General features: G+C 67.1%; 50 protein-coding genes and 1 pseudogene (2 of these 51 running past the window's edge). 16 read left to right on the forward strand and 35 right to left on the reverse strand.

From position 1 onward, the window contains the following. The 3 genes and pseudogenes from ampE to ACUTAF_RS00915 all read left to right on the forward strand — a co-directional run. Positions 1–655 carry the 3' portion of a regulatory signaling modulator protein AmpE gene (ampE, locus tag ACUTAF_RS00905; RefSeq protein ID WP_445578202.1) on the forward strand. It extends 179 nt beyond the left edge of the window, so the window shows 655 of its 834 coding nt (coding positions 180–834); its start codon lies beyond the left edge, outside the window; it ends in the stop codon at positions 653–655. A 1,278-nt stretch (positions 656–1,933) separates the two neighbouring features. Next, positions 1,934–2,140 (forward strand): annotated as a pseudogene (locus ACUTAF_RS00910) (HAMP domain-containing protein); the annotation flags it as partial. 150 nt (positions 2,141–2,290) lie between these two features. Then, entirely contained in the window at positions 2,291–2,995 is a 705-nt protein-coding gene (locus ACUTAF_RS00915; protein WP_445582375.1) for a methyl-accepting chemotaxis protein, read from the forward strand. A gap of 206 nt (positions 2,996–3,201) precedes the next feature. Here ACUTAF_RS00915 and ACUTAF_RS00920 read toward each other — a convergent pair whose 3' ends face one another. Further along, a complete protein-coding gene (locus ACUTAF_RS00920; RefSeq protein ID WP_445578203.1) occupies positions 3,202–3,489 on the reverse strand; it encodes a hypothetical protein in 288 nt (95 codons plus the stop codon). A 307-nt stretch (positions 3,490–3,796) separates the two neighbouring features. On the opposite strand from ACUTAF_RS00920, the gene ACUTAF_RS00925 reads away from it, so the two are divergent. The 7 genes from ACUTAF_RS00925 to ACUTAF_RS00955 all read left to right on the forward strand — a co-directional run bounded on the left by ACUTAF_RS00925 (position 3,797) and on the right by ACUTAF_RS00955 (position 12,496). Further along, positions 3,797–4,696, forward strand: coding sequence for an AEC family transporter (locus ACUTAF_RS00925; RefSeq protein WP_445578204.1), 900 nt, complete (start codon positions 3,797–3,799; stop codon positions 4,694–4,696). A 345-nt stretch (positions 4,697–5,041) separates the two neighbouring features. Next, positions 5,042–5,548: a TRAP transporter small permease subunit gene (locus ACUTAF_RS00930; protein ID WP_445578205.1), complete on the forward strand. Its 507-nt coding sequence runs from the start codon at positions 5,042–5,044 to the stop codon at positions 5,546–5,548. After that, positions 5,548–6,873, forward strand: a complete 1,326-nt coding sequence (locus ACUTAF_RS00935) for a TRAP transporter large permease (protein WP_445578206.1) — start codon at positions 5,548–5,550, stop codon at positions 6,871–6,873. The genes ACUTAF_RS00930 and ACUTAF_RS00935 overlap by 1 nt, the downstream gene beginning before the upstream one ends. Positions 6,874–7,004: 131 nt before the next feature. Next, positions 7,005–8,042 carry a TRAP transporter substrate-binding protein gene (locus ACUTAF_RS00940; RefSeq protein ID WP_445578207.1) on the forward strand — a complete coding sequence of 346 codons (1,038 nt, stop codon included), beginning with the start codon at positions 7,005–7,007 and terminating at the stop codon, positions 8,040–8,042. A 414-nt stretch (positions 8,043–8,456) separates the two neighbouring features. After that, on the forward strand, positions 8,457–9,830 hold the full coding sequence (locus ACUTAF_RS00945; protein ID WP_445578208.1) for a glutamine synthetase family protein: 1,374 nt from the start codon (positions 8,457–8,459) through the stop codon (positions 9,828–9,830). A gap of 99 nt (positions 9,831–9,929) precedes the next feature. After that, positions 9,930–11,318, forward strand: coding sequence for an aldehyde dehydrogenase family protein (locus tag ACUTAF_RS00950; RefSeq protein ID WP_445578209.1), 1,389 nt, complete (start codon positions 9,930–9,932; stop codon positions 11,316–11,318). A gap of 8 nt (positions 11,319–11,326) precedes the next feature. After that, complete coding sequence (locus ACUTAF_RS00955) at positions 11,327–12,496, forward strand: iron-containing alcohol dehydrogenase (protein WP_445578210.1); 1,170 nt, start codon at positions 11,327–11,329, stop codon at positions 12,494–12,496. 75 nt (positions 12,497–12,571) lie between these two features. Here ACUTAF_RS00955 and ACUTAF_RS00960 read toward each other — a convergent pair whose 3' ends face one another. The 5 genes from ACUTAF_RS00960 to ACUTAF_RS00980 form a co-directional block, all read right to left on the reverse strand. Beyond that, positions 12,572–12,778, reverse strand: coding sequence for a hypothetical protein (locus ACUTAF_RS00960; RefSeq protein WP_445578211.1), 207 nt, complete (start codon positions 12,776–12,778; stop codon positions 12,572–12,574). A 93-nt stretch (positions 12,779–12,871) separates the two neighbouring features. Continuing rightward, positions 12,872–13,414, reverse strand: a complete 543-nt coding sequence (locus tag ACUTAF_RS00965) for a hypothetical protein (RefSeq protein WP_445578212.1) — start codon at positions 13,412–13,414, stop codon at positions 12,872–12,874. Positions 13,415–13,560: 146 nt separating this feature from the next. After that, positions 13,561–14,826, reverse strand: a complete 1,266-nt coding sequence (locus ACUTAF_RS00970; RefSeq protein ID WP_445578213.1) for an Hsp70 family protein — start codon at positions 14,824–14,826, stop codon at positions 13,561–13,563. A gap of 278 nt (positions 14,827–15,104) precedes the next feature. After that, the gene (locus tag ACUTAF_RS00975; protein ID WP_445578214.1) at positions 15,105–15,527 is read right to left on the reverse strand and encodes a YqaA family protein; all 423 of its coding nucleotides are present in this window, start codon (positions 15,525–15,527) and stop codon (positions 15,105–15,107) included. Positions 15,528–15,561: 34 nt separating this feature from the next. Next, the gene (locus ACUTAF_RS00980) at positions 15,562–16,290 is read right to left on the reverse strand and encodes a VC0807 family protein (protein ID WP_445578215.1); all 729 of its coding nucleotides are present in this window, start codon (positions 16,288–16,290) and stop codon (positions 15,562–15,564) included. 238 nt (positions 16,291–16,528) lie between these two features. Here ACUTAF_RS00980 and ACUTAF_RS00985 point away from each other — a divergent pair, with 238 nt between their 5' ends. Continuing rightward, positions 16,529–17,392 (forward strand): isocitrate lyase/PEP mutase family protein, encoded by an 864-nt coding sequence (locus tag ACUTAF_RS00985; protein ID WP_445582376.1) that lies wholly within the window; start codon positions 16,529–16,531, stop codon positions 17,390–17,392. Between the two features lie 68 nt (positions 17,393–17,460). Further along, positions 17,461–17,727, forward strand: a complete 267-nt coding sequence (locus ACUTAF_RS00990) for a DksA/TraR family C4-type zinc finger protein (protein ID WP_445578216.1) — start codon at positions 17,461–17,463, stop codon at positions 17,725–17,727. Here ACUTAF_RS00990 and ACUTAF_RS00995 read toward each other — a convergent pair whose 3' ends face one another. From ACUTAF_RS00995 to ACUTAF_RS01125, 27 genes are all read right to left on the reverse strand, one after another. Beyond that, positions 17,728–18,201: a hypothetical protein gene (locus tag ACUTAF_RS00995; RefSeq protein WP_445578217.1), complete on the reverse strand. Its 474-nt coding sequence runs from the start codon at positions 18,199–18,201 to the stop codon at positions 17,728–17,730. 77 nt (positions 18,202–18,278) lie between these two features. After that, complete coding sequence (gene ureC / locus ACUTAF_RS01000) at positions 18,279–19,979, reverse strand: urease subunit alpha (RefSeq protein WP_445578218.1); 1,701 nt, start codon at positions 19,977–19,979, stop codon at positions 18,279–18,281. Further along, positions 19,979–20,284 (reverse strand): urease subunit beta, encoded by a 306-nt coding sequence (locus ACUTAF_RS01005; RefSeq protein WP_445578219.1) that lies wholly within the window; start codon positions 20,282–20,284, stop codon positions 19,979–19,981. Before ACUTAF_RS01005 ends, ureC begins: the two co-directional genes overlap by 1 nt. Before the next feature lie 7 nt (positions 20,285–20,291). Next, positions 20,292–20,792 carry a GNAT family N-acetyltransferase gene (locus ACUTAF_RS01010; RefSeq protein WP_445578220.1) on the reverse strand — a complete coding sequence of 167 codons (501 nt, stop codon included), beginning with the start codon at positions 20,790–20,792 and terminating at the stop codon, positions 20,292–20,294. A 3-nt stretch (positions 20,793–20,795) separates the two neighbouring features. Beyond that, on the reverse strand, positions 20,796–21,098 hold the full coding sequence (ureA, locus tag ACUTAF_RS01015; protein ID WP_122108158.1) for an urease subunit gamma: 303 nt from the start codon (positions 21,096–21,098) through the stop codon (positions 20,796–20,798). 86 nt (positions 21,099–21,184) lie between these two features. After that, on the reverse strand, positions 21,185–22,021 hold the full coding sequence (locus tag ACUTAF_RS01020) for an urease accessory protein UreD (protein ID WP_445578221.1): 837 nt from the start codon (positions 22,019–22,021) through the stop codon (positions 21,185–21,187). A gap of 142 nt (positions 22,022–22,163) precedes the next feature. Next, a complete protein-coding gene (urtE, locus tag ACUTAF_RS01025; protein WP_445578222.1) occupies positions 22,164–22,862 on the reverse strand; it encodes an urea ABC transporter ATP-binding subunit UrtE in 699 nt (232 codons plus the stop codon). A 109-nt stretch (positions 22,863–22,971) separates the two neighbouring features. After that, entirely contained in the window at positions 22,972–23,814 is an 843-nt protein-coding gene (gene urtD / locus ACUTAF_RS01030; protein WP_445578223.1) for an urea ABC transporter ATP-binding protein UrtD, read from the reverse strand. Then, on the reverse strand, positions 23,811–24,902 hold the full coding sequence (gene urtC, locus ACUTAF_RS01035) for an urea ABC transporter permease subunit UrtC (protein ID WP_445578224.1): 1,092 nt from the start codon (positions 24,900–24,902) through the stop codon (positions 23,811–23,813). The genes urtD and urtC overlap by 4 nt, the downstream gene beginning before the upstream one ends. Then, complete coding sequence (urtB, locus tag ACUTAF_RS01040; protein WP_445578225.1) at positions 24,902–26,470, reverse strand: urea ABC transporter permease subunit UrtB; 1,569 nt, start codon at positions 26,468–26,470, stop codon at positions 24,902–24,904. The genes urtC and urtB overlap by 1 nt, the downstream gene beginning before the upstream one ends. Before the next feature lie 144 nt (positions 26,471–26,614). Then, positions 26,615–27,880, reverse strand: coding sequence for an urea ABC transporter substrate-binding protein (gene urtA, locus ACUTAF_RS01045; protein ID WP_445578226.1), 1,266 nt, complete (start codon positions 27,878–27,880; stop codon positions 26,615–26,617). A 71-nt stretch (positions 27,881–27,951) separates the two neighbouring features. Next, the gene (locus ACUTAF_RS01050) at positions 27,952–28,647 is read right to left on the reverse strand and encodes a GntR family transcriptional regulator (protein WP_445578227.1); all 696 of its coding nucleotides are present in this window, start codon (positions 28,645–28,647) and stop codon (positions 27,952–27,954) included. Between the two features lie 4 nt (positions 28,648–28,651). After that, the gene (gene atzF / locus ACUTAF_RS01055; RefSeq protein WP_445578228.1) at positions 28,652–30,451 is read right to left on the reverse strand and encodes an allophanate hydrolase; all 1,800 of its coding nucleotides are present in this window, start codon (positions 30,449–30,451) and stop codon (positions 28,652–28,654) included. A 272-nt stretch (positions 30,452–30,723) separates the two neighbouring features. Continuing rightward, entirely contained in the window at positions 30,724–31,320 is a 597-nt protein-coding gene (locus ACUTAF_RS01060) for a MarC family protein (RefSeq protein WP_445578229.1), read from the reverse strand. A 39-nt stretch (positions 31,321–31,359) separates the two neighbouring features. Further along, a complete protein-coding gene (locus tag ACUTAF_RS01065; RefSeq protein ID WP_445578230.1) occupies positions 31,360–34,146 on the reverse strand; it encodes a hybrid sensor histidine kinase/response regulator in 2,787 nt (928 codons plus the stop codon). A gap of 359 nt (positions 34,147–34,505) precedes the next feature. After that, entirely contained in the window at positions 34,506–35,795 is a 1,290-nt protein-coding gene (gene purD, locus ACUTAF_RS01070) for a phosphoribosylamine--glycine ligase (protein WP_445578231.1), read from the reverse strand. 180 nt (positions 35,796–35,975) lie between these two features. Continuing rightward, entirely contained in the window at positions 35,976–37,583 is a 1,608-nt protein-coding gene (gene purH / locus ACUTAF_RS01075) for a bifunctional phosphoribosylaminoimidazolecarboxamide formyltransferase/IMP cyclohydrolase (RefSeq protein ID WP_445578232.1), read from the reverse strand. Between the two features lie 69 nt (positions 37,584–37,652). Beyond that, the gene (gene fis, locus ACUTAF_RS01080) at positions 37,653–37,973 is read right to left on the reverse strand and encodes a DNA-binding transcriptional regulator Fis (RefSeq protein WP_031302786.1); all 321 of its coding nucleotides are present in this window, start codon (positions 37,971–37,973) and stop codon (positions 37,653–37,655) included. After that, positions 37,970–38,968: a tRNA dihydrouridine synthase DusB gene (dusB, locus tag ACUTAF_RS01085; RefSeq protein WP_445578233.1), complete on the reverse strand. Its 999-nt coding sequence runs from the start codon at positions 38,966–38,968 to the stop codon at positions 37,970–37,972. Before dusB ends, fis begins: the two co-directional genes overlap by 4 nt. 231 nt (positions 38,969–39,199) lie before the next feature. Beyond that, positions 39,200–40,423 carry a DUF3426 domain-containing protein gene (locus ACUTAF_RS01090; RefSeq protein WP_445578234.1) on the reverse strand — a complete coding sequence of 408 codons (1,224 nt, stop codon included), beginning with the start codon at positions 40,421–40,423 and terminating at the stop codon, positions 39,200–39,202. 49 nt (positions 40,424–40,472) lie between these two features. Further along, complete coding sequence (gene prmA / locus ACUTAF_RS01095; protein ID WP_445578235.1) at positions 40,473–41,351, reverse strand: 50S ribosomal protein L11 methyltransferase; 879 nt, start codon at positions 41,349–41,351, stop codon at positions 40,473–40,475. Positions 41,352–41,492: 141 nt separating this feature from the next. Continuing rightward, entirely contained in the window at positions 41,493–42,848 is a 1,356-nt protein-coding gene (accC, locus tag ACUTAF_RS01100) for an acetyl-CoA carboxylase biotin carboxylase subunit (protein ID WP_445578236.1), read from the reverse strand. 17 nt (positions 42,849–42,865) lie between these two features. Beyond that, positions 42,866–43,330 (reverse strand): acetyl-CoA carboxylase biotin carboxyl carrier protein, encoded by a 465-nt coding sequence (gene accB, locus ACUTAF_RS01105; RefSeq protein ID WP_445578237.1) that lies wholly within the window; start codon positions 43,328–43,330, stop codon positions 42,866–42,868. 22 nt (positions 43,331–43,352) lie between these two features. Next, positions 43,353–43,805 carry a type II 3-dehydroquinate dehydratase gene (gene aroQ, locus ACUTAF_RS01110; protein WP_445578238.1) on the reverse strand — a complete coding sequence of 151 codons (453 nt, stop codon included), beginning with the start codon at positions 43,803–43,805 and terminating at the stop codon, positions 43,353–43,355. 137 nt (positions 43,806–43,942) lie between these two features. Beyond that, entirely contained in the window at positions 43,943–45,712 is a 1,770-nt protein-coding gene (gene dsbD, locus ACUTAF_RS01115; RefSeq protein WP_445578239.1) for a protein-disulfide reductase DsbD, read from the reverse strand. Between the two features lie 279 nt (positions 45,713–45,991). Next, positions 45,992–47,956 (reverse strand): methyl-accepting chemotaxis protein, encoded by a 1,965-nt coding sequence (locus tag ACUTAF_RS01120; protein WP_445578240.1) that lies wholly within the window; start codon positions 47,954–47,956, stop codon positions 45,992–45,994. Between the two features lie 166 nt (positions 47,957–48,122). Next, positions 48,123–49,745, reverse strand: a complete 1,623-nt coding sequence (locus tag ACUTAF_RS01125; protein ID WP_445578241.1) for a diguanylate cyclase — start codon at positions 49,743–49,745, stop codon at positions 48,123–48,125. Positions 49,746–50,010: 265 nt separating this feature from the next. Here ACUTAF_RS01125 and ACUTAF_RS01130 point away from each other — a divergent pair, with 265 nt between their 5' ends. From ACUTAF_RS01130 to speA, 4 genes are all read left to right on the forward strand, one after another. After that, positions 50,011–51,063: a DUF2333 family protein gene (locus ACUTAF_RS01130; RefSeq protein WP_445578242.1), complete on the forward strand. Its 1,053-nt coding sequence runs from the start codon at positions 50,011–50,013 to the stop codon at positions 51,061–51,063. A gap of 3 nt (positions 51,064–51,066) precedes the next feature. After that, positions 51,067–51,603: an NUDIX hydrolase gene (locus tag ACUTAF_RS01135; protein WP_445578243.1), complete on the forward strand. Its 537-nt coding sequence runs from the start codon at positions 51,067–51,069 to the stop codon at positions 51,601–51,603. Positions 51,604–51,901: 298 nt separating this feature from the next. Further along, positions 51,902–52,273, forward strand: coding sequence for a translation initiation factor Sui1 (locus ACUTAF_RS01140; RefSeq protein ID WP_445578244.1), 372 nt, complete (start codon positions 51,902–51,904; stop codon positions 52,271–52,273). A 123-nt stretch (positions 52,274–52,396) separates the two neighbouring features. Further along, positions 52,397–54,310 carry an arginine decarboxylase gene (gene speA / locus ACUTAF_RS01145; RefSeq protein ID WP_445578245.1) on the forward strand — a complete coding sequence of 638 codons (1,914 nt, stop codon included), beginning with the start codon at positions 52,397–52,399 and terminating at the stop codon, positions 54,308–54,310. Positions 54,311–54,371: 61 nt separating this feature from the next. On the opposite strand, the gene ACUTAF_RS01150 is transcribed toward speA, so the two are convergent. Further along, positions 54,372–54,824, reverse strand: a complete 453-nt coding sequence (locus tag ACUTAF_RS01150) for a DUF2214 family protein (RefSeq protein WP_445578246.1) — start codon at positions 54,822–54,824, stop codon at positions 54,372–54,374. 33 nt (positions 54,825–54,857) lie between these two features. Then, a protein-coding gene (locus tag ACUTAF_RS01155; RefSeq protein WP_445578247.1) for an MATE family efflux transporter crosses the window boundary here: on the reverse strand, positions 54,858–55,694 show its 3' portion. The gene runs 513 nt beyond the window's last position; the window shows 837 of its 1,350 coding nt (coding positions 514–1,350); the start codon falls outside the window, past its right edge; it ends in the stop codon at positions 54,858–54,860.

Raw genomic sequence — 55,694 nt, forward strand, 5'->3', positions numbered from 1 at the left:
CTTGCTGCTGCTGGCGCTCGAGCCGCTGGCGTACGGCTGGCTGGCTCTGCCGGTGCATCTGCTGGTGCTGATCTACAGCCTCGGGCGCGGCGACCTGCAGGCCGCGCTCGGGCCCTTCCGCGATGCCTGGCGGCGCGCAGACGCCCAGGCCGCCTACCACGTGGTCGAGCGCGACCTGGCGCTGCAGCCGGAGGAAGGTGGCGAACTGTTGAAACAGGTGCAGGGGCATCTGCTCTGGCAGGCCTACCAGAGTTTCTTCGCGGTGATCTTCTGGTACCTGCTGCTCGGGCCTATGGCCGCGCTGGCCTACCGCCTGCTGGCGCTCGGTGCCGAGCACGGCGAGCAGCCGGCCCTGCGCGAGCGTGCGGCGCAGCTGCGGCATGCCTTCGATTGGTTGCCGGCTCGGGTATTGGCCGCCAGCTTCGCCCTGGTCGGCAACTTCGTCGCGGTCAGCCGCGCGCTGCTGCACGAACTGCTCAGCTGGGACATCTCCGCCGCACAGCTGGTGATCAGGGCCGGGCGCGCTGCCGGCGAGATGCCGGAGCCGATCCTGGGCGAGGCGGGCGTCGACACCCTGGACCAGCTCTGGCAGTTGCTGATCCGCGCCGCGGTGGTCTGGTATGCCGCCTATGCGCTGTGGGTGCTGCTGGTATAGCGCTGGTCCGCGCGCAAAGGCGGAGCGAACCTGAGAGTTGTGCTCAATCCGGCGGACGGCTCGCTTCGCGTCTGCCCTAACCATGGTCCGGGTCCGCTTCCGGCTGCACGCGCTTAACCTTAAGTTACAGAGATCGGCGTCGATAACGGGTATATAGAAGGCCGCCGCCGCTCCCGTTTCGTGAGGCCCTTCACATCGCTCGGCCCATCCACGCGCCACGAGACGGCTGCACTGGGCGCGACCCTGGACCGCGATAGGCGCGGCCGTCCGCGCAGCACTCATAACAATAATGGCAACTGGAGACGTCTAGTGAAGACCGTGTTGTATCCGGCCATCGCGCTGATGAATCGCCTCAGCTTCGGCATGAAATTCAGTCTGATCAGCGTTCTGTTCTTCCTGCCGATGCTGGTCACCAACTTCTATCTGGTGCGTGACTCCTATCGCCAGTTCGTCGGTACCCAAACCGCGCTGGAGAGCCTCGAGCTGCTCGGCGAGAGCCTGCAACTGCGTCGGGATCTGGAGAGCCTGAACGACCTGGCGCAGATCAACGCGATGATCGGCCAGTCCGGCCAGGCCGGCGATCTGGAGGAGCGCATCGATCAGTTGCAACAGGCGCTCAGCGCCAGCCTGCAAGGCCTCGAACCGGTGGCACGCGATGCCGAGCAGGCCGCCGAGTTCGTCGCCAAGCGCGACGAGATGCTCGCCGCGTTGCAGAGCGCCGAGGCCGAGACCTCGTTGCAGAGCAAGACGGTGATCATCGAGAAGCTGCTCGGCTCCTCCCAGGTGTTCATCAAGCTGGTGGCCAGCCAGGCCGGCCTCAGCCAGGATCCGCAGCGCCAGGTGCGGCAGATCAGCGAGCTGATCACCGGCGTCACGCCGCAGGTGACCGCGGTGCTGGCTCAGGGGCGCGCCGTCGGCGCCTATTCCCTGGCTCAGGGCTTCCTCAACTCCGCGGCCAGCACCCAGTTCGACGACCTGCTGCTGCAGCTGGAGAAGCTGCACGCCGAGTACGGCCTCAACCTGCAGGAAGCGCTGGCCGGCAACGTCGCCGCGCAAAACGGCCTGGGCAGCCTGGCCGAGGCCAGCCGGCAGACGCTCAAGGACAGCGCCGTGCTGTTCGAGGATCAGGTGATCGTCGCCGACAGCCTGGACACCCCCTGGGCGCAGTTCTACGAGCAGGTCAGCCAGCAGATGGCCAGCACCCATGCCTTCAACGACGCGCTGCTGGCCTTTCTCGACAGCCAGCTGAGCGAGCGGCTGAACGACAACCGCGCGCAGATGGTGCTGCTGGTGGTCGCCCTGGTGGTGGTGTTCCTGCTGATCCTCTATCTCTACGCCGGCTTCTACGTCTCCACCCGCACCACTCTGAAGACCCTCGGCCAGGTGATGGACAAGGTCGCCGGCGGCGACATGACCGTGAGCTTCCAGGCGCAGAGCCGCGACGAGCTGGGCGAGCTGGGTCAGGTGTTCAACCAGACCGTGGTGCGTATCCACGACCTGATCGAGCGGGTCGGCCACACCGTCGGCGAGGTCGAAGGCCAGGCCGACCGGGTCGAGCTGGTGTCCGGCGAGAGCAACCAGGCGGTGGCCGGCCAGCGTGCGCAGATCGAACAGGTGGCCACGGCGATGAATCAGATGTCGGCCACCGCCCAGGAGGTGGCACGCAGCGCCGCCGCCGCGGTGGGCAGCGCGCAGAGCGTCAACCAGGAAACGGTCAGCGGTCGCGCCCTGGTCGAGACCCAGGTCGGCGCCATCCAGCGCCTGGCCGGCGAGATCGACCAGTCGGTGGCGGTGATCAACCAGCTGGCCGCCGACAGCGCCTCGATCAGCCAGGTGCTCGACGTGATCAAGGGCATCGCCGAGCAGACCAACCTGCTGGCGCTCAACGCCGCGATCGAGGCGGCACGGGCCGGCGAGCAGGGCCGCGGCTTCGCCGTGGTGGCCGACGAGGTGCGCAATCTGGCCAAGCGCACCCAGCAGTCCACCGAGGAAATCGAGTCGATGATCGCCAAACTGCAGGGCGGCGTCGGCGCGGCGGTCAAGGCGATGAACGCCAGCCACCAGATGGCCGACGGCACCGTCAGCGAGTCGGCCAAGGTGCAGCAGGCGCTGGAGAATATCCTCGGCGCGGTAGGCCTGATCGTCGATCAGAACCAGCAAATCGCCGCGGCTGCCGAGCAACAGACCGCCGTGGCTCACGATATCGACCAGAACATCGTCGAGATCAACCACGCCGGCGAGCGCACCGCCGCCGGCGCCAGCCAGACCGAGGAGGCCAGCCGCGAGCTGTCCGAACTGGTTTCGCGGCTCAAGCAGTTGATCGGGGCGTTTCGTGTATAGGCGGCGCGACTAATGCCGCTCAGTTAAGGATCTGTTTGCCGAACCTGTAGGAGCGGCGCCCCGCCGCGAACCTAGGCGCGCTGACGCGAAAAGCTTCGCCCCGGGGGCGGGGCTCCTACGAAAGTCTGCTGATCGGCATTACGCCGCGGCTCCGTTAAGGGAGTCGCGGCGTTTTCTTGCGGCTGCGAGGATCGGCGCTGCCGTGCTTAACCGGCATGGGCACGGCGTTCGAGCAGACGTTCGGCGCCACCTTCGGCCAGCTGGATGCGCCGGCTGCCCGGGGTGCGCTCTGCGCCGTCTTCGGCCAGTTTGAGGCGTTGCTGGCCCGGGGTGCGCTCGGAACCGTTCACGCTCAGCGTCGGGTTCGGGCGTGGCTGTTGTGCCTGGCTGTCCCTGGCTTCGCCCACTAGGGGGAAGGGGGCGGTGCTGGGCACGGCGAAGGCACTGCCGGCCAACAGGCTCAGGCTAAGGGTCAGGATCAGTTTGCTGGACATCTTCGGCTCCTCCGTTGCGGGGGCTCAGGGCTACGGGAGGCAATGTTAGGGACTTGGCCGAAGATAAGAAGTCGACCGTTCTGATAGTCTCCATCGATACCGTCGATGCGCCGTCGGATGGCTCTGGGGCGGGGCTTCCAGCCAGGCTGTCAGGCAACGGTCGGACGCCGTGGCGGGGCTTTGCCGGCGTCCGCCCGGTTGCGCGTCGGCCTGGCTGACGGGTATTCGCATCGTCTGCCGGCTGCGCGTATGCTGGGCCCCCTCGCAGCGGGCCGACCGGCCTTTTTTCCCGGAGACAGTTCCATCCATGCTCGCGGTACAGGCGATTCTGCCGATCTTTGCCCTGATCGTTCTCGGCTATCTGTTGGGGTGGCGCCAGTGGCTCAGCGCCGAGTCGGCGACCGGACTGGCCAATATCACCTTCAAGCTGTTCATGCCGACGCTGCTGTTCGCCGGCATCGCCAAGGCGCAGCTGGCCGATGGCCTGTCGCCGATGTTGCTGCTGGCCTACTACCTGCCGGTGCTGCTGGTGTTCGCCGCGGTCAACGCGCTGGCCCACTGGCGCCGCGGCACGGCCTCGCCGCTGGGGCTGGTGGCGGCCTTCTCCAACAACGTGCTGGTGGGTATCCCGCTGATCGCCAGCCTGATGGGGGCGGACGGTCTGCTCTATGTATTCGCCATCCTGGTGTTCCACAGCCTCACGCTGTTTTCCCTGCACAGTTTCTACGCCGCTTTCGGCAGTCGGGAGCGGGTCGACGGCCGCGCCCTGCTGAACAACCTGGCCAACCCGATGATCATCGGCCTGGCGCTCGGTGCCTTGCTCAACCTGTCCGGGCTGGTGGTGCCGGAAAGCCTGTGGCGGGCGATCACCTGGCTGGGCCAGGCCGCCTTGCCCTGTGCCCTGATCGTGCTCGGCGCCAGCCTGTCGCGCTATCGCCTGCGTCCGACCGGCGAGGCCTGGGGCGTGGCGCTGGCCAAGCTGGCGCTGTTCCCGGCGCTGGTCTGCTGGCTCAGCGGCCAGCTGCCCGGCCTGAACGAGACGGCGCGCACGGTCCTCGTGCTGCTCGCCGCCTGCCCCAGCGGGGTCAACGTGATGGCCTTCGCCCGCAGCGCCGAGGACAGCCGCAGCGTCAGCGCGGCGATCTCCCTGTCCACCCTGCTGGCGGCCGGCTCGCTGCCGCTGTGGATGCTGGTGATGGGTTTCTGAATGGCCCTGCAGGGGCGAGCCGCTGCATCCATGGGGATGCGACTGCATGGGCCGATCCCCCGCGAGGCGCTTCGCCGCCACCACCGGCAGCGGTAGCCGGTGGCGGTGTGCCACTCATGGCCGGATGCCCCGGGATGAGGAGCCGGCGCGCACCGCCTCGGTGCTCGCGGCCTTCCCGGCGCGCCGGGACGCCAGCTCGGCGCTTTCCAATCCATTGATTTTGTTCGCAGAAGGGCGCAGCCAGGGTGGCTGGCGCGTTTCCTGCTGTGGCCCGGCGGGGCGGTTGGCTTTGGCGAATCTTCGTCTAGGCTGACGAGATAACGAACAGAAAAAGCAGGAAACTGCATGCGCAAGGGCATTCGAGCGTTCGTCCACGCGGTGGACGCATTCAACCGGGGAGTCGGGCGTTTCGCCATGTACCTGATCTTCGCCATGCTGGCGGTGCTGCTGTACTCCTCGATCAGCAAGACCTTCTTCACCCCCTCGATCTGGACCCTGGAAAGCGCCCAGTTCCTCATGGTCGCCTATTTCCTGCTCGGCGGCGCCTACTCGATGCAACTCGACGCCCACGTGCGCATGGACCTGGCCTACAGCCACTGGTCGCCGCGCACCCGCGCCATCGTCGATGCGATCACCGTGTTCATGCTGATCTTCTACCTGGTGCTGCTGCTGATCGGCGGCATCTCCTCCACCGAGTACGCCCTCGAATACAAGGAGACCAGCTACTCGGCCTGGTCGCCCTACATGGCGCCGATCAAGATCGTCATGTGCCTCGGCATCGCCCTGATGCTGTTGCAGGCCGTCGCTACCTTCTTCAAGGATTTCTACGCCGCCCGCGGGGAGACGCTGTGATGAGCTACGAGCTGATCGCGCTGCTGATGTTCTCCTCGATGATGCTGCTGCTGCTCACCGGCAAGCGCGTGTTCGGCGCCATCGGTTTCGTCGCGGCAGCGGCCGCATTGCTGCTGTGGGGCGATGGCGGCTCGGAGATGGCCTTCAGCGCGGCGATGAAGCTGATGAAGTGGTACCCGCTGCTGACCCTGCCGATGTTCGTGTTCATGGGTTACATGCTCTCCGAGTCGGGTATCGCCGAAGACCTCTATCGCATGTTCCACGTGTGGATGGGGCCGCTGCCCGGCGGCCTGGCCATCGGCACCATCTTCCTGATGGTGGCGATCTCGGCGATGAACGGCCTGAGCGTGGCCGGCATGGCGATCGGCGCCAGCATCGCCCTGCCCGAACTGCTGCGCCGCGGCTACGACAAGATCATGATCACCGGGGTGATCCAGGCCGGCAGCTCGCTGGGCATCCTCATTCCGCCCAGCGTGGTGCTGGTGCTCTACGGCATGATCGCGCGCCAGCCGGTGGGCCAGCTGTGGCTGGCCGGGGCGATTCCCGGGCTGATGATGGCCGGAATGTTCATGCTCTATATCGCCATCCGTTGCCGCCTGCAGCCGCAGATGGGGCCGCCGCTGGCCAAGGCCGAGCGCGAGCAGATTTCCTGGAGCGAGAAGCTGCGCCTGCTCAGCGCCGGGCTGGTGCCGTTGTTCATCTTCTTTGCCATGACCGGGCTGTTCCTGCTGGGCTACACCAGCCTGGTGGAGAGCTCGGCGGTGGGGGCCGCGGCCGCCACCCTGGCCGCCCTGTTCAAGGGCCGGCTGAGCGGCAAGGTGATGGAGGAAACGCTGCGCAAGACCCTGGCCATCAGCTGCATGTTCATGTGGATCATCCTCGCCGCGCTGTGCTTCGGCGCGGTGTTCGACGGTCTCGGCGCGGTGCGGGCGATCGAGCAGTTCTTCGTCGACAGCCTGCACCTGGGGCCCTGGCAGATCCTGATCATCATGCAGCTGTCGTTCATCCTGATGGGCATGTTCCTCGACGACACCGCCATGCTGGTGATCGTCGCGCCGCTCTACGTGCCGCTGGTAGGCGAGCTGGGCTTCGACCTGATCTGGTACGGCGTGCTCTACACCATCACCTGCCAGATCGCCTACATGACCCCGCCGTTCGGCTACAACCTGTTCCTCATGCGCGCCATGGCCCCGCCCGAGGTGAGCCTGCGCGACATCTACGTCTCGGTCACCCCCTTCGTACTGATCATGGCCCTGGCCCTGGCCCTGGTGATGGTCTTTCCACAGCTGGCGCTGTGGTTGCCGCAGCTGCACTACGGCGGCTGATTTGCGGAAATCGGCGCGCCCCGCGCGCCAGCAGTCGAGCCGGCACCTGCCGGCCGCTGGTAAGAGCCGCCGGCTGCGGCGGCAATAAGCGGTTGTATTGCATCTGCATCGACACTATTGGAGAGAACAGCATGAGTACGAGACGCGATTTCCTGAAAACCGCCGCGGTCGGCACCGCTGCCCTCGGCTCGGCGCACATCTACGCCGAGGAGCCGAAGAAGATCACCTGGCGCCTGCAGACCTACGCCGGTCCGGCGCTGGCCGAGCACGTGATCAAGCCGTCCATCGACGCCTTCAACAAGGCCGCCAACGGCCAGATGGAGATCCAGCTGTACTTCGCCGACCAGCTGGTGCCCACCGGCGAACTGTTCCGCGCCATGCAGCGCGGTACCATCGACGCGGTGCAGAGCGACGATGACTCCATCGCCGCGCCGGTGGACGTCTCGGTGTTCGGCGGCTACTTCCCCTTCGCCACCCGCTACAGCCTCGACGTGCCGGTGCTGTTCGAGAAATACGGGCTCAACGAGATCTGGGCCGAGGCCTATGGCGAGGTCAAGGGCGTCACCTGGCTCGGCGCCGGGGCCTGGGACCCTTGCCACTTCGCCACGGTGCAGCCGATCACCAAGCTCGACGACCTCAAGGGCAAGCGCATCTTCACCTTCCCAACCGCCGGCAAGTTTCTCGCCCGCTTCGGCGTGATCCCGGTGACGCTGCCCTGGGAGGACGTCGAAGTGGCGGTGCAGACCGGCGAACTGGACGGCATCGCCTGGTCCGGCATCACCGAGGACTACACCGTCGGCTGGGCCAACGTCACCAAGTACTTCCTAACCAACAACATCTCCGGCGCCTGGATCGGCTCCTACTTCGCCAATTCGGACAAGTGGGCCGAGGTGCCCGAGCACCTCAAGACCCTGTTCAAGCTGTGCATGGACAGCTCCAACTACTACCGCCAGCACTGGTACTGGGGCGGCGAGGCGCAGTTGCGCGTCGAGGGCGGCAAGCTGCAGCTGACCTCCATCCCGGCCGAGGAATGGGCCACGGTGGAAGCCGAGGCGCTGAAGTTCTGGGACGAGATCGCCAAGACCAGCCCGCGCTGCGCCAAGGTGGTGGACATCTTCAAGAAATACAACGCGCTGATGGCCAAGGCGGGGGCGCCTTATCGCGGTTGAAGCCGCGAGTAGATGAGGCCAAACGCCCGTGCCCAGAGGTACGGGCGTGGTTTTTGGATGGGGGGCAGGAAACGGCCGGTGCCGAGATTGCGCAGCCCTGCTGTTACCGAGCCGGCTCGGATTCAAGCCAGGTGGAGAACGCTTCGCGGTTTTCCACCCTACGTGGCCGTAATGGCGCTGTAGGGTGGATAACCTTCCGTTGTCCACCAGCCGTTGCGCCGCGTCCGCGTCCAACCACAGTTTTTTCCCGCCCGATCCCTGCCATCCCGGCAATCCTGTACCACACTCAATGGGCCTGAAACGGACGCTGTGATAGGCGTCGCGCTGCGCCCGTGCGTCGTCGGCCTAGCCGATCATGGATGCCCAGCCGCTCGCTGAACCCGCCCGCCATAACAACAAGACACAGGGGTTAGCATGTTCAAACCACGGGATGTAAAGACCCTGGGCGATGCCCGGCGCATCGTCGAGGAGCGTGGCCTGAGCCACGTGAAAGTCGGCCTGTTCGACAACGATGGGGTGATGCGCGGCAAGTACATGAGCCGCAGCAAGTTCTTCTCCGCCCTGGAGCACGGTTTCGCCTTTTGCGACGTGGTGCTCGGCTGGGACGTCAAGGACCAGCTCTACGACAACGCCCAGTACACCGGCTGGCACACCGGCTACCCGGACGCGCCGGTGCGCATCCTGCCGCATACCTGCCGCGAGATTCCCTTCGAGAACGGCATGCTGCTGTTTCTCGCCGAGTTCGACCAGCAGGCCGAGGCGGTGTGCCCGCGCGGCACCCTGCGGCGGGTGATCGAGCGCTGCCAGGCCATGGGCTTCGAACCCTATGCGGCGCTGGAGTACGAGTTCTTCATGTTCGACGAGACGCCGGAGTCAGCGCGGGCCAAGGGCTTTCGCGACCTCAAGCCGTTCACCCCGGACTGGTTCGGCTACTCGATGATCCGCAACTCGGTGCACGCCGAGCTCTACCACCAGATCCTCGAGATGGGCGAGAGCATGGACTTTCCCATCGAGGGCCTGCACACCGAGACCGGCCCCGGCGTGCTGGAGGCGGCGATCGCCTACGACCGCGCCGAGGCGGCGGCGGACAAGGGCGCGCTGTTCAAGACCTTCATGAAGGTGCTGGCCCAGCGCAACGGCCTGATGGCCACCTTCATGGCCAAGTGGTCGGGCAAGTACCCGGGGCAGAGCGGGCATATCCACGTTTCGCTGCGCGACCGCGCGACCGACAAGTCGGCCTTCTACGACCCGAGCCAGGCGCACAACATGAGCAAGCTGCAGCGGCATTTCCTCGCCGGCCAGCAGCGCCTGATGCCGGAATTCCTGTGCATGGTGGCGCCGACGCTCAATAGCTACCGGCGCCTGATTCCCGGTTTCTGGGCGCCCACCGACGCCACCTGGGGCGTGGAGAACCGCACCGCGGCACTGCGGGTGATTCCCGGCAGCGACAAGTCGCAGCGTCAGGAGTACCGCCTCGGCGCCGCCGACGGCAACCCCTTCCTGGCGCTGTCGGTGGCCATCGGCTCGGGGCTGTACGGGATCATGCAGGAGTGGGAGCCGACTGCGCCGGTCAGCGGCAACGCCTATGCGGTCAAGCATCCCGAGGAGCTGGCGCTGCCGCGCACCCTGTGGGACGCGGCGCAGCGCCTGAAGGCCTCGCAGGCTGCGCGCGAGCTGTTCGGCGACGCCTTCGTCGAGCACTTCGCCGCCAGCCGAGAATGGGAGGAGCGCGAGTACCGCCGCCATGTCAGCGACTGGGAGCTGGATCGCTACTTCGAAATCATCTGAGCGCTCCCCTCTCCACAACCCTCTCCCCGGAGGGGCGAGGGGGACGAGCGCGGCGCGCGATCCGCCGCGTGGGTCGCGATTCCTCTTACGGAGCACCTTATGAGCAAGCTGCAATGCATTTCCCCCATCGACGGCTCGGTCTACGTCGAGCGGCGTCTGGCTTCCAACCCCGAGATCCAGGCCGCGCTGGCCCAGGCCGAGCTGGCGCAGCGGGCCTGGAAACAGGTGCCGCTTAGCGAACGCATCGCCATCGCCCGGCGCGCCATCGCCGCCTTCGCCGCGCGCGAGAGCCAGCTGGCCGAGGAACTGTGCTGGATGATGGGCCGGCCGATTCGCTACGCCGCCGGCGAGATCCGTGGCTTCGTCGAGCGCGCCAGCCACATGGCCGATATCGCCGAGGGTTCGCTGGCCGACATCCGCCTGCCGGACAAGCCCGGCTTCACCCGCTTTATCCGCCGTGAGCCGCTCGGCGTGGCGCTGGTCATCGCGCCCTGGAACTACCCCTACCTGACCGCGGTGAACGCAGTGGTACCGGCGCTGCTGGCGGGCAACGCGGTGCTGCTCAAGCACTCGGCGCAGACCCCGTTGTGCGCCGAGCGCATGGTCGAGGCCTTCGCCGAGGCCGGTCTGCCTGAGGGCGTGTTCCAGTACCTGCACCTGAGCCACGGCGAGACCGAAGCGCTGATCCAGGCGCCGAGCATTGCCCATGTCGCCTTCACCGGCTCGGTGCCGGGCGGGGCCATGGTCGAGCGGGCGGCGGCCGGGCGCTTCATCAGCGTCGGGCTGGAGCTGGGCGGCAAGGATCCGGCCTACGTGCGCGCCGATGCCGACCTGGCGCATGCGGTGGAAACCGCCATCGACGGCGCCTTCTTCAATTCCGGGCAGTCGTGCTGCGGCATCGAGCGCATCTATGTGCACGAGTCGCTCTACGACGCCTTCGTCGAACGCGCCGTGGCGCTGGTGCGCCAGTACAAGCTGGGGCGCTCGGACGACCCGCAGACCACCCTCGGCCCGCTGGTGCGCAGCGACGCCGCCGATTTCGTCCGCGGCCAGATCGCCGAGGCGGTGGCCCAAGGCGCCAGGGCGCATATCGACCCGGCCGAGTTCCCCCTGGATGCGCCGGGCACGCCCTACCTGGCGCCGCAGGTACTGACCGGGGTGCACCACGGCATGCGGGTGATGACCGAGGAATCCTTCGGCCCACTGGTGGGCATCCAGAAGGTGGCCGACGACGAGGAGGCGCTGGCGCTGATGAACGACAGCGAGTTCGGCCTGACCGCGGCGATCTTCAGCCGCGACGTCGACGCCGCCATGGCGCTGGCCGAGCGGGTGGAGGCCGGCACGGTGTTCCTCAACCGCTGCGACTATCTCGACCCCGGTCTGGCCTGGACCGGGGTGAAGAACTCCGGGCGCGGCTGCACCCTGTCGCGGGTCGGCTACGAGCAACTGACCCGGCCGAAATCCTTCCACTTCAAGACTCAGCTGTGAGGCGTGCGATGGACCTGAATCAGTACCGCATGAACTGGAACTACCCCACCTCGATGCGCGTTGGCGTCGGCCGCATTGCCGAGTTGGCCGAGGCTTGCCGTCAGCTCGGCATGCGCGCGCCGCTGCTGTGCACCGACCCCGGCCTGGCCGCGCTGCCGATGATCGATGCGGCGCTGCGCCAGTGCCGCGACGCCGGGCTGAACGCCGGGCTGTTCTCGGCGATCAAGGGCAACCCCACCGGCGCCAACGTGATGGACGGTGTGGCCGCGTTCAAGGCCGGCGGGCACGACGGGGTGATCGCCTTCGGTGGCGGCTCGGCGCTGGATGCCGGCAAGGCCATCGCCCTGATGGTCGGCCAGGATCGGCCGCTGTGGGATTTCGAGGACGTCGGCGACAACGCCAGCCGGGTCAATGTCGCCGGCATGGCGCCGGTGGTGGCGGTGCCGACCACCGCCGGCACCGGCTCGGAGGTCGGCCGCGCTTCGGTGATCACCGACGACGCGGCACATATCAAGCGCATCATCTTCCACGCGCGGATGTTGCCGGCACTAGTGATACTCGATCCCGAGCTGACCGTTGGCCTGCCGGCGAAGATCACCGCCGCCACTGGTATGGACGCGCTGTCGCACAGCCTGGAGGCGTTCTGCTCGCCGCTGTTCCATCCCATGGCCGAGGGCATCGCCCTGGAAGGCATGCGCCTGGTGCAGCAGTACCTGCCACGTGCGGTGGCGCAGGGAAGTGATGTCGAGGCGCGGCTGCAGATGCTGGTGGCCTCGAGCATGGGCGCCACCGCCTTCCAGCGCGGCCTCGGCGCGATGCACGCGCTGGCCCATCCATTGGGGGCGCTGTACGACGCCCATCACGGCCTGCTCAACGCGGTGCTGATGCCTTACGTGCTGGTGGCCAATCGCGGCGCCATCGAGGCGCAGATGGAGAAGATGGCGCGCTATCTGGCACTGCCCGGCAGCGGCTTCGACGCGGTGCTGGACTGGGTGCTGGCGCTGCGCAGCGAGGTGGGCATCGCCCACAGCCTGGACGAGATCGGCATCGACGACACGCGTATCGAGCAGGTGGGACGGATGGCCGAGGTCGATCCCTCGGCCGGCACCAATCCCATCGCCTTCAGCGCCGCGCAGTACAGTGCCTTGTTCGAGAAGGCGCTACGCGGGAGCTTGTAGCCCGGATGCAATCCGGGAGCGGTTGGCCGGTTTGCCCCGGATTTCATCCGGGCTACGAACTGGTTTTGTCGGCGGTTACTGCTCGGCGGCGTCCAGCTGCTGTTGCAGACGCTGCTGGGCCTGCTGGTTGACCTGGTCGATCTGCTGCTTGAGCTGTTCCATCTGCTGCTGTTTCTGCGCCGCGTCCTGCGCCTGCAGGGTGGCGGTGGTGGCGGTCTCGGCACCGCCACAGGCGGCGAGCAGCAGGGGGCTGAGCAACAGGGCGAGGCGGATCGGGCGCATGGTGACTCCAGGGAGCGAAAGCGTTGCGGGATAGGTGGTCAGCCCCCTCTCCCATTTATGGGAGAGGGTTGGGGAGAGAGCAAATCCTGTGGCTTATTCCCCCGCCTGCGCCGCCTGCGCCGCCTGCAAGGCCTCCAGCGCCGGCGCGGCGTAGATACCCACTGCCACCGCCAACTCCATCACCCGCGGCAGGTCGCTGGCGTACACCAGCACCGCCTGCAGTTCGTCGTCCAGCGGTTCGCTGAAGTCCACCAGCACGTAGCCACCGGTTTCCGGCGACAGCGCCGAGAGCTGCACCTGGATGCGGTTGAGCGCCTTGAGCGGCTCGGTCTTGGCCAGCTGCTTGGCCTTGAGCACGAACTGCACCTGCGGGCCGAAGGATTCGGTGATGCGCTGGAACAGCTCTTCATAGCTGTCGGCCTGGAACAGCACGGTATCCGGCAGGCTGCCGACCACCACCCATTCGCCCAGCGGAATGGGGAAGTCGTCGTCGTAGTTGACGTCCGGGTTGGCGGCGAGGAAGGCGGCCGGGTCAGCATAGGCCTGGGCCGCCTCATCGGCGATACGGCCGATCTCGTCCTCGGCCAGGCAGCCGGAGCTTATCTTGGCGATCAGTTCTTCCAGCTGGGCTTTCATCAGGCTATTCCTCGCTCATTCAATTGGGCGGCAAGCATAACCCAGAGCCTGCTGTGCGATGCATGGGAGAGCACTTCGGTCTTCTGGTGTAGGAGGGGCTTTAGCCGCGAGCTCTTGTCGCGGCTAAAGCCCCTCCCACAAAAGTCCTAGCCGTAACGCTTCTTCGCTTCGATGGCCAGGCCACTACCAATGCTGCCGAAGGTATTGCCTTCCACGCTGCGCGCATTGGGCAGCATGGCCGCCACGCTCCGGCGCAGCGCCGGCACGCCGCTGGAGCCGCCGGTGAAGAACAGCGTATCGACCTGCTCGGCGGCGATGCCGGCATCGGCGAGCAGCTGCCTGAGACTGGCGCGGATGCGTTCGAGCAACGGCTCGATGGCGCCCTCGAACAGCGGCCGGGTCAGCTCGGCGACCAGCCCCGGCTCGACCCGTGACAGGTCGATGGCGCGCGCGTCCTGCTCGCTGAGGGCGATCTTGCTGTCTTCCACCTGCATCGCCAGCCAGTGCCCGGCGCGCTGTTCGATCAGGCCGAACAGGCGGTCGATGCCGGTGGCGTCGACTATGTCGTAGCGCATGTTCTGCAGCGCCAGCTGGGTCTTCTGCGCGTACAGCGCGTTGATGGTGTGCCAGGTGGCCAGGTTGAGGTGGTAGCTGGTGGGCATGAAGGCGTCGCTCTTCATCCGGCTGCCGTAGCCGAACAGCGGCATCACCCCGGCCAGCGACAGCTGCTTGTCGAAGTCGGTACCGCCGATATGCACGCCACCGGTGGCGAGGATATCGTCCTGGCGCTCGGCCAACTGGTGGCGCTCCGGGGCCAGGCGCACCAGGGAGAAGTCCGAGGTGCCGCCGCCGATATCGACGATCAGCACCAACTCCTCGCGGTCCAGGCCCGACTCGTAGTCGAAGGCCGCGGCGATCGGCTCGTACTGGAACGACACCTCCTTGAAGCCGAGCTTGTGCGCCACGGCGACCAGGGTGTTCTGCGCTTCCTGGTCGGCTTGCGCGTCGTCATCGACGAAAAACACCGGGCGGCCCAGCACCACCTCGTCGAAGCTGCGCTCGGCCAGACGCTCGGCGCGGCTCTTCAGCTCGCCGATGAAGAAGCCGAGCAGGTCCTTGAACGGCAGCGCGCTGCCCAGCACGGTGGTCTCGCTTTTCAGCAGCTTGGAGCCCAGCAGGCTTTTCAGCGAGCGCATCAGCCGGCCCTCATAGCCTTCCAGATACTCGTGCAGGGCCAGGCGGCCGTAGACCGGGCGGCGCTCCTCGGTGTTGAAGAAGATCACCGAGGGCAGCGTGATCTTGCCGTCTTCCAGCGCCAGCAGGCTGTCCTGGCCGGGGCGCAGCCAGCCGACGGTGGAGTTGGATGTGCCGAAGTCGATGCCGCAGGCGCGGGCAGGGGTGGAGAAGGACATGGTGCGGACAGCCTGAAAAAATTACCGGGAGAAATTTTTGACGTCGTGCAGCGACGGCCCACAGGGCGATCGCCAGGGATGGCAGGACCCAAAGAATCGCCGGGAGCGATTATTGACGTCGCGCCGCGACGGCCCGCAGGGTGGTCGCCAGGGATGGCAGGCCACAAAAAACGGCCGCGCATTCTAGGGCAGACGGCGCACGCCTGCAGCACCGCATATCGCGCCATGGCCGCGTGCGGTCCCGCGAGCGCTGCAGGTCAGCAGCCGCGACGCACGGACTACGCCAGCTGCAGCGTCAGCGCCGCCAGCAGCAGATAGCGTCCGCCCTTGGCCAGGCTGACGATGGCGAGGAAGATCCACAGCCGCTCGCGCATCACCCCGGCGACCAGGGTCAGCGGATCACCGATCACCGGCAGCCAGCTCAGCAGCAACGTCCAGCGTCCGTAGCGGGCATACCAGTCTTGCGCCTGCTGCAGACGCGGCGGGCTGACCGGGAACCAGCGCCGCTCGCGGTAGCGTTCGATGGAGCGGCCGAGCAGCCAGTTGATCCAGGAGCCGAGCACGTTGCCTCCGGTGGCCACCGCCAGCAGCAGCCACGGGCCGTACTGGCCGCCCAGCAGCAGGCCCACCAGCACGGCCTCGGACTGCGCCGGCAGCAGGGTGGCGGCGACCAGGGCGGAGAGGAACAGCGCGCTCAGCATCCGCGGCCTGCCGGGCGGACGGCGCGGGCGAGGCTCAGGGCTGCGATTGCTCGCCCTGCTGGGCCATGATCTCTTCCAGATTCAGGCCGGTGAGACCGTGGATGGTCTTCCACAGGTAGTAGAAGATGGCCATGAGCATGATCATCGAGGGAATCGCGATCATCGGGTAGCTGAGCAGGGTCATGCGTCCCAGTTCGTCGTTGAACGCCTCGGTGCCCGCCGGGCTGGTGACTATCCACTTGGCCAGCACGTAGTTCATCAACGAGGAGAAGAAGAAGGTGCCGCTGAGCCAGTAGGTGGCGCGCATCAGTCGCGTCTCGAAATGCTCGAGATGACCGCCCCGTTCCAGGCGTTCATGGATCTTGTCCACGTTGAGCACCGACTTGTTGAACAGCAGGGTGCGGATCAGCGGGTAGCGGGTGCGGGTCGAGACCAGCACCGCGATGCCGATCAGCCCGGGAATCGCCGCTTCCTTGACTGCCAGCCACTGGGTGTCGAGCTGCAGCAGGCCGATGCCGCCGGTCAGCATGACGCTGACCAGGCCGAGCAGGGCGATGAAGTTGAACTTGCGGTACCTGATCAGCTCGAACGCGCCCCAGCCCAGGGGAAAGGCCAGCGCCAGCACCAGCGCGCCGTCGGCACCGAGGCGCGCCTCGCCACTGAGCTTCATCAGGATGAACGAGGGGATCAGGATGCTGATGGCCAGGTCGATCAGCGGGCGGGGCTTGTGCGTCGGGATGGAGCGGTCGGTAGTGGCGGTCATAACGGCTGGAGTCTGCGTCGGAAGCCCGATGATCGCCTGCCCGGCGCGCCAGGGCTAGCCCGACCATCGATTGGAATGTGAAAAAGTATGAGGCGGCAGGCCGGCATGCGCACTGGCGAGCAACCGCACAGCCTCGATGGGACCGGCTAGTGTCCCGTGCCTGCACTCGTCGCGTCTACTGCGATACTGAAACAGCCGATTCGCGATTCACCTGACTGGAATACGCCTCATGTCCACCTTGCCCCGTGCCTCCCATCACCAATTGCGTAGCGCCTTCCGTGCGCTGCTGGCCTCCGACCGCTGCTATCACACCGCCTCGGTATTCGACCCGATGTCGGCGCGGATTGCCGCCGACCTGGATTTCGAGGTCGGCATCCTCGGCGGTTCGGTGGCTTCGCTGCAGGTGCTGGGCGCGCCGGACTTCGCCCTGATCACCCTCAGCGAGTTCGTCGAGCAGGCCGCGCGCATTGGCCGGGTGGCGCGCCTGCCGGTGATCGCCGATGCCGACCACGGCTACGGCAACGCGCTCAACGTGATGCGCACCGTGGTCGAGCTGGAGCGCGCTGGGGTGGCCGCGCTGACCATCGAGGACACCCTGCTGCCGGCGCAGTTCGGCCGCAAGTCCACCGACCTGATCTCGGTGGAGGAAGGCGTTGGCAAGATCCGCGCGGCGCTGGAGGCGCGCATCGACCCGGAGTTGGCAATCATCGCCCGAACCCATGCCGGTGTGGTCGACAGCGCCGAAGCGATCCGCCGCGCCCAGGCCTATCAGGCCGCCGGCGCCGACGGCATCTGCCTGGTGGGGGTGAAGGACTTCGCCCATCTGGAGCAGATCGCAGACGGCCTCGAGGTGCCGCTGATGCTGGTCACCTACGGCAATCCGCAGCTGCGCGACAACGCCCGCCTGGCCAGGCTCGGCGTACGCATCGTGGTCAACGGCCATGGCGCCTACTTTGCCGCGATCAAGGCCACTTACGACTGCCTGCGCGAGCAGCGCGGCATCGAGCCGGGCGACCTCAGCGCCACCGAACTGACCCACAAATACACCTTGCCCGAGGACTACATCCGCTGGGCGGAGCAGTTCATGGACGTCAAGGAATGACGACGGACCGCACTTGAGATTCGCCGCCGGGGCGCGCATATCTAGCGGGTGACGCGAGGAGAACGACGATGGCAGGTGGCTGGGCGAGCGACGGCGCGGTACAGGAACAGATCGACAGCAGCATCGAGGACGCCATCACGCGCGTCCGCAGCCAGCTGCCCAGGGGCGAGAGCCTGCAGCGCTGCGAGGAGTGCGATGCGCCCATCCCCGAGGCGCGCCGCCAGGCCGTGCCCGGCGTGCGCCTGTGCGTCAACTGCCAGGCCGAGCACGACCGGGAGAACGCCGCCTACAGCGGCTACAACCGCCGCGGCAGCAAGGACAGTCAGCTGCGTTGATCAGGGGGTGATGCTGTAGCCACGACCACTCATGCAGGCGTTGTAGGCTTGCTGGGCATCCGCGCTGCCACGCTCGGTGCGACGATCTTCGCGGCGATCCTGGCGCTGCCGTGAGCCACCGACCGCCATGCCCACCGCGGCCGCGTCCTTGGCCTGGTTCTGCCGGTATTCCTGCTTGATGTCGTCGTCCACGCGATCGTATGCCTCGTCGTGGCGCTGACCGCGTACCTCCGCGACCGCCGCCCCCGCCACAGCGCCTGAGGCGGCGCCACGCAGGCGCTCGCCGCCACGCGAGTCGTCGCTGCCGCCACTCTGGCCAGTGAAACCGGTCTGCGACTGGCAGGCGGAGATATCGGCCTGGATCTGCTCGGGACTCTGGCCCTGGAGCGGCGTCAGGGTGTCGGCATGGGCGGCAGGCAGGGTCAGCAGCAGGAGCCCACCGAGCAGGCGGGCATGTAGCGATGCAAGAGGCATGGCGGTGATCTCCAGGAGGAACCGGGACTATTTCAGTCTAGTTGCGAGCTGACCCGGTATGCGTCCCATAGAGCGCCTCAGAACAGAAAATAGCGCTGCGCCAGCGGCAGCACCTCGGCCGGTTCGCACCAGAGCAACTGGCCGTCGGCCTTGACCTGGTAGTTCTGCGCATCGACCTCGATGCTGGGCAGGTAGCCGTTGTGGATCAGGTCGGTCTTCTGTACCTCGCGGCAGCCCTTGACCACGCCGATGCGCTTCTGCAGCCCGAGTTGCTCGGGCACGCCGGCGTCGAAGGCCGCCTGGCTGATAAAGGTGATGCTGGTGGCATGGCGGCTGCCGGCAAAGCTTCCGAACATCGGCCGGTAGTGCACCGGCTGCGGGGTAGGGATCGAGGCGTTGGCGTCGCCCATCAGACTGGCGGCGATGGCGCCGCCCTTGAGAATCAGCGTCGGCTTGACCCCGAAGAAGGCCGGACGCCAAAGCACCAGGTCGGCCCACTTGCCCACTTCGACCGAGCCCACCTCGTGGCTGATGCCGTGGGTGATGGCGGGGTTGATGCTGTACTTGGCGATATAGCGTTTGACCCGGAAGTTGTCGTTGCCCGGCACGTCCTCGGGCAGCGGACCGCGCTGCTGCTTCATCTTGTCGGCGGTCTGCCAGGTGCGGGTGATCACCTCGCCGACGCGGCCCATGGCCTGGCTGTCGGAGCTGATCATGGAAAACGCACCGAGGTCGTGGAGGATATCCTCCGCCGCAATGGTTTCCCGGCGGATACGGCTCTCGGCGAAGGCCACGTCCTCGGCGATGCTCGGGTCGAGGTGGTGGCAGACCATCAGCATGTCCAGGTGCTCGTCGATGGTGTTCTTGGTGAACGGCCGGGTCGGGTTGGTCGAGCTGGGCAGCACGTTGGGGAAGCCGCAGGCCTTGATGATATCCGGCGCATGACCGCCGCCGGCGCCTTCGGTGTGGTAGGTGTGGATGGTGCGGCCCTTGAAGGCGCCGAGGGTAGTTTCGACGAAGCCGGACTCGTTGAGGGTGTCGGTGTGGATCGCCACCTGCACGTCGTACTGATCGGCGACCGACAGGCAGTTGTCGATGGCCGCCGGGGTGGTGCCCCAGTCCTCGTGCAGCTTCAGACCAATGGCGCCGGCCTTGACCTGCTCGATCAGCGGCTCCGGCAGCGAGGCGTTGCCCTTGCCGGTGAAGCCCAGGTTCATCGGGAAGGCGTCGGCGGCCTGGAGCATGCGCGCCATATGCCAGGGGCCTGAGGTGCAGGTGGTGGCGTTGGTGCCGGTGGCCGGCCCGGTGCCGCCACCGATCATGGTGGTGACGCCGCTCATCAGCGCCTCTTCGATCTGCTGCGGGCAGATAAAGTGGATGTGGGTATCTATCCCACCCGCCGTGAGGATCATGCCCTCGCCGGCGATCACCTCGGTGCCGGCGCCGATGGCGATGGTCACGTCGGGCTGGATGTCCGGATTGCCGGCCTTGCCGATGGCCGCTATGCGCCCGTCCTTGAGACCGACGTCGGCCTTGACGATGCCCCAGTGGTCGATGATCAGCGCATTGGTGATCAGGGTGTCGACCACATCGGCCGCACACAGCTGGCCCTGGCCCATGCCGTCGCGGATCACCTTGCCGCCGCCGAATTTCACTTCCTCGCCATAGGTGGTGAAGTCCTTCTCCACTTCGATCCACAGGTTGGTGTCGGCCAGGCGTACCTTGTCGCCGACGGTGGGGCCGAACATATCGGCGTAGGCTTGGCGGGAAATCTTCATCACAGGTCCCCCATCACGCGGCCGGCGAAGCCGAATACCCGGCGCGCGCCGGCCAGATCGACCAGCTCCACCTCGCGACTCTGCCCCGGCTCGAAACGTACCGCGGTGCCCGCCGGGATATTCAGGCGCATGCCCCGCGCGGCCGCGCGGTCGAACAGCAGCGCATCGTTGGTCTCGAAGAAGTGGTAGTGCGAACCGACCTGGATCGGCCGGTCGCCGCTGTTGGCCACCGAGAGGCTCAGGGTGCGGCGGCCGGCATTGAGCTCGATCTCGCCGTCGGCAATCTGGTATTGGCCGGGAATCATGGGCTGTTCACTCCAGAATCAGTTGCATAAAGGTCAGATCCAGCCAGCGGCCGAACTTGCGGCCGACCTGGGGCATCTGCCCGGTGGTGACGAAACCCAGGCGCTGGTGCAGGTGGATCGAGGCGGCGTTCTGCGACTCGATGGCGGCAACCATGACGTGCAGGTCGGCGGCGCGGGCGCATTCGATCAGCGCCTGCATCAGCACAGGTCCCAGGCCCTGGCCGCGCTGGTCGCTGCGCACATACACCGAGTGCTCGACGGTCTGACGAAAGCCTTCGATGCTGCGCCAGGTGCCGTAGCTGGCATAGCCGAGCACCTCGCCGGCTGCATCGCGTGCCACCAGCACGGGAAAGCCCGCCGCCGTGCGCTCGGCCAGCCAGGCGCGGCGGTTGGCCAGGTCCACCAGGGTCTCGTTCCAGATCGCCGTGGTGTGCGCCACCGCGTCGTTGTAGATGACCAGAATGCCGGGCAGGTCGGCCTCGCCGGCGTCATGTATCGAATAGCTCATGGTTCAGGCAATCGGCTGGTGGACGGTCACCAGCTTGGTGCCGTCGGGGAAGGTGGCCTCGATCTGGATCTCCGGGATCATCTCCGGCACGCCCTCCATCACCTGCTCGCGGCTCAGCAATGTGGTGCCGAAGTGCATCAGCTCGGCCACGGTGCGGCCGTCGCGGGCGCCTTCGAGCAGGGCGGCGGAGATATAGGCCATGGCCTCCGGGTAGTTGAGCTTGACCCCGCGGGCCAGGCGGCGCTCGGCCACCAGGCCGGCGGTGAAGATCAGCAGCTTGTCTTTCTCGCGTGGACTCAGATCCATCTCGTGACTCCGTTTCTGGGCGACCGCCTGTCGCAGTCGCCGCAATCATTGGGGTAGCCAAGGCGCATGCCTTGGCCCTACATCCGTCAGGTACTCCAGATGCGCGGCAGCAGCGCCTCGCGGCCGAGCAGCGCCGGGCGCAGCAGGCGCCATAGGGCGATCAGCCAGGCGCGCGCCTGCAGCGCCTCGCTGGCCAGGCAGCGGGCGATCAGCAGGCCCGAGAGCTGGCTGAGGTCGCCGCGCACACCCTCGATCTTCAGTTCGCGGCAGCGTTCCAGCAATTCGCTGTCCACTTCGCCGCTGGCCAGCAGGGTGGCGAATACCGGCTGGCCGTCGAGGCCCACGGGCGAGTCGAGCAGGCCGTCGCCGCCGGTTACGCGCTGGCGCTCGTGCCACAGCAGCTGGCCGTCGCGGCGAATATCCAGCGCGGCCCGGAAGTGCCCGCTGGCGAAACGCTCGGCGGCGGCGGGGCGGCCGAGGGCGACGATGTCCCAGTACAGCAGCCGGGCGTCGCCGTGCAGCTCGATCTGCGTGTGCAGCTCGGCCTGGGCGCCGGCGTAGACGATGGTCTCCTGCGGCAGCCATTCCAGGGTGGCGCCGGCCGCGACGCTCAGGCGCAGCTCCTGGCGGGCGATGCCGGCGGCGCGATACCACTTGGCGGCGCCGGGGCTGGTGAGCTGCACCCAGGCGCCCTCGCCGGCATGGGCGGAGATGTCCAGGCGGTCGCCGCCGGCGATGCCGCCGGGCGGATGGACGATGATGTGCTGGCAGACTTGCGGCCCTTCGGCATACAGGTGCTTCTGCACCCTAAGCGGGCCGAGGTGGCGCCTTTGCACTGGCGTGGTGCGTTCGCCGTGGCGTGCGTAGGCCAGCTCCAGCTCGGCGGGCCAGCTCGGCGTGAACGGGGCGACAGGCAGGTTCATGACAGGGCAAAGATTTCCGCGCATTAGTTGACCGAGTGGGCAAGCAAGAGGCGTGCCTCGAACCAATTCGGTGCGTGGGGTGCGCCGTGCGCGTCTGGACTGCGCTGACCCGAGAGGGCGGCGGTGCGTGCGGCGCACCCTACTAGATGGCCACCAGCCCGCGCACACCCTCGGCTTCCATGTTCTCGCCACGGCCCTGCTGGACGATCTCGCCGCGGCTCATCACCAGGTACTGGTCGGCCAGTTCGGCGGCAAAATCATAGAACTGCTCCACCAGCAGGATGGCCATATCGCCACGTTCCGCCAGTTTGCGGATCACCGCGCCGATCTCCTTGATCACCGAGGGCTGGATGCCTTCGGTGGGCTCGTCGAGGATCAACAGTCGCGGTTGGCTGGCCAGGGCGCGGCCGATGGCCAGCTGTTGCTGCTGGCCGCCGGAGAGGTCGCCGCCGCGGCGATGCTTCATCTCGCGCAGCACGGGAAACAGCTCGTAGATGAACTCCGGCACGGCCTTGGCCTGGCTGGCGGGGAAACGCGACAGGCCCATCAGCAGGTTTTCCTCCACCGTCAGGCGGCCGAAGATCTCGCGGCCCTGCGGCACGTAGGCGATACCGGCCTGTACGCGCTGGTGCGGCTTGTGGCCGGTGATGGCCTGGCCCTCCCACTGCACGCTGCCGTCCTTGGCCGGAATCAGGCCCATCAGGCATTTGAGCAGGGTGGTCTTGCCCACGCCGTTACGGCCGAGCAGGCAGGTGACTTCGCCGACCTTCACGTCGAACGACAGGCCACGGAGGATATGGCTGCCGCCGTAGTACTGGTGGAGTTGTTCAACTTGCAGCATGTCGATGTCCTTTGCGTAGGGTGGAGCGGGGCGCGTAGCTCACGCGCTATCGATCCACCGGGCGATGCCATTGGTGGATGAAAAAAGCCTCATCCACCCTACGAATCCCTTACCGACCGAGATACACCTCGATCACCCGCTCGTCGTTCTGCACCTGTTCCAGCGAGCCCTCGGCCAGCACGCTGCCCTGGTGCAGCACGGTGACGTGGTCGGCGATGGAGCCGACGAAGCCCATATCGTGCTCAACGACCATGAGCGAATGCTTGCGCGCCAGCGACTTGAACAGCTCGGCGGTGAACTCGGTTTCGGCGTCGGTCATGCCCGCCACCGGCTCGTCGAGCAGCAGCAGGTGCGGCTCCTGCATCAGCAGCATGCCGATCTCGAGGAACTGCTTCTGGCCGTGGGAGAGCAGGCCGGCCGGGCGGTGGCGCGAGGCGTCCAGGCGGATGGTGGCGAGCACCTCGTCGATGCGGTCCTTCTGCTCGCCGGACAGGCGGGCGCGCAGGCTGGCCCACACCGACTTGTTGGTCTTCTGCGCCAGCTCCAGGTTTTCGAATACCGAGAGCGCCTCGAATACCGTCGGCTTCTGGAACTTGCGGCCGATGCCGGCCTGGGCGATCTGCACCTCGCTCATGGCGGTCAGGTCGTACTGCTCGCCGAAGTAGGCCACGCCGTTGTCCGGGCGGGTCTTGCCGGTGATCACGTCCATCATGGTGGTCTTGCCGGCGCCGTTGGGGCCGATGATGCAGCGCAGTTCGCCGACGCCGATATACAGGGTCAGGTCGGTCAGCGCCTTGAAGCCGTCGAAGCTGATGTTGATCGCTTCCAGGGTGAGGATGGTGCCGTGGCGCACGTTGACGCCCTTGCCGACGTTCTTGCCGGTATCCAGCGCCAGGCCGGTGATACCTGCGGCCGCTTCGAGCATGGCTTCGGGGACGGGGGCGGTTCTCATTGATCCTTCTCCTTGCGCAGCAGACCCACCACGCCCCTCGGCAGGAACAGGGTTACCACGATAAACAGCGCGCCCAGGGCGAACAGCCAGTATTCCGGGAAGGCCACGGTGAACCAGCTCTTCATGCCGTTGACCAGGCCGGCGCCGAGCAGCGGGCCGATCAGCGTGCCGCGCCCGCCCAGGGCGACCCAGACGGCGGCTTCGATGGACTGGGTCGGCGCCATTTCACTGGGGTTGATGATGCCCACCTGCGGCACGTACAGCGCGCCGGCCAGGCCGCACAGCACGGCAGAGAGCACCCAGATAAACAGCTTGTAGCCGCGCGGATCGTAGCCGCAGAACATCAGGCGGTTTTCCGCGTCCCTGAGTGCGGTAAGCACCCGGCCGAACTTGCTGCGCGCCAGGCGAAAGCCCAGATACAGGCTGCCCACCAGCAGGGCCACGGTGGCGATAAACAGCGCCGCCCGCGTGCCGGCGGCGGTGATATCGAAGCCGAGGATGCGGGTGAAACCGGTAAAGCCGTTGTTGCCGCCGAAGCCGGTCTCGTTACGGAAGAACAACAGCATGCCGGCGAAGGTCAGCGCCTGGGTCATGATCGAGAAGTACACGCCCTTGATCCGCGAGCGGAAGGCGAAGAAGCCGAACACCAGGGCCAGCAAGCCGGGCGCCAGCACCACCAGGCACAGCGCCCAGAGGAAGCTGGAGGTGCCGTACCAGTACCAGGGCAGCTCGCTCCAGGCCAGAAAGCTCATAAAGGCCGGCAGGCCATCGCCCGCCGATTGGCGCATCAGGTACATGCCCATGGCGTAGCCACCGAGGGCGAAGAACAGGCCGTGGCCCAGCGACAGCATGCCGGCGTAGCCCCAGACCAGGTCCAGGGCCAAGGCGACTATGGCGTAGCAGAGGATCTTGCCCACCAGGGTCAGGCTGTAGGCCGAGACATGCAGGGTGTGGTCGGCCGGCAGCAGGTGCAGCAGCGGCATGGCGAGCAGCACGGTCAGCACCAGCAGGCCGATGGCCAGCGAGACCTGCGGGCCGAGCTTGGCGCTGGCGCGGGCCAGCAGCGTTTGATTGAGTGGCATGGTCATCAGTCGATCACCCGTCCCTTGAGTGCGAAGAGCCCTTGGGGCCGCTTCTGGATAAACAGAATGATCAGCGCGAGGATGAGGATCTTGCCGAGCACGGCGCCGATCTGCGGTTCGAGGAACTTGTTCAGCACGCCCAGGCCGAAGGCGGCGGTGACGCTGCCGGCCAGTTGGCCGACGCCGCCGAGCACCACCACCAGGAAGGAGTCGATGATGTAGCTCTGCCCCAGGTCCGGCCCGACGTTGCCGATCTGGCTCAGGGCCACGCCACCGAGGCCGGCAATCCCAGAACCCAAACCGAAGGCGAGCATATCGACGCGGCCGGTCGGCACGCCGCAGCAGGCGGCCATATTGCGGTTCTGGGTAACGGCACGGACGTTGAGACCGAGGCGGGTCTTGTTCAGCAACAACCAGGTCAGCAGCACCACGAACAGCGCGAAGCCGATGATCACGATGCGGTTGTATGGCAGCACCAGGTTGGGCAGCACCTGCACGCCGCCGGACAGCCAGTAGGGGTTGGCTACCTCGACGTTCTGCGCGCCGAAGGTGACGCGCACCAGCTGGATCAGGATCAGGCTGATGCCCCAGGTGGCCAGCAGGGTTTCCAGCGGGCGACCGTACAGATGGCGGATCACCGTGCGCTCCAGGGCCATGCCGATGGCCGCGGTGACCAGAAAGGCGATGGGCAGGGCGAGCAGCGGATAGAGGGCCAGGTATTCCGGGGCCAGGCGCTGGAACAGTAGCTGCACCACGTAGGTGGTATAGGCGCCGAGCATCAGCATCTCGCCATGGGCCATATTGATCACCCCGAGCAGGCCGAAGGTGATGGCCAGACCGAGGGCGGCCAGCAGCAGGATCGACCCCAGCGACAGGCCGCTAAAGGCCTGGCCGAGCAGTTCGCCGATCAGCAGCTTGTTCTTCACCTGGGCCAGACTGGCCTCGGCGGCGGAGCGTACGTCGGCATCGCTTTCTTCACCATCGAGCAGCGCCTCCAGGCGGGTGCGCGCCAGCGGGTCGCCGGTCTGGCCGAGGCGCTCCACGGCGGCCAGGCGCACGGCCCGGTCCTCGGCTGCCAGTTGCAGGTTGGCCAGGGCCAGGGTCAGGGCGTCGCGCACGGCCTCGTCGGCCTCGATGCTCAGGCGGCTTTCCAGCAGCGGCAGCAGGGCCGGCGGGGTATTGCGTTGCAGCTGTTGGGCGGCCTCGAGGCGGACGGCGGCATCCTTGTCGAGCAACTCATGGCTGGCCAGGGCGCTGGCGATCAGCCCGCGCAGGCGATTATTTAGGCGCAGCTTCTTCGGCGTGCTAACAGGCTGTAGGTCGCCATCGGCGGCCTGCCAGGTGCCGGCCTGGAGGATAAAGGCGCGCTTGTCGGCGTCGCCGGCGACGCGGCCCTGTTGCAGCGCCTGCAGCAGCGGCAGACGTTCAGGCGTGGGCGTGGCGGCCCAGTCCTGCAGTAGCTTGGCCTGCTTGGCCGGGTTGGCGGCGACGAAGGCGTCGGCTTCATTGGCGCTGGCAACCAGAGGTAGCAGCAACAAAAGGCCGAGCAGAATTCGGGTAAGGGCAGCGGGCATAAGGGGGTGTCCTTGGCGTAGCCCGGATGCAATCCGGGCGCGGTCTTCCCGGATTGCATCCGGGCTACAGCGACCCTCTCCCTGCGCGGGTCGCTGCCCCTCTGCCGCTTGCGGGAGAGGGACAGGGGGAGAGGGGCTTTTGCCTTAGTTCGACTTCACCGCGTAATCCGGCTTCTTGTCGTTGCCTTCGATATAGGGGCTCCACGGCTGGGCGCGGATCGGGCTGTCGGTTTCCCAGACCACCGAGAACTGCCCGTCCTCCTGGATTTCGCCGATCATCACCGGCTTGTGCAGGTGGTGGTTGCTCTTGTCCATGGTCAGGGTGTAGCCACTCGGCGCCTCGAAGGTCTGGCCGTAGATGGCCTCGCGTACCTTGTCGACCTCGATGGTGCCGGCCTTCTCCACCGCCTGCGCCCACATATGGATGCCGACGTAGGTGGCTTCCATCGGGTCGTTGGTCACCGCCTTGTCGGCGCCCGGCAGGTTCTTGGCCTTGGCGTAGGCCTTCCACTTGGCGACGAAGGCGTCGTTGACCGGGTTTTCCACCGACTGGAAGTAGTTCCAGGCGGCCAGGTGGCCGACCAGCGGCTTGGTGTCGATGCCGCGCAGTTCTTCCTCGCCCACCGAGAAGGCCACCACCGGCACGTCGGTGGCTTCCAGGCCCTGGTTGGCCAGTTCTTTGTAGAAGGGCACGTTGGAGTCGCCGTTGACGGTGGAGATCACCGCGGTCTTGCCGCCGGCGGAGAACTTCTTGATGTTGGCGACGATGGTTTGATAGTCGCTGTGGCCGAAGGGGGTGTAGACCTCTTCGATATCCTTCTCGTCGACGCCCTTGCTGATCAGGAAGGCGCGCAGAATCTTGTTGGTGGTGCGCGGATAGACGTAGTCGGTGCCGAGCAGGAAGAAGCGCTTGGCGGCGCCGCCGTCCTCGCTCATCAGGTACTCGACCGCCGGGATCGCCTGCTGGTTTGGCGCCGCGCCGGTGTAGAACACGTTGGGCGACAGCTCTTCGCCTTCGTACTGCACCGGGTAGAACAGCAGGCCGTTGAGCTCTTCATAGACCGGCAGCACGGATTTGCGCGACACGCTGGTCCAGCAGCCGAAGGTCACCGCGACCTTGTCCTGGGTCAGCAGCTGACGACCGCGTTCGGCGAACAGCGGCCAGTTCGACGCCGGGTCGACCACCACCGGCTCGAGCTGCTTGCCGAGCAAGCCGCCCTTGGCGTTGATCTCGTCGATGGTCATCAGCGCCATGTCTTTCAGCGAGGTTTCGGAGATCGCCATGGTGCCGGACAGCGAATGCAGGATGCCGACCTTGATGGTCTCGGCGGCCTGGACGGTCCAGGTCATGCCCATGGCGGCGATGGAAGCGGAAAGGGTGAAGGCCTTGATCAGGCTGCGACGTTGCATGGTGCGATCTCCATTCACGGATGTGGCTAAGTGGACAGCTCGTTGTTGTTCGGCAGTGATTCCAGGGTTCGTCATTCATGTGCCGGCGCCTTCTGGCGGGCGCTGTGCAACATATGCAGGGTGATGGTGCGCACCTGCGCCTTGCTGACCTCGATATGGGTCTTGAGCAATAGCTGTGCCTCTTCGCAGCGGCGCGCCAGGATCGCGCCGAGAATCTGCGCGTGTTCGGTGTAGGTGAGCGCCACGCGCGGCGCCTGGGTGAAGTCCAGGCGCCTTAGCACGCGGATCTTCTCGCTGAGCTCGCGGTGCAGGCGGGCCATCTCGCGGTTGCCGGCCGCTTCCAGCAGCTGGCAGTGGAACGCCTCGTCGAGGCGCGAAACCGCCCCGCCGTCCTGCAGTCGCTCCGGCTCCTGCACCATCCAGGTGCGTTGCAGCGCCTGCAGGACGGCGCAGGGCTCGTCGTCGGCGCGCAGACACAGGCGGCGCACCGCCTCCAGCTCCAGCAGGATGCGCAGCTCGTAGAGTTCGTCGAAGTGCTCGAAGTCCAGCGGGCGTACCTGCCAGCCGCTGCGAAAGTGCACCTCAACATGACCCTCGCGCTGCAGGCGATGCAGCGCCTGGCGCACCGGCGTGCGGCTGACCGCCAGACGTGCGGCGGTGTCGCCCTCGCTGAAGCGGTCGCCGGGCAGCAGGCGGAACTCGAAGATGTCGTCCTTGAGCTGCCGGTAGATGCGCTCGGCCAGGCTGGAGGGCGCGCGGCGGGGCATCGGCCTAGCCCTGCTGGCTGGCGACGAAGGCGCGCCAGCCGCCGAAAGCGGTGATATCGCGCGCGCCCTCCAGCGCATAGGGCTCGCAGATGAAACCCTTGACCCAGCGGCCGTCGGCCAGCTCCAGGTTGCCGATGCCCAGCGGCGGCGGGATCTCGGCGACGAACTCGCCGAAGCGCGCCTGCGGCACGTCCCACAGCTCGACGACGATCTCGGCGCCATCGGCCGCCACCCGCGCCAGCCCCGGCTTGGCCGGCACGCTGCCGGGCAGGGCGTAGAGGCGGTAGCGGGCGGCGCTGGTGGTCTGTTGCACCAGCACGGCGTCGCGGCTGCTGAGTTGGAAGTTCAGCGGCATGCCGGTCAGGTGCGCGCCGACCACGGCCACCCGCACGCTGCCCGGCGCTGGCTGGTCGCTTGGCGCCTGCGCCGGCAGCGGCCGGCCGGTGGCACCCAACGGCAGGGCGAGCGCCTGCTGCCAGCGCTGGCCGAGCGCGGCCAGCGCCTGGTCGTGCCAGGCCGGGGCGAGCAGGGTGACACCGGCTGGCAGGCCGTCGCCACGAAAACCCGCCGGCAGCGCCAGGGCACACAGATCGGCGAGGTTGGTGAAATTGGTGTAGGTGCCGAACTGGCTGTTGAACAGCACCGGTTCTGCTTCCATCTCGGCCAGCGTGCGGATGGTCGGCGAAGTCGGCACCACCAGCGCGTCGAAGCCGGCCAGGGCGTCGTTGATCCTGCGGCTCAGCTCGGCGCGAACGTACTCGGCCTTGTAGGCGTCGCAGGCGCTGTACCTGTGGCCGCCTTCGACTATGCCGCGCACCACCGGCTCGATCTGCTCGGGATTCACGCCCTCGACCGCGACCGTGCGTTCGGCGACCCAGCTGCCCTGGTAGAGCTGCTCGGCCAGCTGGCGGAAGGGGGCGAAATCGATTGCCAGCAGTTCGGCGCCCAGTTCGCGCAGCCGGTCCAGTGCGGCTTGGTAAACGGCCTGGTTCTGCGCATCGCCGAAGAACTCCGGATCGGCCGGCACGGCCAGGCGTGGCTTGGCCGGCATACCGACCTTGGCGCTGCCCGGATTCTTGCGGCTGTAGGGATCGGCGGCGTCATAGCCGCCGGCGATATTGGCCACGGCCAGGGCGTCGGCGACGGTCAGGGCGAATACCGAGACGCAGTCCAGGGTGCGGCAGGCCGGCAGCAGGCCGCGGGTGGACAGCCAGCCCTTGGTCGGCTTGAGCCCGACGATATTGTTGAAGCCGGCCGGCACCCGGCCGGAGCCGGCGGTGTCGGTGCCCAGGGCGAAGGGCACCAGGCCGCGGGCGACCACGCTGGCCGAGCCGGAGCTGGAGCCGCCGCTGACATGGTGCGGATCGAAGGTATTGGGCACCGCGCCATAGGGCGAACGGGTGCCGACCAGGCCGGTGGCGAACTGGTCGAGGTTGGTCTTGCCGATCAGGATGGCGCCGGCGGCGCGCAGACGGGCGACCACCGTGGCGTCGTTCTCGGCCGTGTAGGCGAATTCCGGGCAGGCGGCCGTGGTCGGCCAGCCGCCGGCGTCGATGTTGTCCTTGATGGCGAAGGGCACGCCGTACAGCGGCAGCTGGCTCGGATCGCCGCCGGCAGCGCCCAGCAGTGCGGCCAGCCCGTCGAGCTGCGCGTCGAGCTGCGCCTCGCTGGCCAGGGCGATCCAGGCGCTGTCATCGGCGCGCAATTCGCGGCGCAGGGCGTGCAGCAGCTGAAAAGGAGATTGGCCGTCGCGGTAGGCCTGTTGCCAATAGGCGAGGGTGAAGGCGAGCGGGGCGTTGCACATGCTTCGAGATCCCATCTTGTATCCAAGTTGGGGTCAGCAGAGCAATGCCGGTGCCAGCTTCTGTGAGTTCCTTTATTTTCAGTTGCTTAGTGGATTTTTTGGAGGCCGTTCCGGTGCGCTGGCGGGTGGCGATGCACCGTGCTGGGGCTGCCCTGCAAGCGAATGGTGCAGGGCTTTACGGTGAGCTGGTGCGCGCAGCGCACCCTACGGTTTGGTGCAGGCGTTCGGCATCTAGGGTGCGCCGTGCGCACCAAGGATTTGGGCGGTGTCCCCTACGGCACCAGGTAGTTCTTCACCCCGGTAAAGATGATCTGCGCCGCCAGGGCGCAGACGAACAGGCCCATCAGGCGGCTGACGATCTGCAGGCCCTGGTCGCCGAGCAGGCGCTCGAACTGGTTGGACAGGTACAGCACCACACCGACGGTGAGGCTGGCGAGGAAGATCGCCACCACCGCCACCAGCTTGTCGTCCCAGTGCGGCTGGCTGGCGCCCATCAGCAGCAGGGCACCGATGGTGCCGGGGCCGACGGTCAGCGGGATGGTCAGCGGCACTATGGTCACGTCCTGCTGCACGTTGTCGCTCTGCACCGCCGATTTGCCCTGGGCCATGCCGAGGGCCGAGATGAACAGCACGCTGCCTGCGCCGATGCGGAAGGCGTCGATGGTGATGCCGAACAGGGTGAAGATGTGCTTGCCGAACAGGTACAGCAGCACGCTGGCGATCAGCGTGGCCAGCGCCACCTTCCAGGCCAGGCGCTTGCGCTCCTTGAGGGTGTAGCCGCGGCTCAGGCCGATAAAGCACGACAGCACGAAGAAGGGGCTGTAGAGCACCAGCATCTTCAGGTACAGGCTGAACAACTCGGAGGCCATGGCGGCAGGCTCGCAGAAAACTGGGGGTAAAGGAGACGATCAGTGTGGCAGCGCGTCACGCTGGCGGCGCAGTTCGCGCTCGGCGATCCAGTGCTCGATCAGCTCGCGCAATTGCGACAGTTCCACAGGCTTGGACATGTGGCCGTCCATGCCCACGGCGCGCGCGCGTTCCTTGTGTTCGCTCAGGATATGCGCGGTGAGCGCCACCACCGGCGTGCGTGGACGATGTTCGGCGGCCTCCCAGGCGCGCAGCTGTTCGGTGGCGGAGAAACCGTCGAGCACCGGCATCTCGCAGTCCATCAGCACCAGGTCGTAGTGCTGCGCCTTCATCGCGCTGAGGGCTTCCTCGCCGTTGCTGGCGGTGTCCGGCTGCAGGTTGAGCTTGCCGAGCATGCCGCGGATCACCTTGGTGGAAATGCTGTTGTCCTCGGCCACCAGGATGCGGAAGTCGCCGGGCACCTCCAGCGGCGCGCTCACCGGGGTCGGTGCGGCCTGCACCTGGTTGTCGTTGGGGCGCTGGACCAGCTCGTCGGCCAGGGTGGTCTTCAGCGTGTAGCCGGCCACCGGCTTGGCCAGGATGCGCTTGATCCCGGCGTTGCGCGCGATCACCTTGCTCGGCGCGTTGCTGATGCCGGTGAGCATGATGATCAGGATGTCGTGGTTGAGGCTGGGGTCTTCCTTGATCTTGGCCGCCAGCTGCATGCCGGTCATGCCGGGCATGTCCTGGTCGAGCAGCACCGCGTCGAAGTATTCGCGCATATGCGCCTTGGTGCGCAGCAGAGCCAGGGCTTCCTTACCCGAGGGCACGGCGCTGACCTGCAGGCCCCAGGCGTTGCACTGCTGCACCAGGACCTTGCGGCAGGTGTCGTTGTCGTCCACCACCAGCAGGCGCGCACCCTGCAGCGGGCTGTCCAGATCGGCTTCGGGCTGTTGCAGGCGGGCGGCGTCCAGCGGCAGGGTCAGCCACAGGGTCGAGCCCTGGTTGCCGCTGCCCTGGATGCCGAACTCGCCGCCCATCAGGCGCACCAGCTGACGGGCGATGATCAGGCCCAGGCGCCCGCCGAGGCGGGTGGCGGCGAGGAAGTCCTTGCTGTGCAGCTCGGCGTTGAGCAGGGCGTCGCGCTCCTCGGCCAGCAGCGGGCGGCCGCTGTCCTGCACGGCGATGCGCAGGCGGTGCTGGCCATCGCTGCTGTCCAGCGCCGCCACCAGCAGGATCTCGCCTTCGTCGGTCTGCTTGAAGGCATTGTCGAGCAGGCTGAGCAGGGCCTGGCGCAGACGCGTGGGGTCGCCGCTGATCACCCGCGGCACCTGCGGCTGGATGAAACTGATCAGCTCCACCCGCTGCTGCTCGGCCTTGGCACGGAAGATATCCAGGCAGTCCTCGATCAGCGCGCCGAGGTCGAACTGCACGTCGTCCAGCTCGATCTGCCCGGATTCCAGCTTGGAAATGTCGAGAATCTCGTTGATCAGGGTGAGCAGCTCGTTGCCCGAGCTGTGGATGGTCTGCACATAGTCACGCTGCTTGGCCGACAGCGGCGTGCCCAGCAACAACTCGGTCATGCCCAGCACGCCGTTCATTGGCGTGCGGATCTCGTGGCTGATCTTGGCCAGGAACTCGGCCTTGGCCCGCAGTTCGGCGCTGCTGGCGGCCAGCGCGGTGCGCTCCTGCAGGGTGTCGAGTTGGATCTGCCGCTGACGTTCGGTCAGCGAGACGCTGAGGATCAGCCCGGCCAGTGTGGCGACGCTGAACACGCCGAGCACCAGCCAGCCCGGGTTGAGCTGGTCGAAGCCGAGCAGCACGGGAATGAAGAAGCCGAAGCCCAGGTTGAACACCAGCATGCCGACGGCGATCAGTCGGGCCGGCCGATAGCCGGCGCGCCAGTGCAGCGCGCTGACCAGCAGCAGGTTGAGGGTGCTCAGGGTCACCAGCAGGTAGACCAGCGAGCTGCGCCAGAGCAGCCCGGTGATGGCGATGGTGGCGGCATAGGCCAGCAGCAGCAGGGCATTGCCCTGCAGCAGGCGATTGAGCGGGCTGCCCTGCACCGGCGTGTCGCGCACGAAGCAGAGGCCGAAGGCCAGGCCGCTGAAGGCGGCGAACAGCGCAGACAGGTCGGCGATCAGCGACTGGTTGTAGCCCAGGCTCGGCAGCCACAGGGCGAAGACGCCGAGGTTGGCCGAGGAGCAGATCGCCAGGCCGATGTTCACCCCGGCCAGCCACAGGCTGCTGGCGCTGCGGCTGTAGAGGAAGCGGATGAGGTTGTACAGGGTCAGCAGCAGCAACGCGCCGAACAGCGCGCCGAACAGGTAGGCGGGCTTTTCCAGGCTGACCAGCTCGGCCTGGTCCATCACCTTGAACCAGGTCATCAGCGGGTGGTTGGAGGTCAGGCGCAGGTAGGCGACGCGGGGTTGATCGTCGTCGGGCAGGGGCATCAGGTAGAAGCGCGACGGCAGCGGGCGCGATTCCAGCGGCATGGCCTCGCCGGTATGCAGGCTCTGCTCCAGCTGGCCATCCCTGATCAGGTAGTAATCGAGGTACTGCACCCGGGGTGAGAACACCCACAGCCAGGCCGGCTGCCGCTGTGCGGCGAGCTCCACGCGCAGCCAGACGGCGTGCTGGCCGGGCGGGAAGGTGAAGGATTGCTTGGTTAGTGGCTTGAACTGCTGGCGTTGGGCGCGCACTTCCTCCAGGCCCAGGCGGGCACTGGCGTCGTCCAGATAGGACCAAGCCTGTGCATTCGCCGGAGCGGAGCCTGCATGGGCCGTCAGGCAGAGGCCCAACAGCAGCAGGCTGACGAGTTGTCCGATGGCAATCCTGAGCCGGCGCACGAGCAAATCCCTTCTAAGTGAGTGGCCGGATTATAGCCAGGCATATGCTCGGCGGAATACGGCGTAGCTGGCCATCCGGGCCTTCCGTCGCCCCATCAGGCCGTTGAACAACTACCTGCGCTGCCATTGCTGCGTTGCCACGACCAAGGCAAGTAACAGGCGAAGGGCGGGCGAAGCGAGTCGAAACAGGCTCGAAATGCTCATTCACAGCTCGTGAACTCCGCTTCATCGCCTGTTTTGCGGGGCCGCCAGCGGTATTGCCCTGGCGGCCTCGGCTCGGGCTTCCTGCTTCGCTCCACCTCCTGCATTCAGGCCGGCGTCGCCGAGGTTATTCAACGGCCTGCCGTGGCGCGGAGGCATCAGCCTTCGCCACGCTCGCGGGCGATGGCGCGGTAGCCGATGTCGTTGCGATGGAACATGCCGTTCCAGCGGATCTTCTCGGCCAGGCGGTAGGCCTGCTGCTGGGCGTCGGCGACGCTCGCGCCGATGGCGGTGGCGCACAGCACGCGGCCGCCGGCGGTGACGATCTGGCCGTCTTTCAGCGCGGTACCGGCGTGGAACACCTTGCCATCGAGCTGGGCGGCGTCATCCAGGCCCTCGATCACGTCGCCCTTGGCGTAGTCGCCCGGGTAGCCGCCGGCGGCCAGCACCACGCCCACGGTCGGGCGCGGGTCCCAGGTCGCTTCGACCTTGTCCAGCGCCTTGGCCAGCGCGGCCTCGACCAGCAGCACCAGGGAGCTTTCCAGGCGGCACATGATCGGCTGGGTTTCCGGGTCGCCGAAGCGGCAGTTGAACTCGATGACCTTGGGGCTGCCTGCCTTGTCGATCATCAGCCCGGCGTAGAGGAAGCCGGTGTAGACGTTGCCTTCGCTGGCCATGCCGCGCACGGTGGGGTAGATCACCTCGTCCATCACCCGCTGGTGCACCGCTGCGGTGACCACCGGCGCCGGGGAGTAGGCGCCCATGCCGCCGGTGTTCGGGCCGCTGTCGCCGTCGCCGACGCGCTTGTGGTCCTGGCTGGTGGCCATCGGCAGCACGTTCTCGCCGTCGACCATGACGATGAAGGAGGCCTCTTCCCCGTCGAGGAACTCTTCGATCACCACCCGCGCACCGGCATCGCCGAAGGCATTGCCGGAGAGCATGTCGCGTACCGCTTCTTCGGCCTCGCTCAGGCTCATGGCGACGATCACGCCCTTGCCGGCGGCCAGGCCGTCGGCCTTGACCACGATCGGCGCGCCTTTCTCACGCAGGTAGGCCAGCGCCGGCTCGACTTCGGTGAAGTTCTGGTAGTCGGCGGTGGGGATCTTGTGCCGCGCGAGGAAATCCTTGGTGAAGGCCTTGGAACCTTCCAGCTGGGCAGCGGCGGCGGTGGGGCCGAAGATGTCCAGGCCGCGCGAACGGAACAGGTCGACCACGCCTTTGACCAGCGGCGCTTCCGGGCCGACGATGGTCAGCTGCACGTTGTTCTCGGCGAAATCGGCCAGCTGTTCGATGGCCAGCACGTCGATGGCGACGTTCTCGCATTTGGCCTCGGTCGCGGTGCCGGCGTTGCCCGGGGCGACGAAGACCTTCTCGACGCGCGGATCCTGCGCCACTTTCCAGGCCAGGGCGTGTTCGCGACCGCCGCTGCCGATGATCAGTACGTTCATGGGGTTCTCCTGAGCGTAGCCCGGATGCAATCCGGGGCTTTCGAATGAGGGCGTCCCGGGATTGCATCCGGGCTACGTTCTGTTTGTAGGAGCCGGCTTGCCGGCGATTGATCGCCCGCAAGCGGGCTCCTACGCCTCGCCTATGTACAGGGTGGATGGCCGCAGCCATCCACCAGCCAATCAATGGCGGAAGTGGCGCATGCCGGTGAACACCATGGCAATGCCGGCTTCATCGGCGGCGGCGATCACTTCGCTGTCGCGCATCGAGCCGCCCGGCTGGATCACCGCGGTGATGCCGGCCTTGGCGGCGTTGTCGATGCCGTCGCGGAACGGGAAGAAGGCGTCCGAGGCCATCACCGCGCCCTGCACCTGCAGGCCGGCGTGCTCGGCCTTGATCGCGGCGATGCGCGCGGAGTTGACGCGGCTCATCTGGCCGGCGCCGACGCCGACGGTCTGGCGGTTCTTGGCGTAGACGATGGCGTTGGATTTGACGAACTTGGCCACTTTCCAGGCGAACACCAGGTCGTGGATCTCCTGCTCGCTCGGCGCGCGCTGGGTGACCACCTTGAGGTCTTCCGCCTTGATCATGCCGATATCGCGGCTCTGCACCAGCAGGCCGCCGTTGACGCGCTTGAAGTCCCAGCCCGCGGCGCGCTCGGCCGGCCACTGGCCGCATTCCAGCAGGCGCACGTTGGCCTTGGCGGCCACCACTTCACGGGCTGCGGCGCTGATGCTCGGGGCGATGATCACTTCGACGAACTGACGCTCGACGATGGCCTTGGCGGTCTCGCCATCCAGCTCGCGGTTAAAGGCGATAATGCCGCCAAACGCGGATTCGGTGTCGGTGGCATAGGCCAGGTCGTAGGCCTTGCGGATGCCGCCCTCGTTCTCCGGGACCACGGCCACGCCGCAGGGGTTGGCGTGCTTGACGATGACGCAGGCCGGCTTGACGAAGCTCTTCACGCATTCCAGCGCGGCGTCGGTGTCGGCCACGTTGTTGAACGACAGTTCCTTGCCCTGCAGCTGGATCGCGGTGGAGACGCTGGCCTCGCCCTTCTTCGCCTCGACGTAGAACGCCGCGCTCTGGTGCGGGTTCTCGCCGTAGCGCATTTCCTGGGCCTTGACGAACTGGCTGTTGAAGGTGCGCGGGAAGGCGCCACGGCCTTCGGTGGACAGGGTGTCGCGCGCCTGGTCGATGGTGCCCAGGTAGTTGGCGATCATGCCGTCGTAGGCGGCGGTGTGCTCGAAGGCCTTGAGCGCCAGGTCGAAGCGCTGGGCGTAGGTCAGGCCACCGGCCTTGAGGGACTCGACGATGCCGGCGTAGTCGCCGGTATTGACCACGATGGCGACGTCTTTGTGGTTCTTCGCCGCGCTGCGCACCATGGTCGGGCCGCCGATATCGATGTTCTCGATGGCATCGGCCAGGTCGCAATCTGGCTTGGCCACGGTGGCTTCGAAGGGGTAGAGGTTGACCGCCACCAGGTCGATCGGCTTGATGCCGTGCTCGTCCATCACCGCGCCGTCGAGGGCGCGACGACCGAGGATGCCGCCATGGATCTTCGGGTGCAGGGTCTTGACCCGGCCGTCCATCATCTCCGGGAAGCCGGTGTAGTCGGCGACTTCCACTGCGGCTACGCCGTTGTCCTTGAGCAGCTTGTAGGTGCCACCGGTGGAGAGGATCTCGACACCGAGGGCGGCCAGTTCGCGGGCGAACTCGAGGATGCCGGTCTTGTCGGAAACGCTGATCAGGGCGCGGCGAACGGGGAGGCGGGTGGTCTGGTCGGTCATGGCAAAGTCCATCGGAACAGGAAAACAGTGAAAAAGGCGGCACTAGGCCGCCCTTTTCCGGGGATTGGCTTACAGCAGGTCGTACTGCTTGAGCTTCTTGCGCAGGGTGCCGCGGTTCAGGCCAAGCAGCTCGGAGGCCTTGGTCTGGTTACCTTTCACGTAATTCATGACGGTTTCCAGCAGCGGTGCTTCCACTTCGGTGAGCACCAGGTTGTACACATCGGTGACGTCCGCGCCCTCGAGATGGGCGAAATAGTTGTGCAGCGCCTTTTCCACGGCGCCACGCAGGGTCTGGCCCTCGTCGCTCGGCGTGCTCAGGTGCTGTTTAAGGCTGGTGTTGTCACTCACGGGTGCGGTTCCACTCACTAAGGTCTCTGTCATCAACGTCATGCGGCCACCTCGTTTCCATCGTTGTGCCGTTCGCGGAAAAACGCGCGAACGTGGGCGCACTGTGCGTCCGTACTGTCCAGACGGTTGAACTGGGCGCGAAACTCCCTGGCGCCCGGCAGGGTTGCGAGATACCAGCCGACATGCTTGCGGGCGATGCGCGTGCCCATCAAATCGCCGTAGAAGGCGTGCAGTGCGGCCAAGTGTTCCAGCAGGATGCGTTCCACCTCGAGCAGACCCGGCGCTGGGAGTAGCTCGCCGGTACCCAGGTAATGCTCGATTTCACGGAAAATCCACGGCCGGCCCTGGGCGGCGCGACCGATCAGCAAGGCGTCGGCGCCGGTGGCGTCGAGTACGGCCTTGGCCTTCTGGGGGGAGTCGATGTCGCCGTTGGCGAACACCGGAATCGATACCGCCTGCTTGATCGCGGCGATGGTGTCGTATTCGGCGTTTCCGGTGTAGAGGTCGGCGCGGGTGCGGCCATGCACGGCCAGTGCGGCGATGCCGGCATCTTCGGCGATCTTCGCCACGGTGATGCCGTTCTTGTTCGCGCGATCCCAGCCGGTGCGGATCTTCAGTGTCACCGGCACGTCCACCGCGCCGACCACCGCCGCAAGAATCTCGCGTACCAGCGGCTCGTCGCGCAGCAGGGCGGAGCCGGCGGCCTTGTTGCAGACCTTCTTGGCCGGGCAGCCCATGTTGATGTCGATGATCTGCGCGCCGAGCTCGACGTTCTTGCGCGCCGCTTCGGCGAGCATCTGCGGATCGCCGCCGGCGATCTGCACCGAGCGCGGCTCGGGATCGCCGGCATGCAGCAGGCGCAGGCTGGATTTGCGGCTGTTCCACAGGCGCACATCGCTGGTAACCATCTCCGACACCACCAGGCCGGCGCCGAGGCGGCGGCACAGCTGGCGGAACGGGCGATCGGTGACGCCGGCCATGGGGGCCAGGATCAACCGATTGGGCAATGTGTAGGGGCCGATACGTGGGGCCGACATTGGGCGTCCCTGCTTGTTGGTTCGCAGTTGAGACAATGGGGCGATCAACAGCTGTCCTCCACGGTTTCCGCAGGGGGAAACAATGGTGGGCCTGTGCTCGCGAAAGGGTGGGCATGATACCCGCTCTGCATGACCGGATAAAGGCTGTTTTGAACAAATTCTGAACAGCTATGGGCTTATCGCCAAGAGTTCGATAGGCGGCCTGCGGCCAGTTGTCGCGCCGCCTGCAGGCTATTCCGGCGAGTGGAAGCTGAGACTGTAGTTCACTGCACGGGTGCCCGGGTCGAGGATGTCCAGGGAGACATGGATCGGCGTCTGCGGCGGCATCTCGCTCTGCCCGGCCAGCTCGCCGGCGAGATATTCGCTGGGCTTGAAGCGGCGACTGGCCACCAGTTGCCCGCCGAGGTCGGCGAAACGCATCTCCAGCAGTGGGAAGGGTTGGGCGAAGGGGGCACGGTTGTACAGGATGGCGTCGACGATCAGCGCCCCGGAGAACTCCGGATGGCTGCGCACCACCAGGTTGCTGCTGCGGATCTGGCTGATATCGACCTTCGACGGCAGCGTGCAGCCTATGTTCGGGCAGAGTTGCTCGAACCAGGGGCGGTAACGATCCTGGCGCGCCAGCTCGTCGAAATTGTAGGCGACGTACTGCCCCAGCAGGCCGCCGGCGGCCAGCAGGTTGAGCAGGCTCCAGGCGAGCCAGCGGCCCCAGGGGCGCGACCGGGGCTGGCGCCAGTCCAGCTGCAGCGGTTCGTCGTCCAGCTCGAACAGCCGTTCGTTGCGCAGCCTCGGTTCGCTGCGCGCGTTGCTGGCCTCGGCGCGCTCGGCGGGCGCTGCGTCCGCGTCGTCCGGTCGCTGTTCCAGATTGCCCAGCCGCGGCTCCAGTGGCTCGTCGAAAGGTTCGGCGGGGGGCGTCGGCGGGGCATTGCGCTCGGGGGCGTCCGCGGCGCCGGAGGGAGCTGCGCTGTCCTCGGCTGCGGGGTGCGGTTCGGTGCCTGCGCGCTTGGCCGGTTCGTCGTGCAGCAGCGCTTCGGCCCAGGCCTCGTCATGCGGCTCGTCGGCTGCCGGCGGCTCGCTGCGGGTGAAGTTGTCGGCCTCGCGCGGCGCGCGTTCGAGGGCGAGAAACTGCTGCGACAGCTGTTGTTCCTGCTGCTCGAGCTTGGCCAGCTCTTCGTCCAGGTCGAGGTCGTCCAGGTCGAGGTCGTCGTGAATCCACAGGGTGTCGTCGGCAGGCTTGGCCGGCGTCGGCTTGGCGCTGCTCGCCGCCGGCGGCGTCTCGCTGGCGGGAGGCGGCGTGGGCGCCGCCATGCGCGACCCGAACAGCTGCTCGGCGGCGTTGAACACGTGCAGGCAGGCCCCGCAGCGCACGGCGCCATGGGCAGCAGCCAGCTGCGCCTGGCTGACGCGGAAACTGGTGCGGCAATGGGGGCACTGGGTGACGTGGCTTTCGCTCATGCGCGGGTCCGGTAAATCGAGGCGGTTAGTCTAACGCAATGGCCAGGGGTCAGCGCTTGACGCCGCTGATACGGACCCAGCCGTCCTTTTCCGCCGTGGGATCGAGGTCGAAGGCCCCTGCATAGGCGGCGCGGACTTCCTCGGCCTGCTCGGCGAGGATGCCCGACAGCGCCAGACGCCCGCCCGGCTTGACCAGCGCGGTGATCTGCGGTGCCAGCGACACCAGCGGGCCGGCAAGGATATTGGCCACCACCACCTCGGCCGGCTGCTGCGGCAGGTCGGCGGGCAGGTAGACGGGAAAACGCGCCGGGTCGATGCCGTTGCGGCCGGCATTGTCGCGCGAGGCTTCCAGCGCCTGGGGGTCGATATCGGTACCGACCGCCTGCGGTGCGCCGAGCAGCAGCGCGGCGATGGCGAGGATGCCCGAGCCGCAGCCGAAATCCAGCACGTTGCAGCCTTGCAGGTCCTGGCCGTCCAGCCACTCCAGGCACAGCGCGGTGGTCGGGTGGGTGCCGGTGCCGAAGGCCAGGCCCGGATCGAGCAGCAGGTTGACCGCCTCCGGCTCCGGTGCCGCGTGCCAGCTCGGCACTATCCACAGGCGCTGGCCGAAACGCATGGGCTGGAAACCATCCATCCAGCTGCGCTCCCAGTCCTGGTCCTCGATCCGTTCGACGTGGTGCTCGGGCAGCGCGCCGCCATACAGCAGCTGCAGATGGGCGAGCAGCGCGGTTTCGTCGGTGTCGGCCTCGAACAGGGCGAGCAGGTGGGTGTGCGACCACAGCGGGGTGGTGCCCAGATCCGGCTCGAAGATCGGCTGATCTTCGGCGTCCATGAAGGTTACCGATACGGCGCCAACTTCCAGCAGGGCATCCTCGAAGGTTTCTGCCTGCTCCGGGGTGATGGCGAGACGGACTTGTAACCAGGGCATGGGCAACCTCATGAGCGATGCGGCGGGGCGTTTGGCCGCGCAGCTTACTTGAACGGATGGCCGGGCTGCCAGTTCGGCTGCCGGCCGGAAACGACAAGGGCCGCCAGATGGCAGCCCTTGTCTTGTGCACCATGCCGAAGCTCAGTGCTTGTCCATACCCAGTTTCTTTTCCAGGTAATGGATATTCACGCCACCTTTGACGAAACCCTTGTCGCGGGTCAGGTCGCGGTGCAGCGGCACGTTGGTCTTGATGCCGTCGACCACGATCTCGTCGAGGGCGTTGCGCATGCGCGCCATGGCCTCGTCACGGTCCTTGCCGAAGGTGATCAGCTTGCCGATCAGCGAGTCGTAGTGCGGTGGCACGCTGTAGCCGCTGTACAGGTGCGAATCGACGCGCACGCCATTGCCGCCCGGAGCATGGAAATGCTTGACCTTGCCGGGGCTGGGCATGAAGTTGTCCGGATCCTCGGCGTTGATCCGGCACTCGACCGAGTGACCGAGAATCTTCACGTCCTCCTGCTTGATCGACAGCGGGTTGCCAGCGGCGATGCTGAGCATCTCCTTGACGATGTCGATGCCGGTGACCATCTCGGTGACCGGGTGCTCCACCTGAACACGGGTGTTCATCTCGATGAAGTAGAAACGACCGTCTTCGTAGAGGAACTCGAAGGTGCCGGCGCCACGGTAGCCGATCTCGATGCAGGCATCGACGCAGCGCTTGAGCACTTCGGCGCGGGCCTTTTCGTCGATCAGCGGGGCCGGAGCTTCTTCGATCACCTTCTGGTGACGGCGCTGCAGCGAGCAGTCGCGGTCGTACAGGTGAATGGCGTTGCCCTGGCCGTCGGACAGCACCTGCACCTCGACGTGGCGCGGGTTGCCGAGGAACTTTTCCAGATAGACCATCGGGTTGCCGAACGCAGCACCGGCTTCGGTGCGGGTCAGCTTGGCCGACTTGATCAGGTCTTCTTCCTGGTGCACCACGCGCATGCCGCGACCACCACCGCCGCCGGCGGCCTTGATGATCACCGGGTAGCCCACTTCACGGGCGATGCGCAGGGCTTCTTCCTCGTCTTCCGGCAGCGGGCCGTCGGAGCCGGGAACCACCGGTACGCCGGACTTGATCATGGCGTTCTTGGCCGAGACCTTGTCGCCCATCAGACGGATGGTGTCGGCTTTCGGGCCGATGAAGGCGAAGCCGGAGTTCTCCACCTGTTCGGCGAAGTCGGCGTTCTCGGCAAGGAAGCCGTAGCCCGGGTGGATACCGTTGGCGCCGGTGAGTTCAGCGGCGCTGATGATCGCCGGGATGTTCAGGTAGGACTTTGCGCCGGGCGCCGGACCAATGCAGACGGACTCGTCGGCCAGGCCCAGGTGCATCAGTTCACGGTCGGCGGTGGAGTGCACGGCCACGGTCTTGATGCCCAGCTCCTTGCAGGCGCGCAGGATGCGCAGGGCGATTTCGCCACGGTTGGCGATCAGGACTTTTTCCAGCTTCTGCATTGCAGGCTCCCCGTGCATCAAACGATGGTGAACAGGGGCTGGTCGTACTCAACCGGCTGGCCGTTTTCCACCAGGATGGACTCGATCACGCCGCTGGCTTCGGCCTCGATGTGGTTCATCATCTTCATCGCTTCGACGATGCACAGGATGTCGCCCTTCTTCACGGTCTGACCGACTTCGACGAAGTTGGCCGAGGTCGGCGAGGCGGCGCGGTAGAAGGTGCCGACCATCGGCGAGCGGGCCACGGCGCCGTTCAGCTTGGGCGCGGCGGCGGCAGCCGGAGCGGCTTCGGCGGCAGGAGCGGCAGCGGCGGGGGCGGCAACCGGAGCCGGGGCCTGGGCGTACATCGGCTGAGCGGCGTAGGCCGGCTGCTTGCTGTGGCGGCTGATGCGTACCGACTCTTCGCCCTCTTTGATCTCCAGCTCGTCGATACCGGATTCTTCCAGCAGCTCGATCAGTTTCTTGACTTTACGGATATCCATAGCGGTTCCACTCCCGGTGAGGTCAGGATCGTTTAGTTTCAACAAGTTGTTCTAGCGCGGCCTCCAGGGCCAGCCGGTAACCGCTGGCGCCAAGGCCGCAGATCACCCCCACCGCAACGTCGGAGAAGTAGGAGTGATGGCGGAAAGGTTCACGTTTGTGCACGTTGGACAGATGCACTTCGATGAATGGGATGCTCACCGCCAGCAACGCGTCACGTAATGCGACGCTGGTATGGGTAAAAGCGGCGGGATTGATCAGGATAAAGTCGACACCTTCGCCTTTCGCCGCATGAATGCGCTCGATCAGCTCGTACTCGGCGTTGCTCTGCAGGTGCATCAGGTGATGGCCGGCGTCGCGGGCGCGGCGCTCCAGGTCCTGGTTGATCTCGGCCAGGGTGGTGGCGCCGTATTTGTCGGGCTCGCGGGTGCCCAGCAGGTTGAGATTGGGGCCGTGCAGCACCAGTAGGGTGGCCATGGTCGTGTTCCTTGTTGTTCGAGCTGCGCCGGACTATGCCGTAGCTGGCCCGATGTCGGCAATAGTCGACACGATGCCCGGCGTTTGCGGCAAAAATATGACTGTAGTGGCGAATTCGGTCTTTGCCAGGCGCTTTCTCAGCGGCCGGCCCGATCCAGGCGTTCGGCGAAGCTGGCGGCATCGACCTCACCTACGACACGCAGATCGAGCCATTCGTCACCGTTGCCGGAGAACAGCTGGATCGCCGGCGGGCCGAACAGCTGGTAACGGTCGAGCAGGGCGCGCTGTGCTGCAGTGCTCGCGGTGATGTCGAAGCGGATCAGGCGCCAGCCGTCGAGCCGGCTGCCGACTTCGACCGAGCCGAACACCTCGCGTTCGATCACCTTGCAGCTGATGCACCAGTCGGCGTACCAGTCCAGCAGCAGCGGCTGGCCGGCGGCCCTGGCTTCGGCCAGTGCGGCGTCCAGCTCGGCCGGGGTGGTCAGGGTCTGCCAGGCGCCGCTCTTGCTGCCTGCCGCGCCGGCGCCGGCCTGCAACTGGCCGAGTGGCTTGAGCGGGTCGCTCGCGCCCTGCAGGGCGCCTACCCAGGCGGCCAGGGCATAGACCAGCAGGACCAGGCCGGCGATCTGGCCGAGTTTCTGCCGGTGCGTCTTGGGGCCGAACTCCAGGGCGCCGAGAAATACCGCCACGCCGCCGGCCAGCAGGCCCCACAGCGCCAGGCTGAGGCTGCCGGGCAGCACCCGTTCGAGCAGCCACACCGAGACCGCCAGCAGCAGCACGCCGAAGGCGTTGCGCACCGTGACCATCCAGGTGCCGCTTTTCGGCAGCAGGGCGCCGCCGCCGACGGCGAACAGCACCAGGGGGGTGCCCATGCCTAGCCCCAGGGCGAGCAGCTTGAGCGCGCCGCCGAGGGCGTCGCCGCTGGCGCTGATGTAGAGCAGGGCGCCGGCCAGCGGCGCCGAGACGCAGGGGCTGACCAGCAGGCTGGAGAGCACGCCGAGCAGCGCGGCGTTGAGATGCGAGCCGCCATGGGTCTTGCTCGCCAGGCGATCCAGCGGTTCGCTGATCAAGCGCGGCAGGCGCAGTTCGAACAGGCCGAACATGGCCAGGGCGAACAGCGCGAAGAAGGCGGCGAAGGGCACCAGCACCCAGGCCGACTGCAGCCGCGCCTGCAGGTTGAGGCCGGCGCCGAACAGGCCCATCAGGGTGCCGAGCAGGGCGAAGCAGGCGGCCATCGGCAGCACGTAGGCCAGCGACAGGGTCAGGCTGCGCAGGCCGCCGAGCTGGCCGCGCAGCACCACGCCGGAGAGGATTGGCAGCATCGGCAGCACGCAGGGGGTGAAGGTCAGCGCCAGGCCGCCGAGAAAGAACAGCGCCAGTTCCTTCCAGCTCCAGCCTTGCGCCGTGGAACCTGAGGGCGCATCCGCTGAGGCAGCGGCCGGCATAACGCCGATCTCGATGAATTCGGTTTCCGGCGGATAGCACAGGCCCTTGTCGGCGCAGCCCTGGTAGCCCACCTGCAGGCGCAGCGGGCGCTCGTCCGGGTTGGCCAGCGGCAGGCGGATATCCAGCACGCCGTAGTACACCTCGACATCGCCGAAATACTCGTCGTGCTTGGCTTGACCCGGCGGCAGCTGGGCCTCGCCGAGCGCGAGGTCGGCCGGCTCGACGGCGAAATTGAAGCGGTGGCGGTAGAGGTAATAGCCCTCGGCGGCGACGAAGCGCAGGGTCACGGCTTCGGCGTCGCTGCCGACCAGGCTCAGCTTGAAGGCCTCGCGTACCGGCAGGAAGTCGCCGCTGTTGTTCAGCGCTTCGCCAAGCGGCGCGGCGGCGGGGCGTTGATCGAACAGGCCGGCGCTGGCCGGAAGGATCAGCAGCAATAGAAGCAGGGGCAGCAGACGGCGCATGGTGGACTCGCACGACGGACTCGCCGGCCATCATACCCAAGTTGGCGCTCAGGCCCCAGGCGACCGGGTGGCGCAGGCTGTCAGCGGATATTGCCGGGGGCGGCAAGGTGGCGCTGCATCAGCTGCGTAGGAGCCGGCTTGCCGGCGATGCCTTGCAACAGCGGATGCGGGGCGCCGGACCGCAGCAAGGGCCGGGCGCCCCTGGCTTCAGTTTTCCTGGTGGTATGCGGAAAATGACGGCGCCTGCTCCCGGAGTGCATCCGGGTTAACGGCTCCAGGCTACACGCGAAACAGCTGCACCGCGCTGTGCAGCTGGCCGCCGAGATGCAAGAGCTGCTCGCCCTGGGCGCGGCCCTGGCCGATGCGCTGCAGGTTGTCGCCGCCGAGCTGGTGGATGCGTTCGCCATGTTCGCGGATCTCGCCGACGGCGAGGCTCTGCTGGGCGGTGGCGTCGGCGATGCGCTCGGCCATGCTGGCGATGGTGCGGATCGCCGCGACTATCTCATCGAGCGCGCCGTCGGCTGCCTCGGCCTGTCCAGCGGTGACCTCGGCATGCTCGACCTGGGCGCGCATGGCGCTCACCGACTGCCGCGCGGCCTGCTGCAGGCGGCCGATCAGTTCCTGGATCTCGGCGGTGGCGCTGCCGGTGCGCTGTGACAACGAGCGCACCTCGTCGGCGACCACGGCGAAGCCGCGCCCGGCCTCGCCGGCGCGCGCCGCCTCGATGGCGGCGTTGAGCGCGAGCAGGTTGGTCTGCTCGGCGATGCCGCGAATCACCGTCAGCACGCTGTCGATGGTAGCGGTCTCCTCGGCCAGGCGCTCGATGGCCTGGGCATTGTCCTGCACCTCACCGACCAGTGCATGCAGGCCCTGCAGGCTCTGGCCGATGACCCGCTGGCCCTGTTCCAGGGCACGGTCGGCGGCGCGGCCGGCCTCGGCGCTCTGGCTGGCGTCGTGCGCCACCTGGCCGATGGTCGCCTCCAGCTCGCCGAGGGCGTCGCGGATCAGCGCGGTATCGCCGGCCTGGCGCTCGGCGCCGGCGTGCAGTCCGCCGCTCAGCTCGGCCAGGGTGCGGCTGGAGCCGGCGACCTGCTCGGCGTGGCCGCGGATGCTGGCGACCAGTTCCACCAGGTAGCGGCGCAGGTGGTTGAGCGAGTCCTCGATATTGCGCAGCTCGCGGATGCGCGAGTCGATGCTGATGGGCGCGGCGAAGTCGCCATGCGCCCAGTTCGACAACGCCGGTACCAGTTGGCCGAGCACGCGGGTCAGGCGGCGCTGGATGCGGTCTATGAGCAGCGCGATCAGCAGGATCAGGCCGATCATCAGGCCCTGGATCAACCGCACGTCGCCCTGGATGCGCGCATACTCGGCCCTGACCTGCGGCTCCAGGGCGGCCAGCGCTTGCTGCAGCTGGTCGATGCGCGCACGGGTGGCGGCGGCCAGTTGCTGGCGCTGCTCGACCAGCTCGCGGGTGCGCTGCAGCTCGGCCGGGTAGCGGCGGACCAGCGCGGCGAAATCGCGCTTGAGGGCGATGCCGCGATCTTCCACGTGGCTGGTGTTGGTATCGTTGGCCAGGCCGAGCAGGGCGGCGAAGCCGGCGCTGGCCGAGTCGTCGGCCTGGGCCACGCCGAGCAGCGGCAGGCCGTCGAGGCGCCCGGCCTGTTCGTCGAGCGCCTTGAGTTCGCGGTCGATATCGCTCAGCAGCTCGTCGCGGCCGAGGGCGACGAAGCGGCCGCGCACCTGGCCCAGCCGGGCCAGGTGCTGGCTGGCATCGAACAGCGGGCGTCGATATTCGTTCGCCGCCGGGCCGTCGGCCGAATCGGCGTACTGCGCCAGTTGTTCCAGCGCGCCACCCATCTCGCGCTCGGCTTGCAGCAGCAGGCCCTGCGGGTCGCCGGCCAGCTTGCCGGCGGCGAGCAGCTCGCCGCCGCTGAAGGCGCGCAGCTGTTCCAGGCTCGGGCGCAGTTCCTCGGCCAGCTGCGCCGGCAACTCGCCAAGCGCCTGCTCCAGGCCGACGATGGCCTGGTCCGCCGCGCTGTGGCGCAGGGCATCGCCGCCGTCCAGATAGGCCTGGATATTGTCGGCCACGCCCTGCTGGAACTGCTGGGACAGCGCCAGGTAGCGCTGCATCAGCTGGAACGGCTGCTGCAGTGCCCGTTGCGACCACCACAGGGTCGCCGCCAGGGCGACGCATACGGTGACCAGCAACAGGGTGTTGAGATTGGTGAGCAGCTTGAGGCGCATGGCGGGCTCGATCGACGGCTGAACGATGCGCGCGAGCCTATTGCGGTTTGGTTACAGCCTTGTGACGGCGTGCGCTGCATCACGTTTCGCCGGCTGGCGCGCTGCCTCGCCGCCATGCGCATCGCCGATGAGCGGGTGTCTCGCGGTCTGGGCGGCCGGCGACAGCCTAGACGCCGGTGTCGCCGCGATACGGCTCTACCCGGTTGCGTCCGGCGTGCTTGGCCTTGTACAGCGCCTCGTCGGCCTGCTTGGACAGGGCGTTGCCATCCAGGCCCGGCTGGAGCATGGCGATGCCGCAACTGAAGGTGCAGGACAGGTCCTGCGGCTGCGCCGGGTAGTGGATCTCGGCGAAACGCTGGCGGATGTCCTCCAGCAGCCTGAGCGCCGACTGTTCGTCGGTATCGGGCAGCACCACGGCGAATTCCTCGCCGCCATATCGGCCGATGTGGTCGGTCTTGCGCAGGCGCTGCTTGAGGAAGAGCGCCAGGCTCTTGATCACCCGGTCGCCCATGGGGTGGCCATAGCGGTCGTTGACCTTCTTGAAGTGGTCGATGTCGAGCATGGCGAAGGCCAGCGGCTGGTCGTCGCGGCGCGCGCGGAAACAGGCGTCCTCGAGCAGCTGCAGGGTGTGGGTGTGGTTGTACAGGCCGGTGAGGCTGTCGCGCACCATGCGCGCCTTGAGGTTGCGCGCGCGGGCGGCGCGGTTGCGCACGGTGGCGATCAGGTGGCGCGGCTTGATCGGCTTGGTGAGGAAGTCGTCGCCGCCCTCGCTCATGGCATCGAGCTGCTTGTCCAGGTCGTCCTCGGCCGACAGGTAGATGATCGGCACGCTGACGTAGCGGTCGTTGTGGCGGATCACCTTGGCCAGTTCGGTGCCGTTGCACTCGGGCATGTACATGTCGAGGATGATCAGGTCGGGCTGGAACTCGGCCAGCGTATCCAGCGCCCGGATCGGCTCGGTCAGGGTATGGGCGATGATCCCTGCGCTGTTGAGCACGCGTTCGGTGTGGGTGGCCTGGGCCTTGGAGTCGTCGATGATCAGCACCCGATAGGGATCGTACTGGGCGACATGGGTCAGCACCTCGATGCGTTCGAGCAGGCTGGAGGCGTCCAGCGAGCCGGTGAAGAACTCCTGGCCACCGGCGCGCACCGCGGCCAGGCGGGTCGGGGTGTCGGTATCGCGGTGGCTGAAGAACAGCAGGGGAATCTTCTGTTCCAGCCCCTGCTGCACCGATTCGGCCAGCTCCAGGCCGGCTCCGGCGAAATCCACGTCCATGACGATGGCCGCCGGGTGCCGCTCGGCGATGGCCGCGCGAAACGCCGCGGCGTTTTCCAGGGGCTGTGCGCTCAGGCCGAAGAACTCCAGCTGCTGGGCCAGGCGCTCGGCGCGGGCGCTGTCCTGCAGGGCCAGGTAGACCGGCTTGCGCAGCGGCGGCAGGAAGGTCTGCTCGAAGGCGTCGCCGTGGCGCAGGCCGGTGCGCGACAGGCGCTGCATGATCAGGTTGAGACGGGCGATCAGCGCGCTGTTGAGGCGACCGCGATTGTCGCGGACCTCGTCCAGGCTGGCCGCGATGCCGTGCGCCAGTTGCGCGTGCTCGGTTTGCTCGAAGCGTTCCGCGTAGCGCAGCAGGCGCAGGTTGGCCTCGCTCAGCTCGGTCATGCCGGCGTCGCTCCATTCGCTGCGCTGCAGCCGTTGCCAGACCTCCAGCACCTGGCGCGCCTGGTGGATCACGCGCTGGGCGAAGTGATGCTTGAGACGGTCGCGACTCGGGTCCGGGTGTTCGCTCATGGGCCGGCTTCCATGGTTGGATCGGTAGTGGCTCGATGCTATCACTTGCTGATGTGGCCGACTGTGCCGCCGGTCAAATGGCATCGTTCTTTCTGTCGAATAGGCGACATCGAGGTAGGTGTTCCGCGTCGCCCCGCTACCGGCGGTAAGTTTGTTCATGCTCCCTGCGCTTCGTTCTGTGCTTGCCTTATAGTGCGAAGCGGATCGCAACGCCTTGTCGGCTGCGCGGTCGAACTTTCGAATTCGCTTGAGGAAGGACACTGTCATGCTGGACTGGAAGAATCGTGCGGCGAGCTCCCCCGAGGGCACCGACACCAAGCGCAGGGGCGAGCGCAGCGGCGCCAGCCTGGTCGGCCGCGCCATCGGCGGCCTGCTCGGCGTCTACCTGCTGCTGGCACTGGTGGTCGGCTGGTACTGGAGTCAGGAGCCGGCGGCTTTCCAGGTACAGCGCCACGCGCAAGCGGCGGCGGAGCAGAGCAAGCGGCAGATGACCGCCGGCTACACCACGGTGGAGACGCTCAAGCAGGTGGCCGGCACCCTGCTGGACAAGCCGGGCGGCTACCTGGCCAACGACCTGGCGCCGCCTGGTCTGTGGCTGGACAACATGCCGAGCTGGGAATACGGCGTGCTGGTGCAGGTGCGCGATTTCTCCCGCGCCCTGCGCAAGGACTTCGCCCGCTCGCAGTCGCAATCCACCGAGGACCCGGATCTGGCCAAGGCCGAGCCGCGTTTTCACTTCGACAACAAGAGCTGGGCGCTGCCGGCCTCGGAGGCCGAGTATCGCGAGGGGATCAAGGCGCTGGACCGCTACCTGGCGCGCCTGGCCGACCCGAGCAAGCAGAACGCGCAGTTCTATAGCCGTGCCGACAACCTCAACAACTGGCTGGGCGATGCCGGCACCCGCCTGGGCTCGCTGTCGCAGCGGCTGTCCGCCAGCGTCGGCCAGGTGCGCCTGAACACCGAGGTGCTGCCGCCGGAGTCCGGCCTCGAGGAAGTCGAAGGCGGGGTGTACGAGACGCCCTGGCTGCAGATCGACAACGTGTTCTACGAGGCGCGTGGCCAGGCCTGGGCGCTGGCCCACCTGCTGCGCGCCATCGAAGTCGACTTCGCCGACGTGCTGGCGAAGAAGAACGCCACGGTCAGCGTGCGGCAGATCGTCCGCGAGCTGGAGGCGGCGCAGGAAACCCTGTGGAGCCCGATGATCCTCAACGGCAGCGGCTATGGCCTGCTGGCCAACCATTCGCTGGTGATGGCCAACTACATCTCGCGGGCCAACGCGGCGATCATCGACCTGCGTCAGCTGCTGAGCCAGGGCTGAGGCATGGCCTTCTCCGAGGCGGAAGCGGCGCATCGCGCCGCCTCCGATGCCGAGCGCGTCGCCTGGGTCGACGAGGATGACCGGCCGCAGGGCGGCGTGTCGCGCGCCGAGCTGCGCGAGCGGCGGCTGATCGGCCGCGGCAGCTATATCCTGCTGTTCAACTCGGCCGGCCTGCTCTGCGTGCACCGGCGCACCCTGAGCAAGGCGCTGTACCCCGGCTACTGGGACGTGGCGGCTGGCGGCATGGTGCTTGAGGGCGAGAGCTATGCCGAGTCCGCCGAGCGCGAACTGGCCGAGGAGCTGGGCATAGTCGATGCCGAACTGGTCGAGCACGCGCATTTTCTCTACGACGCGCCGGAGAGCCGCTTGTGGTGCAGGGCCTATTCGGCGGTGTCCGACGCGCCGCTGGTGCTGCAGCCGGAGGAGGTGCTGGAGGCGCGCTTCATCCGGGTCGAGCAGGCGCTGGAGGAAACCCGCCGCCTGCCGTATTGCCCGGATTCGCTGGCGGCGCTGGAGCGATACCTGGCGGTACGTTCTTAGGATGCGCTGTGCGCTCCGCCTTTACCTCGGATGCGGGGCCTTGGTGCGCACGGCCTGGGCGGCCCCGCGACACCCTACGGCGTCGCGGATTCCGAGCGCGCCGTGCACGATGGCGAACGGCGTCGCCAAAGTGCCGCAGGATGACGCAAATCCGTACTTAGCAGGCGCCGCCTTTGCCGGTAAACTGCGCGGCCTTTTCGGCGGACGCCTGTCCGCCTGCGCTGCCCCTGCCTGAGTGGGGCTTCGCGGTCGACGCGCGTCGGCCAATCGCTATCCTGACCCCTACGAGGACAAGCCGGTGGTCAAGAAAGCTTCGTCATTTGCCGCCCTCGGCGGTCTCGTCTACTCCACCGATGGCGGTCGGCATTGCCCGGACTGCGGCCAACCGGTGGACGCCTGCATCTGCAAACAGAACCGCATCCCCGAGGGCGACGGCATCGCTCGAGTGCGCCGCGAAACCAAGGGCCGCGGCGGCAAGACGGTGACCACGGTGAGCGGCGTGCCGCTGGCCGAGGAGCCGCTCAAGGAGCTCGCCAGCGCGCTGAAGAAGCGCTGCGGCACCGGCGGTGCGCTGAAGGACGGAGTGATCGAGATCCAGGGCGATCACGTCGAACTGCTCCTGGCGGAACTGAGCAAACGCGGCTTCGCCGCGAAGAAGTCCGGCGGCTGAGCCGCGCTTTTCTAAACTGATCGAGTGTTCGTGCGGTCAACCGCCGAGCAAACGTCATCCTGCACCCTTAATTTCCAGGCTGGCCACCCGTGAAGGCCAGGCTCATTCCCATGGGAGGACTCGATGTCCGCACGACGCACACGCAAAGACGATGGCAGCCAGTGGACGGTGGCCGATAGCCGCAGTGTCTATGGCATTCGCCACTGGGGCGCCGGTTATTTTTCGATCAACGACGCCGGCCGCGTCGAGGTGCGTCCCAACGGCCCGCAGAGCCAGCCCATTGATCTCTACGACCAGGTCGACGAGCTGCGCCAGAGCGGCCTGTCGCTGCCGCTGCTGGTGCGTTTCCCGGACATCCTGCAGGATCGCGTGCGCCGCCTGACCGGCGCCTTCGACGCCAGCATCGCCCGGCTCGAGTACCAGAACCGCTACACCGCGCTGTACCCGATCAAGGTCAACCAGCAGGAGGCTGTGGTGGAGAACATCATCGCCACGCAGAATGTCTCCATCGGCCTGGAGGCCGGTTCCAAGCCCGAGCTGCTGGCGGTGCTGGCGCTGGCGCCGAAGGGCGGCACCATCGTCTGCAACGGCTACAAGGACCGCGAGTTCATCCGCCTGGCGCTGATGGGGCAGAAGCTCGGCCACAACGTGTTCATCGTCATCGAGAAGGAATCCGAGGTGCGCCTGGTGATCGAGGAGGCGGCCGAGCTGAAGGTCGCGCCGCAGATCGGCCTGCGCGTGCGCCTGTCCTCGCTGGCATCAAGCAAGTGGGCCGACACCGGCGGCGAGAAGTCCAAGTTCGGTCTGTCCGCGGCGCAGATCCTGCAGGTGGTCGAGCGCTTCAAGGCCGCCGGGCTGGACCAGGGCATCCGCCTGCTGCATTTCCACATGGGTTCGCAGATCGCCAATATCGCCGACTACCGCAAGGGCTTCCGCGAGGCCATCCGCTACTACGGCGAGCTGCGCGCCCTCGGCCTGCCGGTCGACCATATCGACGTCGGCGGCGGCCTCGGCGTGGACTACGACGGTACCCACTCGCGCAACGCGAGCTCGATCAACTACGACATGGAAGACTACGCCGACGCCGTGGTCGACATGCTCAAGGAGTTCTGCGACCGCCAGGACATCCCCCATCCGCACATCTTCTCCGAGAGCGGCCGAGCCATGACCGCGCACCACGCGGTGCTGCTGGTGCAGGTTACCGATGTGGAGAAGCACAACGACGCGGTGCCGCAGATCGATGCCGACATCGAGCAGCCGGAAGTGCTGCAGGTGCTGATCGAGTTGCTCGGCGACAGCGACCCGGAAATGGTCGCCGAGACCTACTGGCGCGCCACCCACTACATCAGCGAGGTGGCCGCGCAGTACTCGGCGGGCAAGCTCGACCTGCCGCAGAAGGCGCTCGCCGAGCAGTGCTACTTCGCCATCTGCCGGCGCCTGTACAACCAGCTCAAGGCGCGCCAGCGCTCGCACCGCCAGGTGCTCGACGAGCTCAACGACAAGCTGGCGGACAAGTACATCTGCAACTTCTCGGTGTTCCAGAGCCTGCCGGACACCTGGGCGATCGGCCAGATCCTGCCGATCATGCCGCTGCTGCGCCTGGACGAGGAGCCGCTGCGCCGCGCCGTGCTGCAGGATCTGACCTGCGACTCGGACGGCAAGATCAACCAGTACGTCGACGAGCAGTCGATCGAGACCAGCCTGCCAGTACACGAAGTGCGCGAGGGCGAGGACTATGTGCTGGGCATCTTCCTGGTCGGCGCCTACCAGGAAATCCTCGGCGACATGCACAACCTGTTCGGCGACACCGACTCGGTGAACATCTACCAGAGCGCCGACGGCAGCGTGTACCACGCCGGCATCGAGACCCACGACACCATCGAGGACATGCTGCGCTACGTGCACCTGTCGCCCGAGGAGCTGATGACCCACTACCGCGACAAGGTGGCCAGCGCCAAGATCAGCCCGCGTGAACGCACCCAGTTCCTCGACGCCCTGCGCCTGGGGCTGACCCGTTCGTCCTACCTGGCGTCCTGAGGCCCTTGGAGCGCGCGGCACACCCTACTGTAGGGTGCGCCGTGCGCACCGAGACGAGGACTCAGCCGCTTATCCCATACCCCCGCGCCATCAGCGCCGCCAGCAGCGGCATCACCAGCAACAGCAGCAGCTCGATGCGGATGCTCCAGGTCACCAGGGCGACCTGCCGGGCGCTCGGCTCCGGCACCTGGCCGGCCTTGAGCGCGTGACGCCAGTTGAGAAAGACGAAGGTGGGCAGGATCGACAGCAGGGCGACCAGGATGAACAGCCCCACCTTGGCGTGGAACACCCCGTTGTGCAGGTAGTACTGCCAACCCTTGCCGTACCACAGCACCCGGGCGATGCCGGTGACAAGCACCAGCCCGGCGCAGATGCCATAGGCCAGGTCGGTGATCACCAGGCTGCGCGCGCGGCGCAGATCCAGCGGTGTCTTGAACAGCACGTGTTCGACGCTGAGCAGGGCGAACAGGGCGAAGATCGATAGAAAATGCAGGTAGGCGACGAGCGCGGCCATGGGGGCTCCTTGCTGCGGGCGGGCGGGGGCGGATCAGCGGCTGGCTGGGGCGAACCACAGGTCGCGCCGCGACAGCTGCCAAGCATAGCCACCCAGCACCAGACTGCGCAGCGCCATGAAGGCGAGAAAGGCCAGCCACAGGCCATGGTTGCCCAGCCCCTGCAGCGCCCAGCCCAGCGGCAGGGCCAGCGCCAGGGCGATCAGCATGGCGTCGCGCATCTCCCGCGCCCGGGTCGCGCCGATAAACAGGCCGTCGAGCAGGTAGCTCCATACCGCCAGCAACGGCAGTAGCGCCAGGTAGGGCAGGTACTGCAGCGCGGTGTCGCGCACCGCGGCGATATCGGTCTGCAGGCCGATGAACCAGTGCCCGCCGAACAGGAAGAACAGGGCGAAACCGAGGCTGGCCAGCAGCGACCAGGCCCCGGCTACCAGCAGCGAGCGGCGCAGCGCGGCGCGGTCGCGGGCGCCGAGGGCATGGCCGCACAGCGCCTCGACCGCATGGGCCAGGCCGTCGAGGGCGTGGGCGGTGAGTAGCAGGCCGTTGAGCAGCAGGGCATTGGCCGCCACCGTGGCGTCGCCCAGGCGGGTGCCCTGCACGGTGATCAGGAAGAACACCAGCTGCAGCGCCAGGGTGCGGATGAAGATGTCGCGGTTGACCGCCAGCAGCGGTCGCCAGCTACTCCAGCGCTTCAGCGCCGCGCGCTCGAGCTGCCCGGGGTAGCGCGTCAGGGCGCGGCGCGCCAGCCACAGGCCGAGCAGCGCGGCGCTCCATTCAGCGATCACCGAGGCCCAGGCCGCGCCGGCCACGCCCCACTGCAGGCCGAGCACGAACCACAGGTCCAGGGCCACGTTGAGCAGGTTGGCGGTGAG

This window comes from Pseudomonas sp. SP16.1 (assembly GCF_052682975.1).

What these genes read in the sequence shown, in the direction of transcription:
- ACUTAF_RS00915 (WP_445582375.1), top strand. Translation starts at nt 2,291, where the DNA reads ATGTCGGCCACCGCCCAGGAGGTGGCACGCAGCGCCGCCGCCGCGGTG.
- ACUTAF_RS00920 (WP_445578203.1), bottom strand. Translation starts at nt 3,489, where the DNA reads ATGTCCAGCAAACTGATCCTGACCCTTAGCCTGAGCCTGTTGGCCGGC.
- ACUTAF_RS00925 (WP_445578204.1), top strand. Translation starts at nt 3,797, where the DNA reads ATGCTCGCGGTACAGGCGATTCTGCCGATCTTTGCCCTGATCGTTCTC.
- ACUTAF_RS00930 (WP_445578205.1), top strand. Translation starts at nt 5,042, where the DNA reads ATGCGCAAGGGCATTCGAGCGTTCGTCCACGCGGTGGACGCATTCAAC.
- ACUTAF_RS00935 (WP_445578206.1), top strand. Translation starts at nt 5,548, where the DNA reads ATGAGCTACGAGCTGATCGCGCTGCTGATGTTCTCCTCGATGATGCTG.
- ACUTAF_RS00940 (WP_445578207.1), top strand. Translation starts at nt 7,005, where the DNA reads ATGAGTACGAGACGCGATTTCCTGAAAACCGCCGCGGTCGGCACCGCT.
- ACUTAF_RS00945 (WP_445578208.1), top strand. Translation starts at nt 8,457, where the DNA reads ATGTTCAAACCACGGGATGTAAAGACCCTGGGCGATGCCCGGCGCATC.
- ACUTAF_RS00950 (WP_445578209.1), top strand. Translation starts at nt 9,930, where the DNA reads ATGAGCAAGCTGCAATGCATTTCCCCCATCGACGGCTCGGTCTACGTC.
- ACUTAF_RS00955 (WP_445578210.1), top strand. Translation starts at nt 11,327, where the DNA reads ATGGACCTGAATCAGTACCGCATGAACTGGAACTACCCCACCTCGATG.
- ACUTAF_RS00960 (WP_445578211.1), bottom strand. Translation starts at nt 12,778, where the DNA reads ATGCGCCCGATCCGCCTCGCCCTGTTGCTCAGCCCCCTGCTGCTCGCC.
- ACUTAF_RS00965 (WP_445578212.1), bottom strand. Translation starts at nt 13,414, where the DNA reads ATGAAAGCCCAGCTGGAAGAACTGATCGCCAAGATAAGCTCCGGCTGC.
- ACUTAF_RS00970 (WP_445578213.1), bottom strand. Translation starts at nt 14,826, where the DNA reads ATGTCCTTCTCCACCCCTGCCCGCGCCTGCGGCATCGACTTCGGCACA.
- ACUTAF_RS00975 (WP_445578214.1), bottom strand. Translation starts at nt 15,527, where the DNA reads ATGCTGAGCGCGCTGTTCCTCTCCGCCCTGGTCGCCGCCACCCTGCTG.
- ACUTAF_RS00980 (WP_445578215.1), bottom strand. Translation starts at nt 16,290, where the DNA reads ATGACCGCCACTACCGACCGCTCCATCCCGACGCACAAGCCCCGCCCG.
- ACUTAF_RS00990 (WP_445578216.1), top strand. Translation starts at nt 17,461, where the DNA reads ATGGCAGGTGGCTGGGCGAGCGACGGCGCGGTACAGGAACAGATCGAC.
- ACUTAF_RS00995 (WP_445578217.1), bottom strand. Translation starts at nt 18,201, where the DNA reads ATGCCTCTTGCATCGCTACATGCCCGCCTGCTCGGTGGGCTCCTGCTG.
- ureC (WP_445578218.1), bottom strand. Translation starts at nt 19,979, where the DNA reads ATGAAGATTTCCCGCCAAGCCTACGCCGATATGTTCGGCCCCACCGTC.
- ACUTAF_RS01005 (WP_445578219.1), bottom strand. Translation starts at nt 20,284, where the DNA reads ATGATTCCCGGCCAATACCAGATTGCCGACGGCGAGATCGAGCTCAAT.
- ACUTAF_RS01010 (WP_445578220.1), bottom strand. Translation starts at nt 20,792, where the DNA reads ATGAGCTATTCGATACATGACGCCGGCGAGGCCGACCTGCCCGGCATT.
- ureA (WP_122108158.1), bottom strand. Translation starts at nt 21,098, where the DNA reads ATGGATCTGAGTCCACGCGAGAAAGACAAGCTGCTGATCTTCACCGCC.
- ACUTAF_RS01020 (WP_445578221.1), bottom strand. Translation starts at nt 22,021, where the DNA reads ATGAACCTGCCTGTCGCCCCGTTCACGCCGAGCTGGCCCGCCGAGCTG.
- urtE (WP_445578222.1), bottom strand. Translation starts at nt 22,862, where the DNA reads ATGCTGCAAGTTGAACAACTCCACCAGTACTACGGCGGCAGCCATATC.
- urtD (WP_445578223.1), bottom strand. Translation starts at nt 23,814, where the DNA reads ATGAGAACCGCCCCCGTCCCCGAAGCCATGCTCGAAGCGGCCGCAGGT.
- urtC (WP_445578224.1), bottom strand. Translation starts at nt 24,902, where the DNA reads ATGACCATGCCACTCAATCAAACGCTGCTGGCCCGCGCCAGCGCCAAG.
- urtB (WP_445578225.1), bottom strand. Translation starts at nt 26,470, where the DNA reads ATGCCCGCTGCCCTTACCCGAATTCTGCTCGGCCTTTTGTTGCTGCTA.
- urtA (WP_445578226.1), bottom strand. Translation starts at nt 27,880, where the DNA reads ATGCAACGTCGCAGCCTGATCAAGGCCTTCACCCTTTCCGCTTCCATC.
- ACUTAF_RS01050 (WP_445578227.1), bottom strand. Translation starts at nt 28,647, where the DNA reads ATGCCCCGCCGCGCGCCCTCCAGCCTGGCCGAGCGCATCTACCGGCAG.
- atzF (WP_445578228.1), bottom strand. Translation starts at nt 30,451, where the DNA reads ATGTGCAACGCCCCGCTCGCCTTCACCCTCGCCTATTGGCAACAGGCC.
- ACUTAF_RS01060 (WP_445578229.1), bottom strand. Translation starts at nt 31,320, where the DNA reads ATGGCCTCCGAGTTGTTCAGCCTGTACCTGAAGATGCTGGTGCTCTAC.
- purD (WP_445578231.1), bottom strand. Translation starts at nt 35,795, where the DNA reads ATGAACGTACTGATCATCGGCAGCGGCGGTCGCGAACACGCCCTGGCC.
- purH (WP_445578232.1), bottom strand. Translation starts at nt 37,583, where the DNA reads ATGACCGACCAGACCACCCGCCTCCCCGTTCGCCGCGCCCTGATCAGC.
- fis (WP_031302786.1), bottom strand. Translation starts at nt 37,973, where the DNA reads ATGACGTTGATGACAGAGACCTTAGTGAGTGGAACCGCACCCGTGAGT.
- dusB (WP_445578233.1), bottom strand. Translation starts at nt 38,968, where the DNA reads ATGTCGGCCCCACGTATCGGCCCCTACACATTGCCCAATCGGTTGATC.
- ACUTAF_RS01090 (WP_445578234.1), bottom strand. Translation starts at nt 40,423, where the DNA reads ATGAGCGAAAGCCACGTCACCCAGTGCCCCCATTGCCGCACCAGTTTC.
- prmA (WP_445578235.1), bottom strand. Translation starts at nt 41,351, where the DNA reads ATGCCCTGGTTACAAGTCCGTCTCGCCATCACCCCGGAGCAGGCAGAA.
- accC (WP_445578236.1), bottom strand. Translation starts at nt 42,848, where the DNA reads ATGCAGAAGCTGGAAAAAGTCCTGATCGCCAACCGTGGCGAAATCGCC.
- accB (WP_445578237.1), bottom strand. Translation starts at nt 43,330, where the DNA reads ATGGATATCCGTAAAGTCAAGAAACTGATCGAGCTGCTGGAAGAATCC.
- aroQ (WP_445578238.1), bottom strand. Translation starts at nt 43,805, where the DNA reads ATGGCCACCCTACTGGTGCTGCACGGCCCCAATCTCAACCTGCTGGGC.
- dsbD (WP_445578239.1), bottom strand. Translation starts at nt 45,712, where the DNA reads ATGCGCCGTCTGCTGCCCCTGCTTCTATTGCTGCTGATCCTTCCGGCC.
- ACUTAF_RS01120 (WP_445578240.1), bottom strand. Translation starts at nt 47,956, where the DNA reads ATGCGCCTCAAGCTGCTCACCAATCTCAACACCCTGTTGCTGGTCACC.
- ACUTAF_RS01125 (WP_445578241.1), bottom strand. Translation starts at nt 49,745, where the DNA reads ATGAGCGAACACCCGGACCCGAGTCGCGACCGTCTCAAGCATCACTTC.
- ACUTAF_RS01130 (WP_445578242.1), top strand. Translation starts at nt 50,011, where the DNA reads ATGCTGGACTGGAAGAATCGTGCGGCGAGCTCCCCCGAGGGCACCGAC.
- ACUTAF_RS01135 (WP_445578243.1), top strand. Translation starts at nt 51,067, where the DNA reads ATGGCCTTCTCCGAGGCGGAAGCGGCGCATCGCGCCGCCTCCGATGCC.
- speA (WP_445578245.1), top strand. Translation starts at nt 52,397, where the DNA reads ATGTCCGCACGACGCACACGCAAAGACGATGGCAGCCAGTGGACGGTG.
- ACUTAF_RS01150 (WP_445578246.1), bottom strand. Translation starts at nt 54,824, where the DNA reads ATGGCCGCGCTCGTCGCCTACCTGCATTTTCTATCGATCTTCGCCCTG.